This is a genomic window from Mucilaginibacter robiniae, assembly GCF_012849215.1.
Lineage (GTDB): Bacteria > Bacteroidota > Bacteroidia > Sphingobacteriales > Sphingobacteriaceae > Mucilaginibacter > Mucilaginibacter robiniae.
Genome location: NZ_CP051682.1, coordinates 1,095,095 through 1,152,765, shown reverse-complemented (window position 1 = coordinate 1,152,765; position 57,671 = coordinate 1,095,095). Strand labels below are relative to the sequence as shown.

Below are 57,671 nucleotides of genomic sequence, written 5' to 3'. Positions count from 1 at the left end.
TAGATTGCCAGCGGGTAATAATATTAGTTTCGTTACCTACTTTAACCGTACCGGCTATTGCACCAATTTCTTCATCAGTAAAATAGGCCATCAACTGCAATATGGCGTCATTCTTCAATAAGGTATCGGCATCAATACATACCACATAATCATACCGGGCATGGCTAATGCCAAAGTTCAGGGCTGATGCTTTACCGCCATTAGGCTTGGTGAGTACCTGCACGGCAGGGTGGTGACTGTAAGCTAAACTTACCACCTCAAAGGTTTTATCTTTTGAGCCGTCGTCCACAAAAATGATTTCCATTTGCGGATACTCCAGCTTAATTAAGCTTTGGATGGTTTTTACCGCAGTGATTTCTTCATTGTAAGCGGGCACAATAATGCTAACCGGTGGCAGTGTACTCAAATCAATTGGCTCTACTTCTTTCTTCTCAGCAAGATACTGCCGCATAGCCAGAATACCAATTAGTATAATGCGACCTACCGCTAAGAATATAGCCGACAGGAACAAGTAAATCAAAAATAAGTTGCTGTAGAAAAAGCCATTCACGAATAAATCATACAAAGTGCCGGTAACACCGCTATCGGCATCATCATGAATAGGTGGCATTAAATCATCCTTCTTCTTATCAATCAAATCGGCAATAGTGGTGAACTGGTACCCTTGCGATTTGAAATAGTGAATAATGGCAGGTAATGCTTTTACCGTTTCTTCACGGGTGTCACCTCCGGCATCATGCAGCAAAATCATGCTGCCATCCACCCGTTTGGATTCGCGTATGGCACGCGCCACAATACTATCAGCTGTAACGCCCGGCTGCCAGTCCCAAGGGTCTATAGATTCACCAATGTTGATATAATTCTGTTTGCGGCTTTCTGCTACTGGTATCACCTCGGCAACGGTTTGCGGTTCTGCATCGGCATTAAACGGCGGCCTGAACAAAATGGTGCTACGTCCGGTAATAGATTCAATGAGTTTGCGGGTAGCATTCAATTCTAGGTTAACCCGCGGAATGCTGATAGTGGAAATATCTGGGTGGAAAAAGGTATGGTTACCAATTTCATAGCCTTCATCAAACTCACGGCGTAACAATGGAATGTTTTTTTCTACCATTGAACCCACCACGAAAAAGGCAGCCGGTACTTTTTCACGCTTCAAAATATCCAGAATACGTGGGGTGTAGTCCGGGTCAGGACCATCATCAAACGTAAGTACTACCTTTTTGGGCTTGTACCCGTACCGCCTGATTACGTATTTGGTAGGCAGTTTAATATACTGTTGATCGGTAATGGTAAACGTGGACGGATCCATTTTCAACTTAATGGTGCCGGTATCAGGCGTGGTTACTAAATCCAGTACTTCGCCGGTTCCATCATAATCAATATGGTTGTTCAGTCCTACGGTAGTGAGCCGTTTTAGATCTATACCTGTTTTTTTGAGTGAATCAATAGATAAGTTCTTTTGGAAAAATGTCCATAAACGAGGGTCTTCAAAGCCTAGCCGCCATAAAGCTACACCGCCAGTAGCCCAATCATCAGCCATGCGGATCACATTAAAGTTGGTAGCCGCATCCGTAAAGTAAACGCTATGTTGTAAGCTGTCTTTATCGTAATAATGATAGTTCAGGTTAGCCGATTCTGGGTTGTATTTAATCTGACTATGGTTTTCTTTTGCTGTACTAACGGCTTGCTGATACCCCATTGGTTTGCCTACACTGCCTTCGGGCCAATCATAACCACCACCAGCAATAGTCAGGATGATTTTGTTGCTGGGTACCTGGTCACACACACGATCCAGAATTTGTTCTACCCAGTGCTGGTTAGATACATCGCCATCATTACTGTTATCGTTGTGCTGGTCAATGGCCATTACAAACAAGTAATCATTAACATGCTGTAGCTGGTTGATGTTGTACGAATCATCATCAGGCCATACGTTCTGTGTTACTAAAAAGCCTTTGGCGTGCAGGTTGGTATATAACTCCTGCTCAAAAGCAACATAGTTTTTGCTGTTGCGGTTAGTTACATCAAATTCTAAACTAACACCACGTAGTTTGTAACGGGCCAAATTAGCCGCAATGTTGTTAATGAAGTTAGTACGGCTTTGCGGATTACTGATAATGCGTTCTACATCTTTCCGGTCAAAATCGCCGCTTATACTGCTGGTGTTTATGTAATTGGTTAATGAAACTACAATAGGCTTGCGGTAGGTGCGGTTCAAGTTAACTAAACCTGTATCGAGGCGCACTGAAATGGTATCAGCGCCAGCTATTAAGCCAAAGCCTTCAGTTACAATCATGTCTAGCCGAGCCATGTGTTCAACCAACGAGTTATAAGCCTGCGGCTCCCAGGCACGGTAAAAACCTACGTTAATGCGGTCTTTGTTGTTCGGCTGCTTTAACTGGTGTAACCGGCGGTCATGGGCTAGCTTTTGAATCTGGGCTTTTTGCAGTTTAAACTTCTCATAACGAGTTGACTTTTTTAAATTTTCAACCTCAGATTTTGAGAACTTTTGGGGCGCTAAATCCAAATTAGGCAGTGATGGATATTGTTTGGAGGTAACCGTCACCGCAGCAGCTACTACGCCACTAAGCAGCAATATCAACAGAACACGGCTAAGCCATTTAAAGCGATTCCAGCGATTAGGAGTATCGGCCTGGAAAATTTGTTTATGAGCCATTAAAAATATTCAGATATTGAAGGCAAAAGTACTAATTGAGTTGCCAGTGCAGAAGAAGAAGCCAGAACCGGTATGCCGCTGCTTAACGGGCTGTTTGGTCTGGCTCGATATTGGAAAAATCGACACCGCACTTGCAGTTGGTGCCACATCCTTTTTTAGTAACCAAACTTTTGTAAATCATACGGCCTACGTAAAAAACTGCTGCAGCAAAAACGAGTAGAATAATAACCGTTTGAAAGTTCATGATGCAAATTTACGATACTTATTGTAATGGTTTTGTTATAATACGTATATACGGAACAAATCGTATTTGGTTCATTATAAAATACTGCGGATTAGCGTAGTTATGAACTATGTTAGTCGGTATAGTGCTGACACTACGTTGTTAATGCTTACATTATTCATGAACGTTCCCGCCCAAGAAATGAACACTTGCTTGTATTGATAGGTGAGGGAGGGATCGCAACCCCCCATTTTTGTAAAGGCTATAACTTGAAAGTATTATTTAACAAATTTTAACATCTTTAATGAACAATTATCTTTGGCAAAAGAATTATCGGGTGATTAAGTTTGCCTGTTCAAATGAAATCAAATGGAAGAGTTGAAAAGTAATGTACCGGTTTCCTATTCAACCGACATCCGGGCGCTGAATGAAATGATTCAGCGTGAAAGCGAATTTATTGATTTGCTGAAAATAGAGATGGATAAAGTAATTGTAGGCCAAAAAAATATGGTTGACCGCCTGCTGATTGGCTTACTGGCCGATGGGCATATTTTGCTGGAAGGTGTTCCGGGATTGGCCAAAACCTTAGCAATTAATACCCTTTCGAAAGCCATACAAGCCGATTTTAGCCGTATTCAGTTCACCCCCGACTTGCTACCGGCCGATTTGCTGGGCACCATGATTTATAACCAGAAAAAGGAAGAGTTCATTGTGCGCAAGGGTCCACTGTTTGCCAACTTTATTCTGGCCGATGAAATAAACCGTGCCCCGGCTAAAGTGCAAAGCGCCTTGCTGGAAGCTATGCAGGAACGTCAGGTAACTATCAGTGACAATACTTTCCCGTTGCCGCAACCTTTTCTGGTTTTGGCTACTCAAAACCCTATTGAGCAGGAGGGTACCTACCTGTTGCCCGAAGCTCAGGTTGACCGCTTTATGTTGAAGGTAGTAATTGGCTATCCGAACAAGGAAGAAGAAAAGCAAATTATTCGTGCTAATATATCACCGCAAGGTATGCGGAAGCCTAACGCCATCATTCGTCCGGAAGATATTATTCGTGCCCGTAAGGTAGTGCGTGAAGTGTACATGGATGAGAAGATTGAGCAATACATTATTGATATTGTATTTGCTACCCGCTTTCCTGACCAATACAAACTGGCTAAGTACAAAAACCTGATTACCTACGGCGGTTCGCCGCGAGCCAGTATTAATCTGGCTTTGGCGGCTAAAGCTTATGCCTTTATCAAACGCCGAGGCTATGTGATACCGGAAGATGTACGCGCCGTAGCACATGATGTAATGCGCCACCGCATTGGCCTGAGTTACGAAGCCGAAGCCGAAAATATTACCTCCGAAGATATTATTACCGGAATTCTAAACACTATTGACGTTCCGTAAACCGTTAGCATAGCAACACAATGGCGAAAGACACCCAAGCACTGCTGGCCAAGGTAAGAAAGATTGAGATCAAGACGCGCGGCTTGAGCAGCCATCTCTTTTCGGGCGAGTATCATTCGGCTTTTAAGGGGAGAGGTATGGCCTTTAGTGAGGTGCGTGAATACCAGATAGGCGATGAAATTCGGACTATTGACTGGAACGTAACCGCCCGTTTTAACCATCCTTACGTTAAGGTGTTTGATGAAGAACGCGAGCTGACCTTTATGTTGCTGATGGACGTAAGCGGTTCGGAAAAGTTTGGTACGCAGCAACAGCAAAAGCAGGATTTAGCTACCGAGCTTTGCGCAGTACTGGCTTTTTCGGCTATCCAGAATAATGATAAAGTAGGCGTAATCTTTTTCAGTGATAAGATTGAAAAATTTATCCCGCCCAAAAAAGGTCGGAGCCATATCCTGATGATTATTCGTGAACTGATTGATTTTAAGCCCGAAAATAAAGGAACCAATTTAGCTGAGGCTTTGCGTTACTTTACAGGTTCCATCAAAAAGCGCTGTACCGCTTTCGTGATCTCCGATTTCATCAGTCCGGCGTTTGAGGATGAATTAAAAATAGCGAACAAGAAGCACGACATAGTGGCACTCAAGCTTTATGACAAGCATGAGGAAGAGTTCCCAGACCTGGGCCTCATCCCGGTTCAGGATGAGGAAACCGGCGAGTTGCTATGGGTAAATACCAGCGATAAAGAAGTTCGGGCAGCCTTTAGTACTGATGCCAAACGTCGCAATGAGCAACTGGCTGAGGTGTTCAAGCGCACAGGTGTGGACTATGCCAGCATTGGTACGCACGAATCATACGTAAAACCTTTAATGACCTTATTTAAAAAGCGTGAACGCAGGCCCTAATATGAGGAGAACCTTAAAATACCCTTGCTGTTTACTACTATTATTTTTGAGCCTGTGGCAAATGGCTTACGCTCAAACACCGAACGTTACTGCACAACTGGATAGCACAGCTATACCCATAGGGCAGCAAACGATGCTGCGCTTTTTTGTACACGTATCTAAAAAGCAGGTAGTAGGCTTTCCAGTAATTGCCGATAGTGTTGCTCCTAAGTTGCAGGTAGTAGGTATGGTAAAAACCGATACTTTGCCTGATAAAGACCATTCAGGTATGCAAACCATCCGCAGAAATTACCTGATTACTTCGTTTGATGCTGGTACTTACACCGTACCTTCATTTACATTCAAGATAGGTAAGGATAGCGTGAAAACTGAACCGCTTACCTTGCAGGTAACTAGTGTAAAAGTAGATACCACAAAAGGTGTGTTCGACATTAAGCAACCCATTGGCGTATCTTATTCGTTTTGGGATTGGTTGCGCGACCATTGGCTGAGTGTAGTGCTTGTACTGTTAGGTATAGGTATCATAGCCGGTATCATCTGGTACTATAAAAAACGACCTAAACCAGAGGCTATTGTAATTCCTGAAGTAAAGCCGCAGGTACCGGCTCACCTTATCGCCTTGAGCAAACTGGAAGAACTGCGGAATAAAAAATTATGGCAAACCGAGCAGGTAAAGCCTTATTACATTGAACTAACCGACATTATTCGGGAGTATATTGAGTTACGCTACAACGTAAAAACGAACGAAAAAACTACCGACGAGATTTTTGCTGGTTTACGCAACGTGGATATGGAACCCGTTAACCGCAACCGCTTGCAGCAAATACTTACGCTGGCTGATTTGGTAAAGTTTGCCAAAGCCCAGCCGCTACCTACCGAAAATGAGGAAAGCATGGATAATGCTATTGCTTTTGTGCAAAGCACGCAGGCTGTAGCTAACTCCGGCAGGAAAGGAGGTGCTGCTCATGGCATGGTTTAAAGGCGTAGAGTTTGCCCATCCTGGCTTTTTCTGGCTGTTTTTACTGGTGCCATTAATGGCAGGTTGGTATATATGGAAGCAGCAGCAATTGCAGGGTACGCTCAACATGCCCGCGTTGAAAGGCTTTCAGATACCCCGTAACCAACTTATCCCGCGTATGCGGCACTTGGGTATTGTATTGCGTTTACTAAGTGTAATTGCATTGATTGTGGCGCTAGCTCGGCCGCAATCATCATTAAGCTGGCAAAACAGTACTACCGAGGGGATTGATATTGTTATTGCTTCCGATATATCGGGCAGTATGCTGGCCGAAGATTTTAAACCTAACCGCCTGGAGGCTGGCAAGAATATAGCTATTGATTTTATCAAAAATCGTCCTGATGATCGTATCGGACTGGTTATATTTAGTGGTGAAAGCTTTACACAATGCCCGCTTACTATTGATCATGATGTGCTGGTCAATCTTTTTCAGGATGTACATAACGGCATGATTGAGGATGGCACCGCCATTGGTATGGGGTTGGCTACTGCCGTAAACCGCATTAAAGATAGCCAGGCTAAAAGTAAAGTGGTCATTTTATTAACTGATGGTTCCAACAACGCCGGTTCTATACCACCGCTTACTGCTGCCGAAATTGCCAAACAGTTTAACGTGCGGGTGTACACCATTGGTGTAGGTACCAAAGGGTATGCACCCTATCCGGTACAAACATCATTCGGCGTGCAGTACCAAAACATGCCGGTAGATATTGATGAGGGTACGTTGAGTCAAATAGCCCGCACTACAGGCGGTCGCTATTTCAGGGCAACCAACAATAAAGCTTTGGCCGGAATTTACGAGCAGATTGATAGACTGGAAAAGGCTAAAATTGATGTAACCCAGTATCATAAAAAAACAGAGTTGTTTTTGCCTTTCGCCATAATAGCGCTGTTGCTTTTAGTATTTGAATTTTTGTTGAGAAATACCTTGTTGAAAGGAGCTTTAACCTGATGTTACGTTTTGCACATCCTGCTGTTTTGTGGGCATTGGTTTTGATACCCGTACTGGCTCTCCTGTTTTTGATAGTTACCCGCTGGAAGCAAAAGGCCATTGGCCGCTTGGGCAATAAGCCTATAGTCAGGCAAATGATGCCTGAAGTTTCTTTTTCCCGGCCCTGGCTAAAGTTCGGCTTGTTTATAGCGGCTTTAACCTTGCTGATTATAGGTATGGCCGATCCGCAAATGGGATCAAAAACAGAAGAGGTAAAACGCCGTGGCGCCGATTTAATGATCCTGCTGGATGTATCAAACAGTATGCTGGCCGAAGACATGGCACCTAATCGTTTAGAGAATGCCAAACGAGCCATTGCACAGCTTATTGATAATTTGAACGAGAATGATCGTATTGGCCTGATTGTGTTTGCCGGGCAGGCTTATGTACAAATGCCGGTAACTACCGATTACTCGGCAGCCAAGCTTTTTCTAAATACCATCAACACAGGTATCGTGCCGGTGCAGGGTACCGCCATTGGTTCAGCAATAGATTTGGGCATGAAATCGTTTGATTTTAAAGATGGTACCGGCAAAGCCATGATTATTATTACCGATGGTGAAAACCACGAAGATGATGCTGTGGCTGCTGCTAAAGCTGCACACAGCAAAGAGGTTATGGTGAATGTCATCGGCATGGGATCACAGCAGGGAGCACCCATACCGATGTATGATGCCAGGGGACAAAAAGCCGGCTACCATTTAGATAATGATGGTAAAACCGTAATCAGTAAAATGGATGAGAACGCTTGTAAAGAAATAGCCATAGCTGGTGGCGGCGTGTACACCAGAGCTACCAATGCCAACAGTGGTTTGGATATGGTGATGAACCAGGTAGCTAAAGTGCAGCGCAAGCTATACGGCAGCAAGCTATACAAAGATTTTGAAGACCGTTTTCAGTTCTTTTTGGGTATTGCCTTGGTTTTGCTGGCTGCTGAGTTCTTTATCAGTAACCGTAAAAGCAAACGCTTGAGCAGAATAAAATTATTTGAGGTGAAAAACACATGAAGCAGTTAGTTATCAGCTTTATATTCCTGTTATCTAGTTCGCTGCTGTTTGCACAACAGGAAAAAAGCGATATTTATAAGGGCAATAAACTATATGGGCAAAAAAAATATAAAGAAGCCCAAGCCAGCTATCAGCAAGCTTTGCGCAAAAAGCAGCAAAGTGTTGAAGGTAGCTTTAATTTAGGCGATGCCTTGTACAAGCAAAAAGATTTTGAAAAAGCCGGACAGCAGTTCAATCAAATTGCCTCGTCCGCCAATAACAAAAACCTAGCTGCCGGTGCCTGGCATAATTTAGGCAACTCCTTAATGGAGCAGAAAAAATATGAGGAAAGCATTAATGCTTACAAAAAATCGTTGCTGAACAATCCTAATGATGAGCAAACACGCTATAACCTGGCTTATGCGCAGGAAATGTTGAAAAAGCAGCAACAGCAAAATAAGAACAACCAGAACCAGGATAAAGACAATAAAGACCAGAACAAAAAGGATAAAGACAATAAAGACCAGAACAAAAAGGATAAAGACAAGCAGAAGCAAAACCAGAATCAGCAAAATAACAACAACAACCAGGATAAGCAGGATCAGAACAAGAACCAGCCGGATAAGCAAAATCAAGATCAGCAGAAGCAACAGCAACAAAAGCAACAGCTATCTAAAGAAGATGCCGAGCGTATGCTGAACGCGTTGAACAACAATGAAAGGCAAACGCAGGATAAGCTGAAGAACCAAAAGCTGAAAGGCCAAAAAGTACAGATTTCAAAAGATTGGTAGGTATAAATAGAATGATGCGGATCCGCTATTATATAGTGCTATTTTTAGGGTTGCTGAGCCAGGTAGCCTTTTCCCAAAATGTGCGATTTACAGCGTCAGTAAGTAAAACGCAGGTAGGTACCGGCGAGCCTTTTGAAATCACCTTCTCGGTAAATGCCGAAGGTGCCAGCTTTGTGCCGCCACCATTGCGTGGCTTTGAAGTAGTAGCTGGCCCTAATGTATCTACCAGCATGACCTCTATTAATGGTAATTCGAGCACAAGCACTGCTTACAGTTATGATTTGGTGGCCCCTCAAACAGGCGAGTTTGTAATTGAACCCGCCAGTATAGTGGTAGGTGGCAAAAGATACACCACAGCGCCTATTAAAATAAAGGTAGTAAAGGGCGCACCTGTGCAGCAAAATGCTCGTTCGGGCAGTAGCCAAGGGAGTGGTGCTGACGATTTGCAACAGGTAAGTTCGGGTGATATTGGCAAATCTTTATTCATCAAGGCTATTGTGAGCAAGCCATCAGTTTACCAAGGTGAGCAGCTTACGTTAACTTACCGTTTGTACACCCGCTTGGGTATTGAGGCTAATCAGTTGGATAAAATGCCTGACTTTAACGGGTTCTGGAATGAGGATATCAAATCAAAAACGCCTTATGTACAATGGCGCACCGAGGTTTACAAAGGGCAGGCTTACCGCGTAGCTGATATTAAGCAGGTAATTTTATTTCCCGAACACAGCGGCGATATTAGCATTGAGCCAATGGCCATGACTTTTGTAGTACAGCAACCTGTGCCTACCGAAGATTTTATGGAGCAGTTTTTTGGCAACAACGTGCGCGAAGTAAAATATCAGGCTAAAAGTAATAAAGTAACGCTGCATGTAAAACCATTGCCAGAGGTCGGTAAGCCAGCTGATTTTGGCGGAGCAGTGGGGCACTTTACCGTTAATGCCTCCTTAGATAAAAAGGAGCTGAAATCCAGCGAGCAGCTGAACTATAAAGTTACGGTTAGCGGAGCCGGCAACTTAATGCTTATGCAAGCGCCTAATGCCATATTCCCTGCCGATTTTGAAAAGTTTGATCCGAAAGTAACGGATAGCCTGTCTGAAAATGCTAATGGTGTATCCGGGTACCGTACGTATAGCTATTTGCTCATTCCCCGGCATCAAGGTAATCCTACTATTGAGCCTGTCAAGTTTTCTTATTTTAATCCGGAAACCGGCAGGTATCAAACCATTGCTACACCAAGCTTTTCGGTGAAGGTAAACAAAGGACCGACCGAAAATAATGTGACTGCCTATGCCGACGATGAGCAGGATATTACCCGTACCGAAAAAGATATACGTAACATTAAAACTGATGATGTAGATTTAAGTAAAGTGGGGCAGGGCTTTTTCGGTTCAATTTGGTATTACGTGTTGTTGCTATTGGGGCCGTTGCTGTTTGGTGCTGCCTATGCCTACCGAAAATGGTATGAACAATATAATAGTGATATAGTAAAAGTGAAAAGCCGCAAAGCAAGCAGAATAGCAGCTAAGCACCTGGTAAATGCACAAAAACAATTAAATGCAGGCAACTCAAAAGCATTTTATGAAGCAGTTTTCCGTGGGTTATATGGTTATTTAAGCAATAAGCTGAACATCCCGGTAGCTGATTTAAATAGAGAAAATATAGTTGCTGGCTTGCGCGCCCGGCAGGTACAGGAACCACTGATTAATCAGCTGGTGCATACACTTGATTTATGTGAGATGGCGCGTTATGCACCAGTTTCGGGCATAGCAGAAAATGAGGTTTTTAATCAATCTAAAACCATAATTCATGATATTGAAGATAGCTTGTAAAAAACATCGGCTTGTTTGGTGCCTGTTGGGGTTTATGGTTTTGCCCTTACTATCATTAGCTGCTAACCCTGCTACAGAAGCAGCCTTTGCCAAAGGTAATAGCGCTTATGCTAAGAAGCATTATAATGAGGCTATCAGCTTTTATAAACAAATCGTTGATGAAGGATACCAATCAGTAGCCGTTTATTATAATTTGGGTAATGCTTACTACAGAAACGGAGATATAGCTTGGGCTATGCTTTATTATGAAAAAGCGTATAAACTATCGCCCGGTGATGAAGCTATCAAAGTGAACCTGCAATTTGCCCGGCAAAAAACAGCCGATAAGTTAGATCCGGAACCTGAGTTTTTTATTACTCGCTGGTGGCATGCTTTTATTCTCGCTTTCTCATTACATGCTTTAGCAGTATTGAGTATTGTGTATGTGCTGTTGGGCTTTGCCTTGCTGAGCTATTATTTGTTTGCTGGTACGGTGTTGCTTAAAAAAGCATCATTTTACAGCGGCTTGGTTTTAATAGGCTTGGGCTTTATCAGTATTTTTATAGCTAACCGGCAGTTGCACTATTTTAACCATCATCATGAAGCTATAATTTTTGGTGGAGCAGTGGCCGTAAAAAGCACACCTGCTACTGCCGCTAAAAGCTTGTTAGTATTGCATGATGGTACCAAAGTAGGGGTGCTGAACAACCAGAACGGCTGGATGAAAATAAAGCTGCCTAATGGTAACGAAGGCTGGGTAGCCTACAACAATGTTAAGCAGATATAGTAAAGCTATACTGTAAACAGTGTATTATAACCTACTTGAGATGTGTTAGATTGCTGATATTACCGGATAACGGCAGACTCACGGTAATGGCCTGAAAAGCAGTTTTCTACTTCCTGCACTAAATCATCAATATCAAAAGGCTTGCGTATGTAGCCTTCTGCTTTGCATTTTACGGCAATGTCTTCAATATTGAGTGCGGTGGAAAGAATAATTACAGGAATGTGCTGGGTTTCGTGCATATCCTTTAATTCGGTGCACAATAAATGTCCTTCACGTTCATTAATCCATTCATCCAGTAAAATTAAATCGGCAGAATAATGATGTAGCTGATCGGCAGGCCAGGGAGCAGCTGCTATAACATCATACCCTTCTTCCGTTAAGATAAAGGTGACAATATCCAGAATGCTGGAATCATCCTCAATAATTAAGATTCTCTTTTTCACGCCATCAATACAGTTTAAATTAATCAGGGAAATGCGGTGGCAAATATAAATAATTACTAAATAAATGTTATTAGAAGTTAATTAGAGCTTATCAGCATATGTTGATATAGAAGCGCTGCAGTTTTAAAACGTATTGCAGCGCTTGTAAGAAGCATTAGAAATGAAACTTTGGCTTTTTTATAAAGGTAAGGTAAACCAAAAAGTACTGCCTTTGCTCACCTGGCTTTCTATCCCAATTTCACCATGGTGGTGCTGAATAATTTCGGCACATAAATATAAGCCAATACCAAAGCCTGAAATGTGTTGAGCATGCTTGCTTTCTACCCGGTAATAGCGCTAAAAAAGCTTATCTAAATCTTGTGAGTAAAACCCCCATACCTTCATCATTTACGCTAATTTTTACCATGCTACCGTCTTGCTGGCAACTTACCGCCACATTTTTTACTTTGGGTGAATATTTTACTGCGTTGCTGAGCAAGTTGGTAATTACCGGTCCAATTTTATCTACATCAGCCCTATACTGACAGCATAAGTGAGGCTATCGGGCTAGGTATCAGGATTACCTAGCGTGGTAGACGACCAATTGGTGTTGCGGATCAGTTCACCCATCTGTCCGCCTCCTTCAAGAAACTTATAAACGGTAGACACTATTTAACTAGCTATGATATCGGAATGCGCATAAATACATTAATCAGGGATTGCAAAAAAAACGATTTTATCTAATAATGTTTTACAGCAATTAGCCTTTATATTAACAGTTTAGCAGTTAATACAAGAAAAAAGGGAGGCCTGCTAGCAGGACCTCCCTTTTTGTTATCATCAGTAAAATAAAATGAATTATTTCCAGCCGCCGCCTAAAGCACGGTACAGGTTTACAACCGCCTGAAGCTGTTGCAAACGGTCGTTTATGCTGCTTAATTGAGCCGAAAGTAAACTTTGTTCTGAGGTTAATACATCGGTATAGTTGGTTGCTGAGCTGTAACGCAACAACTCTTTGGTAAAATCAACCGATTTTTCAAGCGCCTTTAATTGGTTTGATCTTGACGTTTGCTTTTCTACCGCAGTTTGGTAAGCATATAAAGCGTTTGATACTTCTTGCCCTGCAGTGAGTAAAGATTGCTGGAAGCTGTAGTAAGCTTCCTGTTGCTGAGCCTGCGCTACACGTAAACGGGCCTTGTTGATGCCACGGTTAAATATAGGCTGAGTTAGTCCGCCTACTACGTTGTAAAATAAAGAGTGTTCAAAAAGATCCTTAATCTTTAAAGCAGATACACCACCCTGACCGCTGATAGTTAACGAAGGGTAGAAGTAGGTACGAGCCAAATTGGTGTTTTCAAATGCACTTCTGAAAGCATATTCTGACTCCTGTACATCCGGACGGTTTCTTAACAGCTGAGAAGGAACGCCAATCAAAAGGTTCTCGTAAGGTTTTTGGTCAGCTAAAGATGCGCGATTGATTCTGCCCGGCGCTCTTGCCAATAAAATAGACAAGGCGTTTTCGGTTTCGCGAATACTTCTTTTCAAATCTGGTATAGTAACCTCTGCAGCATAACGGTTGGCTTCGCTTTGTACCACAGCTGCACCGTTAACCACTGCGCTTTCTTTTAGCGCTTTCATGGTTTCTACCTCACTGATACGATTTTTAAGCGTTTCTTCGGTAATAGCAAGTTGCTTATCTAAGGCAAGCAGGTTATAATAATTGTTGGCAATGTCTGCAATCAATTGGGTTTGTACTGCTCTTTTAGCGGCGTCATTTTGCAGGAACGTAGCCAGCGCTGCACGTTTGGTACTGCTGAACTTACCCCAAATGTCTGCTTCCCAACTTGCACTTAACCCTAATTGGTAGGTAGTAGTGGTTAGGTTGAAAGAACTGGCAAATTCAGGTGGAAAGTTTAAACCGGCTGCCGATTGTTTTGCCCGGGTAGCCTGGGCAAAGCCAGATACACTTGGAAGATAAGCCGCTCTGGCCTGTATTAAGTTAGCTTCAGCCTCGTTAATGCGTTGTATGGCCGTTTTTAGGTTGAGGTTTTCTCTGATGCCTTCTGCAATCAGGTTTTGTAATACCGTATCGGTAAACAGTTGATTGACCGGTAGGTCAGCTATGCTTGTGCTATCAGTAATTGTTGTGTCCCGAAACACATTAACCGTTTTAAGTGCAGGTTGTTGGTATTTCTTGGTGACGCAGGAAGCAAATACCATCGCTACGGATAGCGCTGTAAATATTTGCTTTTTATAGGAATGAATCATTTCTTGTGTTCTTATCAAATGGTTGAAATCCTGTTATCTTATTATAATGCTTCGGCATGTTCATGAGCAACTACAGCTTCAGGTTTTCTACCTATACGCTCTTGTAGGGTCTGGAAGATGATGAACAGCGCCGGAATTACAAATACACCGAATATGGTACCGATAAGCATACCGCCTACCGCACCGGTACCAATAGAACGGTTACCTTCTGCACCCGCACCTGATGCCAGCATCAGCGGAACAAGGCCGAAGATGAAAGCGAAAGAGGTCATCAGGATAGGGCGTAAACGAGCTACCGCACCATCAATGGCGGCCTGCGTTATGCTTAAACCATTTTTGCGGCGCATTACAGCAAACTCTACAATCAGGATGGCATTTTTGGCAAGCAAGCCGATCAGCATGATGAGTGTAATTTGCAAATAGATGTTGTTTTCAACACCAAATATTTTTGCAAACAGGAACGCTCCGGCCAAACCAATTGGGAGTGATAACAATACGGCAAACGGCAGAATGTAGCTTTCGTACTGTGCACTAAGCAGGAAGTATACGAATACCAAGCACAGCATAAAGATGAAGATAGTTTGACTGCCGCCTGATATTTCTTCCCGAGTCAGGCCCGAGAACTCGTAACCATAACCTGCAGGCAAGGTTTGCGCGGCAACTTCCTGTATTGCCTTAATAGCATCACCCGAGCTGTAGCCCGGTTTAGGCGCACCAGTAATAGAGATGGAAGTGTAAAGGTTAAAGCGTTTTATAGATTCCGGACCGTAAACTCTTTTCAAGGTTACAAACTCTGATATCGGAGCCATCACACCATTATTAGTGCGAACATATATGTTGTTCAAGCTTTCGGGAGTACCACGATAAGCAGCATCAGCCTGAATCATTACACGGTACTGCTTACCAAACTCGTTAAAGTTTGAAGCATATAAACCACCGTAATATCCTTGCAGGGTACTTAGTACCGAACTTACCGGGATATTGGCATCTTTACATTTTGGCACATTAACATCAACCTGGTACTGCGGGAAGTTAGTATTGAAGAAGGTAGTAGCATATTGTATTTCCGGGCGTTTGTTTAACGCAGCCAGGAACTTGCCGTTTACTTCCACAAAGTGAGAGATATCGCCGCCGGTTTTATCCTGCAACTGGAACTCAAAACCACTGCTGTTACCAAAACCTTGCAATGATGGTGGCACCAGGAACAAAATACGAGCCGCTTTAATGCTTGCGGTCATGCCGAATAGTTTGCCCGTTACGGCATTCACATCGTGTTCTTTACCTTTACGCTGATCCCACGGTTTAAGCTTGATGAAGATTACGCCGTAAGAACCACCCGCGCCACTTAAGATGCCCTGACCAGCAATACGTGTAGCCGATTCAACCTCAGGCAAGCTGCTTGCAATGTTGGCTACTTGGTTAGCTACCTCAGTGGTGCGCTCTAAAGAAGAGGATGGTGGTAAAGAGATATCACCGATAATAAAGCCTTGATCTTCGTTAGGCACGAATGCGCTTGGTGTAATTTTTAACAAGAACCAGAACAACACGCCAAATACGGCAATAGCACCTACAGCAATCCATTTTTTAGCAGACAGGAATTTAACTGAACGTCTGTATTTTTCAGTCATGGCATCGAAGCCGGTGTTGAAAGCAGTATAAAAACGGTGTAAAAAGCTGGTGTTATGATGCTCGCCTTCGGCATGTGGCTTTAATAACAATGCGCAAAGTGCCGGACTTAAGGTTAGCGCGTTAACTGCCGAAATCAAGATTGATATGGCCAGCGTTAAACCAAACTGTTTATAAAACACACCGCTAGAACCGGTAATAAAAGAAACCGGAATAAACACGGATGCCATAACCAGCGTAATGGAAATAATAGCGCCGCTAATCTCGCTCATGGCTTCTGTAGTTGCCGCTCTGGCTGATTGTGCGCCATGGTCAAGTTTGGCGTGTACCGCTTCCACAACCACAATAGCATCATCCACTACGATACCAATAGCCAGTACCAAGGCGAACAAGGTTAATAAGTTGATGGTAAAGCCGAATAGTTGCAGGAAGAAGAAGGTACCCACAATAGCTACCGGTACTGCAATAGCCGGAATTAAAGTAGAACGGAAATCTTGCAGGAAAACGAATACTACAATAAATACCAATACGAAAGCTTCAATCAGTGTATGAATTACCTTTTCGATAGATACGTCCAGGAATTCGTTTGCACTAAAAATTGGAATAGCTTTAACACCAGCCGGGAAGCTTTTTGAAGCATTGGCAATAGTTTCTTCGCACTGCTTAATCATCTCGTGCGCGTTGGAACCTGCAGTTTGGTAAACGGCAACGGCAATAGAAGGATTACCATTAGTTTGAGAGTTGCTCGCATAACTTAAAGAACCAAGTTCAACACGTGCCACGTCTTTTAAGCGTAACAATTGCCCGTTAGTGCCTGATCGGATTACAATGTTGGAAAACTCCGCAGGTGTTTTTAAACGGCCCTTGTATTTTAATACATACTGGAATGATTGATTGCTGTTTTCACCAATTTTACCTGGAGCAGCCTCAATATTTTGTTCAGCTAAGGCGGCATTAACATCATCAGGTACCAAACCATAAGTGGCCATGACATCAGGCTTCAGCCAAATACGCATCGAGTAATCCTGCTGGCCAAATACGCTGGCATCACCTACACCATTAATACGTTTTAATTGCGGAAGCAAGTTGATGTTGGCATAATTCTGTAAGAAAGTCTGGTCGTAAGATTTATTTGAACTGGAAATGGCAAACACCATCACCATACTGCTTTGTTGTTTAGCAGTAGTCACACCCGCTTTGGTTACCTCGGCAGGCAGCAAAGGCGTAGCTTTTGATACCCGGTTTTGTACGTTAACCGCCGCCAAATCGGGGTTGGTACCCAGTTTAAAGTAAACGGTAATGTTGGCTGTACCATCATTACTGGCGGTCGAGGTCATGTAGGTCATGTTCTCCACACCATTTATCTGTTCCTCCAACGGAACAATAACGCTGTTCATTACTACATCGGCGTTGGCACCAGTGTATGATGCAGAAACCTGCACCGTTGGCGGTGCAATTTCGGGGTATTCAGATATGGGAAGCGAGGTAAGCCCCAATATACCCAGTATAACGATAATGACCGATATAACGGTAGATAATACCGGCCTTTCAATAAATTTGCGTAACATACGAGTTGTTTAAGCTGAATAGTTTAAAGCGGATGCTTATAGCAATAACCGCTGGTAATTAGGTATCGGTTATTGATTTAGGTTTTGATAAACCTGGCTGTCCTGCATCGGTTCAGGTTTTATTTTAACCGCATCTTGTAACGAGCTGGTGCCATCATACACCACGCGGTCGCCATTTTTTAAGCCGCTGGTTACCACATAGTATTGGCCGGCTGCTAAATCCATAATCTCGATTTCTACACTTTTTACGGCGTTGCTCTGGTCAACTACATATACAAAGTGTTTACCCTGTAACTCGTAAGTTGATTTTTGAGGAACCAGAATGCCTTGTTTAACTTGTTGCGGAATGCGTACCGAAGCACTGCTACCACTGCGCAGCAAACCAACCGGGTTAGGGAAGGTAGCCCGAAAGCTTGCCGAACCAGTTTCGGTGCTAATTAAGCCACCAATAGTTTCAACGCGGCCTTTGTCTGGGTAAGTACTGCCGTCGGCCAAAATCAGGGTTACTGGTGGTGTATTGGCTAGTTTTTCGTTGAGAGAACGACCTTTCACCGTTCTTGAAAAATCAAGTAGTTGCTTTTCGTTCAATGAAAAGTAAGCATATACTTTACCGATGTTTGATATAGTAGTAAGCGGCTGTGCGTTGGTACTGCTTACCAAACTTCCGGTTTTATAAGGCAAGGTACCAACCACACCATTAACCGGGCTGGTAATAGTAGTATAACCCTGGTTAGTGCGGGCATTAGATAAAGCTGCTCTGGCTTGCGTTAAGGCTGCCTTACGTGCCTGTAAGGTGTATTGAGCCGATTCCAGTTCATAATGGCTGATGATATCTTTTTCAACCAGTGGTTTGGCTTTGTTGACCTGTAACTGGGCTGCACTTACATCGGCCTGCGCGCTGCTGATGGCTGCTGCGGCAGTGTTAACTTCCTGCGTGTACTGTGGTGCATTAATTCTGAAAAGTAATTGTCCTTTCTTAACCACCGAACCTTCGTCGATGTAAATTTTATCCACAAAGCCATCCACTTTAGGGCGTATCTCAATGTTTTGCTCACCTTGTAAGGTGGCTGGATAATCGGAGTTCAAAGTGGCCGACTGGTTAGACACGGTAAATACCTGGTAGCTCTGCGGCGCCTGCGGACCGCCCATAGGACCCGCACCGCCTGCTTGGTCTTGCTTACCGCCGCACGATGAAAATAGGAGAGTAGCTATAACTGTTACTGAAGTTAAAAGGTTGCTCTTTTGCATTTTTATTAAGGGGGAGTTCATGAATATGTATGTTGATAATTTAAGTTGCTGAGTAAGGGTTATTTTTTAGTAAAGCCGTTTAGTTAATAAATAGAATATCAATAATCATTTTTTTACGTTCGTTAAGCAGCTTTTCATACTGCTGGGCGCTTAACTCAAAAAGCCATTGAAACAGGGTGCGGGTAAGCAGTGGGTAAGCCATCAACGAAAACAGGTTTACCATGAAATTAACAGGCTTCATTTTCTTTACGGTGCCTTTATCCATCTCCATTTGTATTTCTTTCAGAAACCCCGCTAGTACCGGCGAACGCTCTTTTTCGGGTGTTACATAACCGTGTGCGTTAATTTCACTAATCATAAATGCTTCTTTATAGGGGTAAGCCACTAATTCGGCATAAAACAGCTCAATGAACTTTTCAATCTTTTTTTTGAACTGCAGCGTAGAGGCTAAAACCTCGTCCATGCGCTGGCAAGTTTCGCCTATAGCTTCCTGGAATACCTTTTCAAACAGCACATCTTTCGAGCGGAAATAATAATTAACCAATGTTCTTGTTACTCCTGCTGCATCCGCAATGTCTTGCGTGGTGGCGTTTAATTTGCCTTCGGAAAAAAATATGCGTTTGGCAGTATCTTTAATTAATTGTTCGGCGCCGGTATCTCTTACGCCCATAGTTTTACTTTCTTGTTTGACATTTTCGTCAGGCAAAAGACGGTAAATGTTGAAATTCAAATGTCAGACAATCTTCATCTTTATGTATTATTCTATTTGCTGAATAGTTGCTTTATGCTGTTTATAAATTGCGCTATTTGTTGGCATAGTGTATTGTGTTTAAGGGTGTGTTGGTAAATTTGTTCTAATTAATCAACTTATATAATTATATAATTAACTCATTATTAAATATTTCTAATGATAGAAATTAGTGGTATTGTTTGAATTTGTTTCCATAAGAAAGAGGTGCTTGTATAATCTGTGTGTCATTAATTAGTTGCAAATGTAAACTAAGTTGACCAATATAGTCAACTTAGTTTACATTTGTTGCGTTAATTTGATTTTTATGAATGCACTCAACCTAAATTATATTTTTCTAATTGTTTCTAAGGCCGCCTCTAGTTCATCACTTACAGGTTTGTTTAAAGGTGCAGCTAATGAAGTAGTAAAACAAAGCTTTCCTGGCGCTGAAAACATCAGTGCTGATTTTATTTTACTACTAATTCGAAATTACTTTTTTGCTATCACCAGCTTTTTCATTTCCCTGGTTGTAGTATTGCAGTTTTGGAGCAACAGCAAACTGGTAGCAATGCGCCATAGCCTTTCTCATCTGTTTCACAAATCAGTATCTACTAAGTTTCATGATGCTTCGGGCTTGCTGAAAGGTTGTACTATGCTGTTGGTGCTGCTGGGTTTTAGCTTGGCAGCTACTGCACAAAACACCGTAGTAAAAGGTACCATTACGGATGCTAAAACACACGAGCCTTTAGGCTATGTAACGGTTGCATTTGCCGGCAGTACGCGCGCTGCTAGTACTAACGACCAAGGTAAATTCACCCTAACTGCTACTGATAGCCACTATACGCAATTGAAAGTATCGTTTGTAGGTTATAAAACGGTATTGAAAACTATTGAGGCAGGCAAAGAACAAATGGTGAACATTGCCTTGTGGGAAGATAAGCAAGTACTGAACGAGGTAGTGGTAAAAGCCGGCAAGAAATCCAAATACCATAATAAAGGTAACCCCGCGGTGGAGTTAATTCGAAAAGTAATTGCACATAAAAACCAGAACCGACTGGAAAACTATAATTATGCCGAATACCGCCAGTACGAGCGCATGAACTTTTACCTGAGCAACCTATCAGAAAAGTTCAAGAACAAGCGCTTATTTAAAAATTATCAGTTCATGTTTCAGGAGCAGGATTCAACCGCTATAGGGGGTAAAAACCTGCTGCCTATTTATATGGAAGAAAAATTATCGCAAAATTATTACCGCAAGGCGCCTTATGCCAAAAAGCAAATTATTGAAGGCACCAAGCAGGTAAAGTACGATGAAAAGTTTATTGATAACCAGGGTTTATCGGCTTATTTCAACCGTTTGTACCAGGATATTAATATTTACGATAACAACGTTTCATTGGTTACCAATCAACTGTTAAGTCCTATCGCCGATCATTCGCCGGATTTTTATAAGTTTTTTATCACCGATACCCTGAAAGATCAGTCGCCGCAGTTGATTGAGCTAAGCTTTACACCACGCAACACCAACGATTTGCTGTTTGAAGGTAAGCTGTACGTAACTATGGATGGCAACTATGCGGTAGAGCGCGCTTTGCTTACGGTAAACAAAAACATCAACCTAAACTTTGTGCGCCAGATGCAAACCACCCTGGCTTTTGAAAAAAACGCCGACGGCAAGTACCACTTGAGCCAAAGTGATTTGAAAATGGAGTTTGGTATCAATAAAAACAAAGGCGGCGGTATTTACGGCGAACGTAAAGTGATTCTGGATAGCTTTATGGTGAATAAAGTGCAAGCTAAGCAAGTGTATGATGGCCCCGCACAAGTATATGCCATGAACTCGGATAGTAAAGATGATAAGTACTGGACCATGAGCCGCCCTGATACCATCCCGCCAGCACAGGCCGGCATCTATAAAAATATTGATAGCCTGCAAACCATCCCGTCCTTCAAACGCACGGCTGATTTGGTAACGCTTTTTGTGGCTGGTTATAAAAATCTGGGGCCGTTTGAAGTAGGACCGGTTAATACTTTTTACAGCTTTAACCCGGTGGAAGGTTTCAGAGGGCGTTTAGGTGGCCGCAGTACGCCAGAGTTCAGCAAGCGGTATTATTTTGAAACTTACGGTGCTTACGGTACCCGCGACCAGCAGTTTAAATATTTTCTAAGTTCTACTTATTCGCTCAACAATAAATCTATTTACGCTTTTCCGCAAAGCTATGTTCGGGCCAGCTATCAGCATGACACTAAAATACCGGGTCAGGAGTTGCAGTTTGTGGAGGAAGATAACTTTTTGCTATCCTTTAAGCGTGGTAATAATGATGTTTGGCTATACAACAATATTTTCAGGTTAGATTATGTGCATGAGTTTGAAAACCATTTTTCATACCATGTAGGCTTCAAAAAATGGGATCAGAGTCCTGCCGGAGCTTTGTACTTTAAAAATTTGGTAGGTGCCCAGCTAAGTAATGTAAATGAAGTGCATACTTCAGAAGTATCGCTGGAGTTACGTTATGCTCCTCACGAAAGGTTTTATCAAGGTAAATTATACCGTACGCCCATCATCGACCGATATCCTATATTTACTTTACGCTATAACCAGGGCATTAACGGCTTATGGGGTGGTAATTATAATTACCAGAATGTTACAGCCAACATCAATAAACGCTTTTACTTATCGCAACTGGGTTATACTGATGTAACTGCCGAGGGTAATTATATATTTGGCAATGGCATACCGTTCCCGCTGTTGGATATTCATCATGCCAACCAAACGTATGCTTTTCAGCTACAATCGTATAACCTCATGAACTTCCTAGAGTTTGTAAGCGATCATTACGCCAGCATCAACATCGACCATAACTTTAACGGGTTTTTCTTTAACAAGGTGCCACTATTCAAAAAGTTAAAATGGCGCGAAATTGTGGATGTTAAAGCTTTATGGGGCGGAGTAAGAAGCCAGAATAATCCGGCTAATAATGCATCATTGCTGCGCTTTCCATTAAATGGTTCAGGTTCGGCAGGTACTTATACACTAAATAATGGCCCTTATGTAGAAGGTAGTGTGGGTGTAGGTAATATCCTCAAACTGTTGCGCGTTGACCTGGTTCACCGCTTTACCTACCTGGATAACCCCGGCGCACCTGCATGGGGCATCAGAACCATGATTAAATTTGATTTTTAATAGTATGTTCGTAAACTTAGCTGGCTTTTATAACGTTTAGCCTAAGTAGGGCAACAAACCCCAAGGAGGGTATCCTCCCAGCAGGAGTACGTATATTATGAAAATCATGCAACCCAAAGATGTGCTTGTTAAACTGGTTTACTTATTAAAGCGCCACACCGAGGAGTGGGCTAATAAGCGATTGTGCTGTGGCGCCCAGTGTTTTAACAATGCACATTTGCCTATGTTTATGAGCATTGGTACAGAAGGTGTATCTAACAACGAATTAGCAGGCAAGCTGAATGTAACCAAACAGGCAGCCAGTAAAATAATGAAAGCACTGGAGGCCGATGGTTTGGTGAGAAGTGAAAAAAGCCCTAACGATGCGCGTAGCGTTATGCTGTACATGACGCCTAATGGGCAAAAATTATATGAATACCTGCATTCGCAGGTATTCGAGTTAGAAGAGCAATATAAAAAGCAGGTAGGTATTAAAAACTATGAAATTGCTGTTGATGTAATGCAGAAACTCATCAAGTTTCATGAACAGCATAATGGCGGTATTGAGAACTACTAAAGTGTTTTAATACAACCCGCAATTATTCGCCACCAGGCGGCGGGCCACCCATGCCTCCTCCAGGCGGCGGACCTCCTGCACCTGGCCCATCACCCGGGCCGGGGCGTTTACCGGCAAACTTTTGCAACCTTAGCGTGAACGATAGCAGATAATATCTGCCCAAGCGGTTAGCTTGTGTTTGGGTAACATAGCTACCGGTTTGGGTGGTAGTAAATCCGGTATTCTGGTTAAACAAATCATAAGCAGATAGCCGTAGGGTACCCACATTTTGTTTCAGAAAACGACGCTCTACATAAGCATTCAGAATGTTGGGGTTGGTAGCACCCTGGTAGCCTTTGTAAATGGTTTTGGTATAGTCATAGCTCAGTACCCAGTTTTTCCAGAAGTAGTTTTTACCACTTACTCCCAGGTTGATAGTTCTGAAGTTGTTGTTGCTGTTATTTTGCGGTAGCGAATTGTTCGTTTTGGTAATGCTGTAACTGGCATTAGCTTCGGCATCAATAATATCAGTTATATCTACCCGGAAGCGTGTGCCTTGTGTAAGGATCAGGTTTTTGGCAATGTTTTTTGCCGTGTTCATCGCATACGTAGCCGAATCTACATTACTAATGTATGAAATGTTATTGTTGTAAGTAACGTTACCATTAACAAATAACGTGTATTTACGTTTTTCCCAAGGCTTGGCATACATGTAAAAACCAGAAGCTGAATAAAAGCCATCAGCATTTAAGTACTGAGTAAGTATAGTTCCGGCCAGTTTGGGGTTAGGTGTGTACACCTGCGGGTAAGTGATACTGTTAGCTACAATCTTATTATCTGTTTTGGTGAATGATAAGTTAGTAAACAACACATTGCCTGATTGGAAATTAAACTGGTTATAGCGAATAGATAAGTTATTATTAAATTCTGGCTTTAAAGAGCTGTTACCCTGCACCGGATAGGAAGCGTTTGAAAAATCGATAACAGGCTGCAATTCATTATAAGTAGGCTGGTTGCTGGCGCCATTGTAGTTTAAGCTGAACGATTGGCTGCGCGATACATTATAAATAAAGCGAGCTGTAGGAGCTATGTTAAAGGTAGTAACGTGCGTATTTGTACTTGTATTTACCGAATGTCCATTAAGTATAGCCGGTTGGGCAGCTATACCTAACGTATAATTATATTTCTTCTCAATAAACCGATAGTTCAAGCCAAAGCGGTTGGTGATAAAGGTATAATTGTAATCGTTGCTCAGCAAATCATAACGGTTACGGGTGTTGGCAGTGGTAAGCGTATCGGTTTCTTTATCTGAAGTAGTATAAGCATAGTGATAGGCATACGTAAGTTCCAGGAATGATCGTTTGCTGAGTGGTTCCAGGTAAGAAAGGTTGGTACTTACACTATCCAGTTTTACATTGGTGCTGATGAGCTGATTGGTAGGTGCATTAGCTGTACCCGTTAAGTAATTGTAAACAGGATTTTGGGTTTGTGTAAGCTTGGTGGAACCCGCACTGGCATTAATGCTGAAATTACGCCCGTGTGAGTTAAAACGATGATTGTATAATACATTACCCCCAAAGTTAGGCGCTGATGAATTTAAGCTGGAAGCCAAAGTGTAATCAGTAATGGTTTGGCTGTTGCGAAGCAATGTACTGCTTTGGGTTAAATCGGTGTTGATACCCGCATAAGTAACGGTTGGCGTTATTTTCAAATAGTTTACCGAATCAATTTTGTATTCTATGTTGAAATTAAAGCGATGGTTAATCTTTTCGTCGGTTTGATTATTACTCTGGTTATTGATAGTAGGCGAGGTAAGCGAATTATTTTTCTGGATACTGGAACTGATAGTATTGGTAGTATTATCTGAAAAACTGTAGCTACCGTAAGTTGTAATTTTTTTACCCCAAGAGTCGCGGTAGTTAAAACCTAATGAGCGTGTAGTGGTAATACCGTTGGTGTTTGAAGTGGAACTTGCACCTGGTGGAGGCCCGCCAGGGCCGCCGCTGCGAGGCCCACCCGAACCAAAGCTAAACAGGTTGGTATTGGTGTTGTTAAAGCTGCCTAATAATGCCAGCTGGCGGTCGCCTTTAAAGCTGAATACGTTGGCTGATGCTACGTAGCGGTTATCTTCATCTTTACCGGCTATAGCTTTCTGGGCATCTGAACCATCGCCCACCGTTGCCTGGCCAAAGTAGCCGTAATTTTTATCTTGTTTAATGGTGATGTTCAATATTTTTTCGGGCTCTCCACTTTTTACGCCGGTTAAGTTAGCCTGGTCGCCGTAATCATCAATCAACTGTATATTTTGTACCACATCGGCCGGTAAGTTTTGGGTGGCAGTTTTTAGGTCGCCGCCAAAAAAATCCTTGCCGTTTACACGAACTTTGGTTACGCTTTTACCCTGTGCCGTTACATTGCCATCTTTATCTACATCAACACCCGGCAGCTTTTTTAACATATCCTGAACAGGTGCACCTTCCCTTACTTTATAAGCATTGGCATTAAAGTCGGTAGTGTCTTCTTTTAACTTTATGGGGTTAACATCGGTAATGGTTACACTTTTAAGCAGGGTAGATTCTGTTTTTAAAATAATGGTGCCTGTATTTACCGATTTGTTATCGGCTGCAAATGAAAACTGCTTTTGGTAAGCAATATAACCGATGGAAGATACCCGGATTATGAATTGATTGTTTTTAACTGTCGGAAAGCTGAAAGCCCCATTGGCATTGGTAACTGTAGTAACACTATCATGGCCGGCAATTAGTTTAACGGTTGATCCTGGCAGGGTAATGCCGGTTGAATCTTTAACTACGCCTGTTACTTCGCGCGTGGTTTGTGCAAAAGAAAGTTTCGTGATAAAAACGAGAGTAATAAATAACAATAGCTGCTTCAAGGCCTGGTAATTAAAATGCTCTTTGCCAGTAACTGCGTACCTTAATTTAGGGAGGTCCCGGTGGCGTAGGTAACAGTTACGGCGCGGAGCTGAGGTGAAAGAATGATACAAGAATAGGTATCAGCATACACCGCTAAAAACAAAATATACCAGCCGGTAAAATGTAGCGACCACTACACTTTTTACCACGACAGCATTTTGCAGGAAAACCAGATGAGGCCAGGTTAGCTGCCTAAGTGAATGGTAAGTTCGGTAGTAAAAGAGTTGTTCTGGCTGGATATGTTCAGGCTGTGCCTGCCGGGGTATAATATAGCTAATCGACGTTGTACATTGCTTAAACCAATGCCCGAGCTTTTATCCTTTGATACATCCAGCGTACTAATGGCATTAACTACCTTAAACTGAAGCGTTCGGTTCTCATCTTCCTGTATGTTTAATGAAATCAGAATTAGTGGTTGCTCAATCATGCCGGTGCCGTGTTTAAAAGCATTTTCCACAAACGGAATCAGCAGCATAGGTTCAATGGTGTATAGGTCGGGGTTGCCTGATACATTAAGGTGTACTTTAACCTCGTTGCCAAAGCGTAGCATTTGCAATTTGATGTAGCTTTTCAAATATTCAATTTCTTTGGTTAGTTGCACCTTGTTATCGTCGCTCTCATAAAGCATGTAGCGCATAAGCTGCGATAGGTTAACAATGGCAGGTTCCAGCTCATCAGATTTTTTGCGGGCAAGCGCCACCAGGTTGTTTAAAATATTAAACATAAAATGCGGACTGATTTGCGACCGCAAAAAGTTTAGCTCGGTTTGCAAATGCACCGTTTCGCGTTCCTGCAACAGTTGGCGCCGTGAGGCATCATCCAGTATTACACGGTAGCAGAAGCTGCATAGTAAAGCAATAAATACCGATAGTATCGGCATGTAGTAGCGCGGTCCGCCTGGAGGAGGGCCAAATTGTTGGTGTGCCATGTGGCTCGAATCGGCTTGGTGCGAAAATTCATAAGCTTGATGCGGTACGGCTACTAGCAATTTCCAATACAATAAGTATAAGGCTACAATAACCAGGTTGGATACAATATACCAGCCTGTGCTTTTGTTACTGAGTAACGGATAAATAAAATAGGTATGAACATAAAATATACACAACAGTAAAAAATTGGAGGTAACTGTAGTAATTAAAAAATGGCGGTGTGCTTCGGCTGGTATGTTGGCTGGCCCTGATAAAAACGGCAGTACCAGCAGCAAAAACCATATCACTACCGGAATCGTGTTGTAAAGCCAAGGTTTACCAATAAGTTTTTTCATACGTTGTACAAATAAAATCAGAATTTATCAGGATGCCACACGAATGAGATAAGCCTGCCGATTGCGACGACGAACCCGGTTGTATGCCTGTTATGGAACTTCACAATCAGTCATTAAAAAGGTGATGTTAATGGCTATAGAGGCTAATTATCTACACAAAACAGGTGTTGGTCTATAAACTCTTGCCGGCTAGTACTAAATGCCGTTATATAGGGTTAAAAGTAAAATCTTTTACTCATGATATCTCCCATTCATAAAGAATATTTTAGGGCAGAGCAAGAGGCAAGTTATGTGTATCTGTACATCAATCAATACCGGGAGCTGTTTACCGGAAAAGCGCAGATTGAATTATGTACAGAAATTAACCCGTGCCGCTGCTGGATCAAACACGATTTACTGCTGCCGCTTGTTGACGATGCATTCAGGTCGGGCATAATCAATGTTCAGGCACCTGCCCTTTGTTTTAATTTGAAATTGACTGAATGCTATTTAACCTTTGGTGTGCAGTACGTTTTTAATCCGGCTATTCATGATGAACGTACTAGGGTAGCCTTCATGAAAACCGAAAATCAATTAAAAGTTCATTATCCTGAGCAATACATTTTGCGCAGAGATTATTATGAAGATACCTACTCCGTAATACTGCAATTACAATTAACATGATGCGTTGCCTGATAATAGATGATGAGCCTTTGGCTTTAGAACTGCTGGAAGATAATATTAGCCAGGTAGCTAACCTGCAACTAACAGGTAGTTGCCGCAATGCCGCACAGGCTATGCAAATTATGCAGCAGCAACCCATTGATTTGATTTTTTGTGATATTCAGATGCCTGGTATTAATGGGTTGCAACTGGTAAAAAGCCTTACCCAAAAGCCGCTGGTTATTTTTGTAACGGCCTATCAGGAGTTTGCGCTGGATGGTTTTGAGTTGGATGTGGTGGACTACTTGTTGAAACCCGTAGCTTTTGAACGTTTTTTAAAAGCTTGTAATAAAGCATCAAACCTGTTCGAGCTAAACAAAAAACAAGCCGATGAGCCTGTGGTAAAAAACCGCAACCACCTTTTTGTGTATGCCGATTACAACCTCATTAAAATCAGCCATGCTGATATTACGCATATTGAAGGGTTGAAAGATTACGTAAAGCTGTATCTCATTAATCAGCCTAAACCTATTCTATCCCGAATGACCATTAAGGCCTTGGAAGAGCAGTTACCTTCCGAACAGTTTTACCGGGTGCATAAATCATACATTGTCAATCTGGAGCATGTGGTATCTATCCGTAAAGGACGAATTAAGATAGGTAATGCTGAAGTGCCATTCAGCGATAACTATAAGGAGGCTATCAGCCGCATGACGGGTAAGCTGCATTAAACTGCGGCACAAGCGGCGGTTTGGTCTACATTATTGTTGGTCTTATCTCATTTATTTCCCATCTCTGACTAGTTAATGCAACTTCGACCTAATCCCTGATGAGTTGATGAAGAAACTTTTCCTTCCACTGCTGTTAATTTTAACTATTTTATCTGTAGCTGCACAAGCGCAGCAGACCAAGCAAATATTGAAAAAAGCGACGGTTGACCATTTTTTTACTGGCCCTTTAGACCAGATGATGGACACCTTGTCGATACAATATCGGATACCCATTGTATTTGAGCGCGACTCGTTGCATCAAATGGATATTGCCGAACACTTTTTTAATGAATCGCTGATGTCGGTATTGAAGCATGTTTGCCGGGCTAATAATTTACAATACTGGATTGAAAATGATGGTACCCTATACATCATGCAACGCCCGGATGATTTGCCCAGGTTAAGAAAAATGTACTCGTTTAGAAAATCGGCATTTAAAATAAAACCAGTTGCCTTACCGGCTCCCAAAGGACCGCCTACTCGCTTTAGCTTTGCCTTAACCGGTAAAGTAACCGACCAGAATACCGGCGAATCATTACCCGGGGCCAGTGTTAAAGTCAGGAACATAGATTTAACTACCCTCACCAATGCTAATGGTAACTTTACCTTACTGAATGTACCGAGCGATACGGTAGCCATTGAAGTATCTTACGTAGGCTATCAGCCTGATGTATTTCGGTTAAGCAGCGATAAACTGGATGGCTCATTGGTGCTGGCTTTGTACCCGACCATGAATGCCCTGAATGAGGTAACCGTAACTGGCAAAAAAGCTGGCGTACTGAATACCGATAGTAAAAAAGTGAGTGTTTTACAGCTTACCCCGGCTGCACTTGATAAACTGCCCAACATTGGCGAACGCGACGTAATGCGGGCTTTTCAGTTGATGCCTGGCGTGAGTGCCACCAACGAGTCTTCATCTGGTGCGTACGTGCGTGGCGGAACACCCGATCAGAACCTGGTACAGTTTGATGGTTTTACGGTGTATCAGGTAGATCACTTGTATGGCTTCTTTAGCGCCTTTAATAGTAATGCTGTTCGGGATTTGGAACTTTATAAAGGTGGTTTTTCCGCTAAATACGGCGGGCGCCTATCCAGCGTTACTGATATTCGTGGTAAGGATGGGAATAAAAATGAAGCCAACATTGGTGGCGATTTAAGTTTGCTTAGTACCAACATTTACGCCGAAACTCCCATAGGGAGCAAATCATCGGTATTGGTAGCTTTTAGGCGATCGTATCAAGGGCCGCTGTACGATAAAATTTTTGGTCAGTTCAATACGTCAACCACTACTAACAATGCTCCGGGTGGCGGTCCCGGTGGACGTGGCGGTTTTGCCAACCTATTTACGCCATCTTCGCATTTTTATGACTTTAACGCCAAATACACTTACGCACCTTCATCAAGAAACACCTTTAGCTGGACGTTTTATAGTGGTTCGGATGATTTAAATAATACGCGTGGTTTAAACTTTCCTAACCGTTCATCAAGCAGTAACAGCATTACGGTGAATGATTATCTGAAATCAGGCAACATTGGTTCAAGTTTAAAATGGTCAACTACTGCCGGGCGTAAGCTGTTTGGTAATACCATACTGAGCTACTCCGGGTTCTGGAGTGATCGTAATCGGGGCATGACTGGCAGCGTTACCGATAGCGGCGTTACAAAATCGATAAATAACAGCATGGTGGAAACCAACCGCTTGCACGATGTAAGCTTGAAATCAGATTGGGAATTGCAAACTGGTTCTAAAGTGAAATTACTGTTTGGTGGTTATGCATCTTACCTGAACATTAAATATTTATACACGCAAAACGATACTTCTAAACTAATTGACCAGCATAATACCGGCGTAATAACCGGCGGTTACGGCGAACTGGAAATAGACCCGAATAGTAAACTCCATTTGCAACCAGGATTGCGCGCCACCTATTATACGCCTACAGGTAAATTTTATCCGGAGCCGCGCTTTTCGGCAACATATGATTTAACCAGTAATTGGAAACTGAAAGCAGCCACCGGCCGCTACTATCAATTTACCAATCGGGTAACACGGGAGGATATTACCGGCGGCGATCGTTATTTCTGGACGCTGGCTAATAACAGTAGCACCCCGGTAGGCTCAGCTAACCATTTTATTGGTGGTTTTAGTTATGAAACAAATAACTGGCTATTTGATGTAGAAGGCTATTACAAAAAGCTGGATGGTTTAACCGAATATTCCATCAGGCAGCAGGGTGGAGGCGGGCCGTTTAGCGCCGGCAGTACGCAAACTATTACTGAAAATTATTACACGGGTTCAGGCTATGCGAAAGGAGTTGAGTTTTTAGTGCAAAAGAAAGTTGGCCTGTACACCGGTTGGATTGGTTATACTTTGGCACAAGCCCGCAATAAGTTTCCGGCCTATCAGGATGGTTATTTTGCCTCACCGCAAGATATCAGGCACGAGTTTAAATCCATCAACATGTACCATTGGCAGCGATGGAGCTTTGCCGCCGTATTTATATTCAGTACCGGGCACCCTTACACGGCACCGCTGGGCAGCTATACCGTTACCAACATTGATGGTAATAAAACCACTTACTTAACCATTAGCGGTAAATATGGTGAACGCCTGCCTGATTACCACCGACTGGATTTATCGGCAACTTACGATTTGCTTAAAATTGATGGTCGCAAGTACGGCAGTATAGGTATATCCCTCTTCAATGTATACAACCACGTGAATACCTGGTACAATGAATATTATATTCAGAATAATCAGGTAATTACCTCAACTATCCGCTATCTGGGTTTTACGCCTAACATTACACTGAGCTTGAAAATAAAATAATGAGTAAATATATACATTTCTTTATTGGGCTGATGGCTTTGGCTGTAATGGCCTCTTGTAAAAAAGAGTCCACTTCAACCGTGGCTAATGAACCCGTTGTGGTTGGTTACTTATTGCCCGGTCAGCCGGTAAGCATTAAAGTTTATCAGCAAAAAGGCCTTACTGATACTGCTACCTTTGGTGCATTAATCAGCGGCTTAAAGCTTACTGTATCTGATGGTAGCAAAACCGTGCAGTTAACCGAGACAGCTACCGGTACTTATACCTACAGTGATCTTTCGTTCCTGGTTGCGGGTAAAACCTATTCGCTACAGTTTGCCTATAACGGAGCTAACGTATCAGCCAGTACACTAATGCCGGCTAAGCCTACGGGTTATAAAGCCAGTCGCACCAGTGCCAATATTCCAACCACGAACAGCGTATCATACAACAGTGATATAGCTGTAACATACACCTGGAACAACCCCGACTCGCTGTACCACGTGCTAGTTTTCAAAAACGATGATCCCAGTCCTTACAATATCAATTTGCGCGCTAACGATTTGGTGAATTTTACTTTGAATGCTGAACGAAATGCCTCTTTTAATCTTTATTACCGAACGTTGAACTATATTGGAACCTACCGGGTAATACTGTATAGCGTAAATAAAGAATACATTAATGCACTAAGCAGTAACGCCAATAGTTCATCGCAAAGCTTAACTAACCCGCCAACCAACATTACCAATGGCTTCGGTATTTTTACGGCCATGCAGTCTGATACGGTTGCGCTTACACTAACGCAATATTAAAAAAGGCAGGGTAACAACCTTGCCTTTTTTAATATCGGGCCTTATAGCTTATGTATCATTTTCATACAAGCTGCTGGTCAATCTTGCAATTTTGTATCTTGCCCGCATCAACCCACATAAGTTCATGAAGGTTAAATCACTACTTTTATTTTTGTTTTTGGGTGCAGAATTGGGTAATGCGTATGCCCAGCACCGTGAGCGCCAAACCCATACCAACGATACTATAACTTCTAATTATCAGCCTCAAGAGCTGTTTTCGCCTTTGTTTTATCAGGAAAAAGGCAACGAGTTTCATTCAGCCAACGGTAACCCCGGGCCTAAGTACTGGCAAAACCGGGCCGACTATGTGCTGAAAGCTGCTATTGATACTGTGAGCAAAACGTTAACCGCTACCGAAAATATTACTTATACCAACAACAGCCCTGATGCTTTAGGTTATCTATGGTTGCATCTCGACCAGAACACGTATAAAAAAGATGCCCGTTCTAACTTTTACACAGGCACGGCAGCCACGCAACACACTACCGGCTACCAGTTAGAAGAGGTGCAACTTATACAAAACGGCAAAACTTATAAAGCCGATTACATAGTTACCGATACCCGCATGCAAATACGCCTGCCACAAGCGGTAAGTGCCGGTGGTGGTAAAATTAGTATTGCCATTAAGTACCATTACACTATACCAGGCACCTTTGGTAACCGTACCGATTATTCGTACACCAAAAATGGGGCGATATACGAAATAGCCCAATGGTTTCCGCGCATGTGCGTGTATGATGACACTCATGGCTGGGATACCTTGCCGTTTTTAGGTAGTGGTGAGTTTTACCTGGAGTACGGTGATATGGATTATTCGGTGACCCTGCCGGCTAACATGATTGTAGCTGGCAGCGGCGAGTTGGTAAACCCCACTGAAGTACTATCGCCTCAGCAAATCAGTCGCCTGAATGCAGCGCGTAATAGTGATAAAACCATCATGATTCGTACACTGGCCGAAGTAAAAGAAGCCGTTGCGCATCCGCAGAAGAAAGGTAACCTGACTTGGCATTTTAAAATGTTGAATACGCGCGATGTGGCATTTGGTGCTTCCAAAGCTTACATCTGGGATGCTGCCCGCATTAATTTGCCTGGTGGCAAAAAAGCTTTGTCCATGTCGGTTTACCCGGAAGAAAGTGCCGGTAATGACGCTTGGGGCCGTTCAACCGAATATTTGAAAGGTGCTGTAGAACATTTTTCTGAAAAATGGTTTGTGTACCCTTATCCGGTAGCCATTAACGAGGCCGGTACTGCAGGTGGTATGGAATACCCCGGTATTTTGTTTGATGGTATAGGCGATAAGGGTAAAGATTTGTTTTCGGTTACTGCGCATGAGATTGGGCACAACTGGTTCCCGATGATTGTAGGTTCTGATGAACGCCGCTTTGCTTTTATGGATGAAGGCTTTAATACCTTTGTGGATATTTATGCCAACGATGTTTTCAACAAAGGCGAATATGCCCCTAAGCGCGATGGCGAATACGCTCCCAACGGTGGCAACCCGGCCGATGAAATTATCCCAACGATTACCGATCCTAATGCACCCATCATCATGACAGCAGCTGATGCCGTGAGTGAGCGTTACCGGCACCCGATTGAATATTACAAAGCCGCGTTCGGTATGGTGTTGTTGCGCGAGCAGATATTGGGTAAAGATCGTTTTGATTATGCGTTCCGCAACTACATTCATCAATGGGCTTACAAGCATCCGCAACCTGAAGATTTTTTCAGAAGTATGGAAAGCGGTGGGGGCGAAGACCTTTCCTGGTTTTGGAAGAGCTGGTTTTACAACAACTGGAAGCTGGATATGGCTATAGTTGATGCCCACTGTGTAAACAACGATCTGAAAGAAGGCTTAGCCGTTACCATAGCTAATAAAGAGCGTATGGCTATGCCGTTTACCGTAGCCGTAACTTTAAAAGATGGAACGCAGCAGCGTATGCAGTTTCCGGTTGAAACATGGATACAAAATAAAGTAGTTACCTTTACTATACCCGTAACTCAAGAAGTGAAAACCGTGCAATTAGACCCAGATGCTGCTTTGCCAGATGTTAACCGGGCTAATAATAGTTTTATGCTGAAGTAAGAGGTGGATATTGGGGGTTTTCAATCTATATAGTTTTAAAAAGAGTATTGTATAGAATAGTTATACCTTATATTTGATATATAACCGATTAAAATAAAGCTCTCAAGTCACAGATATAGTTGTTAAAACTTTTGTACAATCTTTATGAACTCGTTGAAATGTTGTTTATTATGGGTAGGCTTATTCATTACGGTAAGCGCATCGGCACAGAGTAAGTATCCCGGTTATGTAATGTTGCCAGCTCCTGATAGCTTAGTCAAAACAGTTGGATCCAAAGTAAATGTATTTGGAATGGTGTTTAATGGAAATCATCTTCCACAACAGAAAAAAACTTTTTTGTATATCGGCGCAGAATTTCCTAATCATGGGTTAACCGTTGTAATTAAAGACAAAGACAGGGGCAAGTTCAAACAACCCCTTGAAACTTATTATTATGAAAAGTTAGTTACAATTTCTGGTATTATTGAATCTAAACAGGGAAAGCTTCAAATACAAGTGAAAGATACTTCGCAAATATCAGTGGTCATCCCCACAAGGGTTAATTACTAGTAGCAAATTAATTATACTATAATTCTATGTTACGAAATTTTGTTATAGCAGCAGCTTGTATGACAGGCCTATCATGCACAGCTCAAACCGTTAAACTGGATTATTACTTTAATCATGAAACCCGCAAGGTAGCCAATAGTCAGCCGGAACGCTTTCATTATTTGTGGACAGAAACTGATGAGCCTGGTTATTCTAAATGGGGCAACTGGTTTAAGCAGCAAGGGTTCAGCCTGGATACTTTGGGTACAGCGCCTACGGCTGCCAACCTGAAAGGCGCTGCTGTATATATTGTTGTTGACCCTGATAGCAAAAAAGAAAGTGCAGCGCCTAATTACATTCAGCAAAAAGATGTAACTGTTATTGCGGGTTGGGTTAAACAAGGTGGCGTGCTGGTGATGCTGGCTAATGATAGTGCCAATGTTGAACTGCCGCATTTTAATCTGCTGGCAGGTGCCTTCGGCATGCACTTTAACAATGATTTGCAGAATCACTTTATTGATGATGCACACTTTGAAGATGGTGCAATCTACATCACCAACAACCCGGTTTTTCCAAATACCAAAAAGGTGTTTATGAAAGATGTATGTTCCATTAGTACAACAGGCTCTGCCAAGGCACTGCTGAAAAACAAAAAAGGATTTACAGTTATTGCAGCTGCTAAATATGGCAAAGGTACTGCCGTAACCATAGCCGACCCCTGGTTGTACAACGAGTATGTAAATGGCCGTTTACCCATCGGGTTTGAAAACGACAAAGCCGCTCAGGATTTTATCAGTTGGCTGAAAAAGCAAATCTCCGTACAACGCTAAGTTGTTTAAAGATAATATAGATTAACAACTGAATTTTAGCAGTAGTTAGTTGCCGTTATAGCTAAGCATTGCTGCTGCCGATGAAAAACTGATTAATATCACTTTTTCGTCTGATTGACCTCATGTATGGCCCATGCCAACTCCCGTAATTTTGTTATTATAAATTACGACGAGGATGAAAGCGGTAGCTTATAGTGTTAAACCTTTTGAAAAGGAATTTCTGGCCAAAGCCAACCAGAAAAAGCATGATATTACACTTATATCAAACCCATTAAGTTTTGAAACTGCCGCTTATGCAGAGGGGAAAGATGCAGTAATTGTATTTACTAACGATGATGTTTCGGCGCCGGTAGTGAACCGCTTGGCTAACTTAGGGGTTAAATACATTGTAACCCGCTCAACCGGTACCGATCATATTGACAGAGAGTGTGCGGGTACGCATGGTATAAAACTGGCTAATGTACCTTCTTACTCACCGCAAGCCATTGCCGAGCATACCGCAGCTTTAGCCTTGGCTTTGAACCGCCGCTTGGTCAAAGCCGATGAGCATAGCCACCATTTTGATTTCAGAAATGATATGCTGATGGGCTTCAACTTTTACCAAAAAACAGTTGGGCTGATTGGTATAGGGCATATTGGGCAGGCTGTAGCCAATATTTTTAATGGTTTTGGCTGCAAAGTAATTGCCCATGATGTGGCTTTCCCATCGTCAGCACAAAATATTGAGCAGGTAAGTCTGGATACTTTACTGGCACAGTCTGATATTATATCATTGCATGTTCCCTTAACCCTTGATACTCGTTACATTATCAATAAAGACACCCTGGCGCAAATGAAGAACTGCGTTATGCTGCTGAATACTTCGCGCGGTGCATTGATAAACACGGCAGATGTGCTGGAAGCTTTAGATAGCGGCAAAGTAGGTTATTTAGGTATTGATGTGTACGAGCATGAAAAAGGCTTGTTTTTTGAAGACCACGAGCATGATACCCGTAAAGACCCCTTGTTAACTGATCTGTTATCCCGTAGTAACGTAATGGTAACTCCGCATCAGGCTTACTTAACCCGTGAGGCCATGCAAGAAATTGCCAACCAAACCATTCGCAACCTGGATCAATGGCAGCAAAGTAAATGTGTGGGTAAAGCCTGCGTTTGTGCCAAAAACTGCCGTGCTGTTACACCCATTGAAATACCTGCAGCAGTAACCGCAACTGTAAAAATCTAACATTCTTAAGCCATGTATCATCAGTTATCTCAAAAATACAACGTGGCTGCGCCGCGTTACACCAGTTATCCTACCGTGCCTTACTGGGATAATGATTTGTTTTCTGCCAATACTTGGGAAGCATCTGTAAAAAAATCTTTTCAGCAGGCTAACCAGCAAGATGGTATTAGTTTGTATGTGCATTTGCCTTACTGCGAAAGCTTGTGTACTTATTGCGGCTGCAATACCCGCATCACTAAAAACCACGGGGTTGAGCTACCGTATATTAATACCGTTTTGCAAGAATGGCGCATGTACCGCAATATTGTGCAGGCTAAACCCGTAATACGCGAAATACACTTAGGAGGGGGCACACCAACCTTTTTCAATGCCGAAAATCTGGAATATCTGATTAAAGGTTTGCTGTCAAATTGTGAGGTGCACCCGGAAGCTGAGTTTAGCTTTGAAGCACATCCGCAAAATACTACTGAAGAACATTTACAAACTTTATATAACCTAGGCTTTCGTCGTTTAAGTTTGGGCATACAAGATTTTAATCCAAAAGTTCAGCAAATCATCAACCGCATACAAAGTGTTGAGCAGGTACAAACAGTTACTGAAGCTGCACGCCGTATAGGTTATACATCTATCAATTATGATTTGATTTACGGTTTGCCGCTGCAAACTTTAGCTGGCTTAACCGATACTATTGATAAAGTAGCCGAACTAAAACCCGACCGTATTGCCTTTTACAGCTATGCGCATGTGCCTTGGATAAAGCCCAGCCAGCGTATGTTTACCGAACTGGATTTACCCGATGCCAACTTAAAGCAGTTGTTGTATGAAAGCGGCCGCAGCCTGTTAAAAGCAGCCGGCTACTATGAAGTTGGTATGGACCACTTTGCTTTGCATACCGATAGCCTTTTCCGGGCCGAAATGGAGGGCTCGTTGCACCGTAATTTTATGGGCTATACCAACCAATATACCCAGTTAATGATTGGCTTGGGCGTTTCATCTATCAGCGATTCTTGGTATGGCTTTGCACAAAATGTAAAAAAGGTGGAAGAGTACCAGCAAATGGTAGCAAACGGACAGTTGCCGGTAGTGAAAGGACACGACTTAACCGACGATGATTTGATAATACGCCGGCATATTCTGAATATTATGTGTAAAGGTAAAACCACATGGAACCTGCACACTGAAACTTGCGAAGCCTTAGTAGAATGCCTGGAGCGCCTGCAGCCTCTGGTTGATGATGGCCTGATTGAGCTAAGCTCATGGGAGTTAAAGGTTACTGCTTTAGGTCGCCGGTTTTTACGTAATATATGTATGGCTTTCGATGCACGCTTATGGGCCAATAAGCCTTCTTCTCAGCTATTTAGTATGGCTGGATAAAATACTACTCTACAGTTGCCTGAAAAACAAGTAGTTTTGTTAATCCCGCTAAGCCGATGTGTTTAGCGGGATTTTTTTGTGCTCAGCTATTTATAGGACAGGCTATTTGAAAATGCCTCCAATAAGGCTTGTGATTTCAAGTATCAGCGTAGCAAATCTTTTTTGTTTGATTAAAGTATGTAACTGGGGTGCTTGGCTATTAGCATGCCTTGTAAGAACATAATTTATGTTTTAGATAGGGTTTTGTATAACAGCACAAAAGCGTGTAAGTATGTAGGCAAAACCTAATGTTATTTATTTAAAGCACTGACAGAACAGTGCCACCACTGCCAATGGTTTGTCAGTGTTACAGAGTGTTACACACTGAAACATGTAACACCTGTAACAGCTGTTAATGGGTTATGTAATGTATTTTAAACTTGATGGTTTTGAAACTTCAAATGCTTAGCTCAGGCTACGCAAAAAAATAGCCTGTATTACTACAGGCTATTTTCAAACTAAAATTTAGAAGGGGTATTTATTATATGGATTTTACAGAACGAAGGCTAATACCATGCCTACGTGAATCAGTACTGTTAAAACAAAAGTAATTAAGGTAGTACGTATACCAGCGCCGCCCATGTTCATGATTAAGTTGGTGAAGAACAAGGTCATGGTTACTGCCAGTACAATAATAGGTGCATCAAAATAATACATTAACGCTGCTGGAATAGGCAGGAAAAATACACCTTGTACCATTAATGAAATCATGAACCACATGGTGTGTTTTTGTTTTTGACTATCAGCATAGCTTAAGCATCTGTTCCACAAAGTAATATCATTATTAGTGATAGTGCTTTCTGCTTGAGTGAATAAAGGAGCGTCGGTAGTTATTTTTAAAGTTGCCATGATGTTTAATGTTTTTTGTTTTGTTGATACAAAGATGCCGCTTTATGGCCCCCACAGCCATGACGGTAGTCAGGGTATAAAATGATGGTAATCACATTCTGAATAATACCTCGCTAAGCGTATAATTTTCATAAAAAGTATTTGGTGCTACATGGTTTTTTGATGAAAACCAGACGTTTCCAGTTAATAGAACCGGTTTTTAATAACTTATTATAGGTGTATGTTGAAAAGGTGATTTCTATCACTTTTGAAACTGATGTCTGTCAGCATTCGGCCGATACAGGCAGGTAACTTTGGCATTTAGTCAGCAGCATGCTGGCGTTAGTATTGATTAAGTTTTTACACATACATCATGAGCCATAGTTTTCATATTCCGGTATTAGGGTTGGGGTACTCCGTTGATACGCCACTTAAAGTTGCCCGTTACGGCATCTCATCTGTTGTTTCTATAGTTGATGACGAGCTGACCGAACGTATGCGGCAGCATCATGCGCAAAAAAGCGGAGAAGAGTATTACGCTATACCCAAAGCTGAACCGGATAGCCGGGCTAAGCGTATTACCGCTTATTTGAACCTGCTGGATAAATTAGTAAACCAGCAGTTTGATGAGCTGAAAAGCCAGCCTTTTGAAACGGGTACAGACTTGACCCGCTATTTCGAATTACTGCCCGAAACATCAGCCTTAAAACAAGGATATGAACTTATGATGGAGTACCCTGATGTTGAGCGTAAGCAAATTTTTCAAAACATACTGCGTACAAAACTTGCTAAGGGAGCTGTTGATGTAAACATCATGTCGAAAGTAGACAAGATGAACTTTAATGCCGATGGTACTTACGCAGGTGATGAGAATACCGATGCACTTTCGGCACTGCGGGGTTTTGCCAACAGTACGCTGCAATCGTCCATTATCCTATCGGCCGGTATGAACCCACGTTTGTACAGCTATCTGGAACAATTCGCCGACTTTTTCCCCGATCAGAATGGCCATTTGCGTAAAAAAATCATATTAAAAGTAAGTGATTACCGCTCGGCTCTGATACAAGCTAAATTCTTGGCCAAAAAAGGTTTGTGGGTTTCTGAGTTCAGGGTAGAATCAGGCTTAAACTGTGGCGGCCATGCTTTTGCTACTGATGGTTACCTGCTAGGCCCCATACTGGAAGATTTTAAACTGAAAAGATTGGATATGCTGCATGAACTTGCCGGTATGTACCAGGCGGCATTAACAGCCAAAGGCTTTCCTGTTGTTGCTACACCCGAACAGCGTGTTAGTGCACAAGGCGGCATTGGAACCTCGCAGGAAAATAGCTTTTTACTCGACCGTTATGATTTGGATGCCACAGGCTGGGGAAGCCCGTTTTTACTGGTGCCCGAAGCAACCAATGTGGACGATGAAACTTTACAACAATTAACGGTAGCTACGCAGGATGATTATTTTGTAAGCAACTCATCACCATTGGGTGTACTATTTAACAACTTCAAACGAAGCACAGCCGAAAAGCAACGACTTTTACGGATTGAAAAAGGCCGGCCGGGTAGCCCTTGTACTAAAAAGTACTTATGTACCAACACCGAATTTACCGAACTGCCTATTTGTACCGCTTCCCGTGAATACCAGAACTTGAAAATTAAACAGTTAAGCAGCCAGAACCTACCCGAAGCAGACTACCAGCAACAGGTAGATACCTTAACAGAAAAAGTTTGCTTGTGTGAAGGGCTTTGCACCTCAGCATATATTAAAAATGACGTATTAAAACCACGGGAAAGTGCCGCTGTCAGCATTTGCCCCGGACCTAACCTAGCTTATTTTTATCAAACGTATTCGTTGGATGAAATGATTAAGCATATTTACGGTGGCCTGAATTTACTGGAAGGCGTAACACGTCCGCATGTGTTTATCAATGAACTGAACCTGTACATTGATTACCTACAAAAAAGCATGACCACACAGGTAAAAGACTGGAGCGATAAGAAGCAGAAATATTTTAGCAACTTTAAAAAGCAACTGCAAACCGGCATTCAGTATTATCGGCAGCTGATACCGGAACTGATGGATCAAACCGTTGACTTTATAGGTTCTTTCAACGATGACTTATCTCAATCTGAAACCCGGTTGAACCAGATTGTACTGGATTAACAGCTATGGATATAGAGTTTAGGGAACCCTATCACTCGCTTATTTTATTAGCTGATAGTTAGTTAAATTTGTTCAAATTGCCTAGGGCTCATGTGGAAAGTAGAAGATTAAAGGAGATGGTGGTCTTATACACTCTTGGGGCTTTTAGGCAAATTTGAACAGTGATAAAGCAGGTAGCTAACTTATGTTTAGCCTCGTTGGGAAACCGTAATAAGATGGAATCAAAAAAGCATGTGCTCCTGAGCTAATCACGGAGCACATGCTTTTTTATAAAGAAGCCCGTAATCTTAAATAAAACGGAATTTCAATATGGCTGCAATGATGGTTTAAAATGAGTTGTGCGGTAACTTCGCCCATTTTCTGAAAATCGGTAGAAATGGTAGTTAAGCCATTCAAGATGATCTTCTTCAATGGTGTTTCGTTGTAAGAAATTACGCCTACGTCTTTACCCACTTGCAAATCAGTTTGCAAAATACGCTCTACCAAGGTTACTACATCATGTTCCATTAAGGTAATAAATGCTTCGCCAGCATCAATAGGTTCGGTTTCTACCTGGTGCGCTACTTTGTAATGAAAACCGTATTGGGTACAAAAGTTACTACATCCCTGTAATATCTCATTAGGGAAGTAGGTGCTTTCTGGAAAAGTAATTTTTATAGTATGGTACTTACGCAATTGCGGTAGCGCCTGCTCCAGTGCACTGAAAATATCTTTTTCGAAGTTTTCATATACGGCAGCGCAGTCGCCATCTACTCCCTTAATCAGTTTATCCAGTAAAATCAGTTTGTCTTTAGGTATTCTGTTAATTAGCTCGTGCGCATTTTCACCACCTTCCAAAAAATGACTTACTATTACGTAATGAGTATAATCATCACCTGCATTTTCCAGAAACTTTTTGAACAGAGCGTAGTCGTTGTTGTAAATATATAAATCAATAGCGGCCTGGTTGTCTAAACCGGCAACCAGCGCATCATAAATAATTTTTTTGTGGGTACTTAGTTTATTGAACAATAAAAAAACTTTAAACTGCTGTATGGCCTCCGTACTCTTGATATAATAGCCCTTACCCGGAACTGAACCCAATATGCCAATAGATTTCAGATGTTTATAGGCCTTTTCGGCAGTATCTCGTGAAATTTCAAAGTTGTAGTTCAGCTCGTTAATAGAAGGCAGAATATCGTTTTTGTACAATTTATTATCACGTACAGCTTTAGCAATGGAGTTAGCCAGCTGTAAATATTTAGGTGTCGACGAATAGTAGTCAATCTCGATATACTCTAAAAAAGAAGCAGGTTTCATTGGTTAGGGGCATTTGCCTTAGCGTTTGTTAGTACAAACATACTAATATATGATTCATAACCACAGGTTGTGTTTTTTAATGTGATATATGCTATTTGACTTACCTGTTTACAGGTTATTGCCACTATTGTGATAAAACGTTTAATCAGTACTAAACTTAACCATGACAGTGCATGATAGCTGTCTAAACAAGCTTTTCTATTTTAGCCGGCACCAATTGTTAAATCCTCTATTTGATGCAAGCTATATTTGGCGTAATATTTCATTTTATCGGTGGTTTTGCCTCAGGCAGCTTTTACATTCCCTACAAAAAAGTAAAAGGTTGGGCTTGGGAAAGCTTCTGGATTGTAGGCGGGCTGTTCTCCTGGCTTATTGTTCCGCCGCTGGCAGCATGGCTAACTATTCCTGGTTTTACCGAAATCATTAAACATACCAACGGGCACATATTGATGCTTACCTACATGTTTGGCTTGTTGTGGGGTATAGGCGGACTTACCTATGGTTTGGGTGTACGTTACTTGGGTGTGGCACTAGGCAGTTCGGTAATATTGGGTTTATGCTCCATTTTCGGATCGCTCATTCCATCAATTTATTATGATTTTTACCCGAAAGAAGGAAAAGATACGTTAAGTATATTGTTGCATAACCATTGGGGCCAAATGGTGTTGCTGGGCATTTTGGTTTGTGTGCTGGGCATTGTTATTTGCGGCCGTGCTGGGGTAATGAAAGAACGCGAACTAAGCGTTGACCGGGAAGTGGCTGTTAACAATACTGAATACAATTTCAGCCTGGGGTTGATTGTGGCTATTATTTCGGGTGTACTAAGTGCCTGCTTTGCTTTTGGTATTGATGCCGGTAAAGATATGGCTAATGAAGCGAATAATATATGGAAAGCTACGCACCCGGGACAGGGCGAGTTTCTGTTTCAGAATAACGTAACCTATGTAGTGATATTATGGGGTGGCCTTACTACCAATTTTATATGGTGTATGTTCCTGAACGCTCGCAACCGCACCTTTGGCGACTATTTAAATAAGAAAACCCCGTTAACAGCTAACTACCTGTTTTCGGCTTTGGCAGGTACCACCTGGTTTTTGCAGTTTTTCTTTTATGGTATGGGCGAAAGCCGGTTAGGTAACGGGCCAAGTTCTTGGATTTTGCATATGGCTTTTATCATATTAATTGCCAATATATGGGGCTTGGTGCTGAAAGAATGGAAGGGTGTAAGCCGTAAAGCATTAGCTACGGTAGTTGCCGGTATATTAACAATCATTTTATCTGTGTTGATTGTAGGATACGGTAACTCTATTAAACCTTAAATATTGATTATAGAAAATAATGGATAAGAATATGTCTGTGAATACAACTGAATTTAAACATGTAAGCTACCTGTGGGATGATGCCAAGGCGGCAGAATTAGCTGGCGACGAAGTAGCCCTGCTAATTTATCGTTCAAACCTGCTGGGAGCAGATTTGCGTTTAACCAATTACGGTGGCGGCAACACTTCCTGCAAAGTAATGGATAAGGATCCTTTAACCGGTCAGCAGGTAGAAGTTATGTGGATTAAAGGTTCGGGTGGTGATATAGGTACTTTAAAAAAGAGTGGCTTAGCAGCTTTGTATGTTGACCGCTTGCGTAGCCTGAAAAATGTTTACCGCGGCATTGAGCATGAGGATGAAATGGTGGAGCTATTTAACCACAGCATATTCGACCTGAACTCTAAGGCGCCTTCTATTGATACGCCTTTGCATGGCTTTTTGCCTTTCAAACATATTGACCACTTGCACCCTGATGCAGCCATTGCTATTGCCGCTGCTAAAGATGGTAAGCAAATTACCGAAGAGCTTTTTGGCGGTACTATTGGCTGGGTAGAATGGCAACGCCCTGGTTTCGATTTAGGTTTGCAGCTGAAAGAATGCTTAGATAGCAGTCCGAACATTCGTGGCATTATGCTGGGTTCGCACGGTTTATTTACCTGGGGCGATACCGCTTATGAAAGTTATATCAATACGCTGGAAGTCATTGAAAAATGCGCCGAGTACCTGGAACAAAACTATGGTAAAAAAGGCCCCGTATTTGGCGGTCAGAAAATACAAAGCCTGGATGAAGCCGGTCGTAAAAAACAGGCTGCTGCACTGGCGCCAGTATTACGTGGTTTCTGCTCTAGCAACACCAAAATGATTGGTCATTTTACCGATGATGCCCGTGTGCTGGAGTTTACCAATTCAAACGATCTGGATCGTTTAGCACCAATGGGAACCAGTTGTCCCGATCACTTTTTGCGCACCAAAATTAGTCCGCTGGTGCTGGATTTAACTCCAGATGCTGATTTGAGCGATGTGGCTGCCTTAAAAGAAAAGCTGACGCCAGCTTTTGAGGCTTACCGCCAAATGTACACCGACTATTACAACACCTGCAAACACGATAATAGCCCCGGTGTTCGTGATACCAATCCGGTAGTAATATTATATCCGGGTGTAGGTATGTTTACCTTCTCGAAAGATAAGCAAACTGCCCGTGTAGCTGCCGAATTTTATATCAACGCTATTAATGTAATGAAAGGTGCTGAGGCTATTTCTGAATATACCTCATTGCCCCGGCAAGAAGCTTTTGATATAGAATACTGGTTACTGGAAGAAGCTAAATTGCAACGTATGCCTAAGCCTAAAGCCTTATCGGGCCGTATTGCTTTAATTACGGGCAGTGCAGGTGGTATTGGTAAAGCTATTGCTAAAAAGCTGGTGCAGGAAGGCGCTGTAGTTATTCTGAATGATATGAACGCTGAGCGCTTGGCTGGTGCCGGCGAAGAGTTTAAAGGCTTGTTCGGTAAAGATTCATACACCACTGCGGTGTTAGATGTAACCAATGCTGCACAGATACAGGAAGCTATGGACATTGCTGCTTTAGCTTTCGGTGGTGTAGATTTAATTGTGAACAATGCTGGCCTTTCTATCTCTAAAAGTATTGCCGACCATACCGAAAAAGATTGGGACTTGTTGTATGATGTATTGGTGAAAGGCCAGTTCCTGGTTACACAAGCTTCAGTAGCGGTAATGAAAAAACAAGGCACTGGTGGCGATATTATCAATATCGTGAGCAAGAATGCTTTGGTAAGCGGTCCGAACAATGCAGGTTATGGCAGTGCTAAAGCAGCACAGCTACACCTAAGCCGCTTAAATGCGGCCGAATTGGGCCCTGATAAAATTCGTGTGAATGTAGTAAATCCTGATGCTGTAATCAGTGATAGTAATATATGGGCTGGCGGCTGGGCCGAAGGTCGTGCCAAAGCTTACGGTATTACCGTTGAAGAGTTACCGGCTTACTATGCTAAACGTACACTGTTAAACGAAATTATTTTACCTGATGACATTGCTAATGCTTGCTTTGCCCTTACCGGCGGCCTGCTGAACAAATCAACTGGTAACGTAATTAACGTGGATGGTGGTGTAGCTGCCGGATTTGTTCGTTAATTTTAGTGGTTTATTAATGGCTGGGCCTTTTAGGCCCGGCTGTTAGTAGTTTATACTAACCAGTTAAAAATTTGAAAAATGAGATTAGAGAAGTATCAGATTGCGGAAAGCAATGAGCAACTGCGTGCCAAGCATCAGCGCCAGTTTGAATATATAGCGGCTGATGTAAAAAACCTGGATGATGTGATGCAAAAGCTTATGGCTTTTAATATAGCCATACCCAGCTGGGCATTAGGTACGGGTGGTACCCGTTTTGGCCGTTTTTCAGGAGGTGGAGAGCCTCGTAGCCTGGAAGAAAAAATTGAAGATGTAGGCTTAATTCATGCGCTGAATAAATCAAGCAATTCAATATCATTGCATATTCCGTGGGATATTCCTGAAAACGCTGCATCTATCAAAGCGCTGGCTGCCCAGCATGAATTACGTTTTGATGCCGTAAACTCTAATACTTTTCAGGATCAGAAAGATCAGCAACTGAGCTATAAATTTGGATCGCTGCACCACGGAGATAAAGGCGTACGCAGACATGCGGTTGAGCATAACATTGAAGTGATTAAATATGGCGTTGAACTAGGTTCTAACGCGTTATCTGTATGGTTGGCCGATGGCTCTAGTTTTCCGGGGCAGTTAAACTTCCGTAACGCTTTTCAAAATACCTTGGAAAGCTTACAAGAAATTTATGATGCCTTGCCTGACAACTGGAAAGTGTGGATAGAGTATAAACCTTACGAGCCTTACTTCTATTCAACTACAATTGGCGACTGGGGACAGTCATTGTTACTGGCTAACAAACTGGGTGCTAAAGCATCAACCCTGGTTGATTTGGGTCACCATTTACCGAATACCAATATTGAACAGATTGTATCATTGTTGCTGATGGAGGGCAAACTAGCAGGTTTCCACTTCAATGATTCTAAATACGGCGATGATGATTTAACCGTAGGCAGCATTAATCCTTACCAGCTATTCTTGATTTTCAACGAGCTGGTGGAAGGTATGGATGCCCGCGGCATGACCCACGCTACTGATATTGGCTGGATGATTGATGCTTCGCACAACCTGAAAGATCCGATTGAAGATTTACTGCAATCGGTAGAAGCGATAAAGATGGCTTATGCTCAGGCTTTACTGGTAGATAAAGAAGCACTGGTAGCAGCGCAGCAAAGTAATGACGTAACCAAAGCGCAGGAAATATTACAGCATGCTTACCGCACGGATGTGCGTCCGTTGGTAGCCGAAGCACGTTTACGTGCAGGTGGCGCTTTACAACCTTTGGAAGTTTACCGGCAGTTTGAGGTGCGTAAAAGCCTGATTGGTGAAAGAGGTGAGAAAACAGTAGCTACCGGATTATAAACATCATGCCCATACCTGTAATAGCTGTATTTGATGTAGGCAAAACCAACAAAAAATTGTTTCTGCTGGATGAAGACTACAATATTGTTTTTGAAAAATCGGCCAGGTTTATTGAAACGGTAGATGAGGATGGTGATGTTTGCGAAAACCTGGAAACCTTGCGTTCATCCGTTCATGATTCTTTACATGAAATTTATCGGATGCCGCAATTTGATATTCGCGCCATCAATTTTTCATCATACGGCGCCAGTTTAGTATATGTGAATGAAGAAGGGGAGCCGCTGGCTCCCCTATACAATTACCTGAAAGCGTATCCGCAACAGGTTAAAAAACAGTTTTATGATACTTACGGCGCTCCTGAACAAATTGCTGCCGAAACCGCATCACCTGTACTGGATAGCCTGAACTCAGGTATGCAACTGTATCGCATTAAGTACCAAAAAACTGATTTGTTCAGCCAGGTAAAATATGCCTTGCATTTACCGCAGTATTTAAGCTCGCTGGTATCAGGTCAGGCTTATTCAGATATTACCAGCATTGGCTGTCATACCCAGTTGTGGGATTTTGTACAGAACGATTACCATAGCTGGGTAAAGGAAGAACACCTGCGTAAAAAGCTGGCGCCCATATTTCCATCCAACCAGGCTTTAGCCATGATATTGAATGGAAAGAATTGCGCGGTAGGCATTGGCCTGCATGATAGCTCAGCAGCGCTTATTCCATATCTGATTAGCTTTGCTGAACCTTTTATCCTGCTTTCTACCGGTACCTGGTGTATAAGTTTAAATCCGTTTAACCAGCAGCCACTTACGGCCGAAGAGTTAAGCAGCGATTGTTTATCATACATGCAATACCAAGGCAAGCCGGTAAAAGCATCACGGGTGTTTTCCGGTAACGAGCATGAGCAGCAGGTGAAGCGTATATCGGCTTGGTTCGGTCAAAGCCCCGCACATTATCGTACCATGCCTTACCAGGCTGAAGTAATAGCTGCGCTGAAAGAAAAATATGCACCAGCTACAACAGGTACCGATAGTACGGGCTTAATTACTTCTGGCTTTGCAGCCAGAGATTTGGCTGGTTTTGCCAATGATGTGGAAGCTTATCACCAATTGATACTTGATTTGGTTGACCTGCAATATAGCTCTACCCAATTGGTGCTTAAAGGTACTCAAGTAAAAGATATTTATGTAGATGGCGGCTTTGGTAAAAACGAGATTTTTATGAATCTGCTGGCACAAAAATTTCCGGATATACAAGTGTGGGCAGCTTCCGTAGCGCAGGCCACAGCAGTAGGTACGGCGCTGGCTATTCATAAATCATGGAATTATAAAGACCTGCCGAATAATTTAATACAGTTAAAGCGTTATAAAGCTTTAACACACCCGGTAAATATATGAAAGTAGGCTTGTTTATACCTTGTTATGTTGACCAGTTTTACCCCGGCGCAGCTATTGCTACTTTGCAATTGTTGGAAAAGTTGGGGGTAGATGTGGTTTACCCGGCTAATCAAACCTGCTGCGGCCAGCCTATGGCCAATTCAGGTTTTGAGCATTTGACCGGTGGTTGTAATGAATTGTTTATTAAAAATTTTTCTGATTTCGATTATATCGTAGCCCCATCAGGTAGTTGTGTTTTGCACGTACGTGAACACTTATACGATAATAAGCAGCCTGAAAAAGCTCAGGAAACCGCACACAAAGTTTGGGAGTTAACTTCATTCTTAACCGATGTTTTGAAGGTAGAAAGCCTGCCTTCAAAGTTTCCACACCGGGTAGGTATGCACCAAAGCTGCCACGGTCAGCGTGGTTTGCACTTGAGTTCGATGACCGAGCTGGTAGCACCGGACTTTTCTAAACCTGGCAGCTTGCTGAAGATGGTAGAAGGCATTGATTTAATTGAACTGGACCGTAAAGATGAATGCTGCGGTTTTGGCGGTACCTTCTGCGTAACCGAAGAAGCCGTATCGGCCAAAATGGGTAAAGATCGAGTAGCTGATCATTTACACCACGATGCCGAATACATTACCGGTGTGGATATGTCATGCCTGATGCATATGGAAGGCATATTGCGCCGCCAGGGCAGCAAAGTGAAAGTTATTCATATTGCTGAGATATTGAATAGCGAATTATAAAAGGTTAACAACGGGTAGTTCATGAATGCTGGTTCGTGCTTTATGAAACATAATACTCCTGGTTAACCCTATGGTAAACGTTACCATAAAATAATGAACTATGAACCATTAACCATAAACTAATGGAACAAGCAACAAAAGATCACGCCGAATTAGCAGAGATATTTAACCGCGACGAAGAGAGGGTAGACTGGCATGATGAAACCTTATGGTGGATACGCCAGAAGCGTGATAAGATTACGCATCAGCTGCCTGAATGGGAAAGCTTGCGCGATATGGCATCGCAAATTAAGTTCAATGTTTTATCAAACTTAAGTACCTACCTGCAACAGTTTGAAAAACAGGCGCTCGCTCATGGTATTCAAGTACATTGGGCTGCCGATGCAAAAGAACATAATGAGATTGTACATCGCATCCTGACCGAGAATCAGGTAAAGCAAATGGTGAAAAGTAAATCCATGCTTACCGAAGAATGCCACCTGAACGAGTATTTAGCTACGCATGGCATCGAAGTAATTGATTCGGATTTGGGCGAGCGTATTGTACAATTAGCCGGCGAACCGCCCAGCCATATTGTATTGCCTTGCATTCATAAGAAGAAGGAAGAGATAGGCGACTTGTTCCACATGTATTTGGGGACGCCTTCCAACATGGCTGACCCACAGTTTCTGACTGAAACGGCACGTGGCAGCTTGCGCGAAACTTTCCTGACCCGCAAAGTAGCCCTAACTGGCGTAAACTTTGCCATAGCCGAAACCGGTGAGTTTGTAGTTTGCACTAACGAAGGTAATGCCGACATGGGCGCACACCTGGCCGATGTGCATATTGCCAGCATGGGTATCGAAAAGCTGCTGCCTGAGCGTAAGCACTTAAGTGTGTTTTTGCGCTTGTTAACCCGCAGTGCTACCGGCCAGCCTATTACTACGTACAGCAGCCATTTTAGCAAGCCACGCCCTGGGCAAACTATGCATTTGGTACTGGTAGATAATGGTCGCAGTGTGCAGTTAGGCCGTAAAGATTTTCGCAATTCACTGAAGTGTATCCGGTGTGGGGCGTGTATGAATACCTGTCCGGTTTACCGTCGTAGTGGTGGGCACAGTTACCATACAGCTGTGGCAGGACCAATCGGGTCAATACTGGCTCCAAATTTGGATATGAAAAAGTATGCCGATTTGCCTTTTGCTTCTACGCTTTGTGGTTCGTGCTCCAACGTATGCCCGGTTAAAATTGACATTCACGATCAGCTTTATAAATGGCGGCAGGTACTCATGAAAGAAGGTTATGGTCCGGCAGGCAAAAAGTTGGCTATGCAGGCTATGGCTTTCACTTTATCATCGCCCACGCTATATCATGGTGCTGGCAAAATGGGCCGCTTAACTTTAAAGTACATGCCGTTTGCCGTAAATAATAAATTGAACCCTTGGTACAAACAGCGTGACATGCCGGAACCGCCTAAGCAATCGTTCGGAGAATGGTATGCTGAGAACCGGAAGAAGAAATAAAACAGAATTTACAGGATTAATGGAGAAGATAGATGGGTATTTAATAATCTATCTTATAATCCATCACTCATTCACCTATGAGCAGCAGAGATAAAATATTAGCCGCAGTAGCCGCTAACCAGCCAGAGTTGATGCCTTTGCCGGATATCAACTTTTTCAAAGGCGACACAGAGCAGGTGGCTGAAAAATACATAACCGTTTTGACCGCTATAGGCGGGCAGGCACATCGGGTAAATAGCTGGGATGAAATCAAAACCCTTATTCAAACCGGGTATGATGCCAGCCAAAAGCGTATCATCAGTTTGGTGCCTGAGTTGCAGGAGGTAGCCAGCCATGCTTATGAAATTAATCCGGCTGCACACCATTTGGCCGATGTGGAGTTGGCGGTTATACAAGCACATTTTGCAGTAGCCGAAAATGGTGCCGTATGGGTAACTGAAGATTTAATGGGCCATCGCGGATTGCCGTTTATCTGTCAGCATCTGGCTGCTGTAATCAATATTAACAACATTGTACCTACTATGCACGAGGCTTATGCTCGAATAGCAGATGGCCAGTATGGGTTCGGTACTTTCATTGCCGGTCCGTCTAAAACGGCTGATATTGAGCAATCATTGGTATTGGGGGCGCACGGTCCGCGTAGTATGACGGTATTCTTGTTAAATGCATAACTAAAAAGAGCAGCTTGTTAAAACAAGCTGCTCTTTTCTACTTTATCAAATGCTTTTTGTTTTTTCCTGAAGCCAGGTTTTTTCTTCGGTAGTTAAATACAGACTAATCTTTTCAAATACCGTTTGATGGTATTGGTTCAACCACTCTATATGGCGGTTTTCCAGCAGCTCTTTTTTAACAATGCGAGTATCAATAAAGGCCAGCGTTAAAGTTTCAAAAGCATAAAAATCATTAAACTCATTGATGCTGTCTTTGATGGTAAGCACTAGGTTTTCAATACGTACACCATGCTTGCCAGGACGGTAAACGCCGGGGTCAATCGAAGTAATCATACCGGGTTCCAGATCAATAGCTGTGTTGGTTGGATTAAGTACCTGTGGGCCCTCGTGTACATTCAGGTAAAAACCAATACCATGCCCGGTGCCGTGGCCGTAATTGATGGCGTGATCCCATAAAGGTTTACGGCAAATCGCATCAATCTGGTAACCGCGGGTACCTTTCGGGTACTTGGTAGCCGAGCCTTCAATCATGGCTTTAAGCACCAGCGTATAATCTGTTTTTTCTTCTTCAGTAGAGTTGTCCAAAGGTAGTACACGGGTAATATCGGTAGTGCCATAAAAGTACTGACCGCCCGAATCTACCAGGAAAAGTCCTTCTGGTAAAATCTCGCTATCGCTTTCGGGCGTAGCCGAATAATGCGGCAAAGCGCCATGCGCTTTATAACCGGCAATGGTGTTAAAGCTGGCACCCGCAAAGCTTTCCTGCTCAGCCCTAAAAGCTAGTAGTTGTGCCGCTGCTGATAGTTCGGTGATTCTAACCTTACCTAAGTTTTCTTCCATCCACTTGAAAAACCGGGTTATGGCTACACCATCTTTAACCATAGTTGCCCGCATGTTTTCTACTTCAATTGCGTTTTTTACAGCTTTCAAATGAGTGGTTGGATTGATATCCTGCACTACTTTAATTGAAGTAGGTAACAGTTTATACAAACCATAACAGTTACGTTTAGGATCAATAAAGATGGTGCTATTGCCTGGTATTTCTTGCAATGCATTTGCTACAGCATCGTAGGGTTGAACTTCAACACCTTGTTGCTGTAGCTGCTGCACGTAATCAGGCGTAAGTTTATCGGGATTAATGAACAAGATAGCCGTATCAGATCCTACTACAGCAAAACTCAACACTACAGGATTATAGCTTACATCCTTACCTCGAATGTTAAACAACCAAGCCATATCATCTAATGACGATATAAGCGTATAATCAGCTTTGTACGCTTTCAGGGCCTTGCGCAAAGCATCTAGTTTGCTGCTGGTGGCTTGGCCTGTATATTGTTCATCAATTAAAAACGCTGGAGTAGGGGGGCAAAGCTGGTCGGTCTGCCCATACAGCATCCAGAAAATCATAACTCTGTAAGCTAATGTTTTTATCGGCTAGTTCTTTGCTGAGGAATTCGCCTAACAGTACCGATAACAGCTTGTCGTCACAAGCTACTACAGCGTTTGTATCTAATGTATCATACAACCATTGTATGTATTCGGGCGCATGCTGAACTTTCAATTTTACCAGTTCATATCCTGTATCATTTAACTGTTCGTTAGCTTGTACAAAGTACCGGAAATCGGTCCACAAGCCGGCAAAATCAGCCGTAATTACAATGGTACCGGCCGAACCTGTAAAACCACAGGCAAAATGCAGACATTTATAACGATCGGGCACATACTCACTCATGTGCGGATCGGCAGACGGAATAATATAAGCAGCTATGCCATGCGCCTGCATTTGCTGGCGTATGGCAGTTAATTTTTCTTGATAAGTCATGTCAGATTTATTCAAATAAAACAATGATGCAAAAGTATATTTATCAAGCTAATTGCAGTTAGTAGATAAGGGTTAAATACCAACAGTCAAGATAAAAAATTGAAGTTATGAAAGGGACTCAATCTACCTGTTTGCTGCATGCCGAATACTTGGTTAAAGCGCTCCATACCATGAAATAATAAGTGTTTAAACAGGTACGGCTGCTGTACTATAAATGTTACAAACAGTTGCTATACTAAAATCGCAAAATACTATCTAATAGCTTTTTTTAATTAAGTACCTGTTTGTCAATGTTTTGTGGTTTTTGTTTAAGATGGTATTCTGTCATGTACATCCTTTATTGTAACGTTTTTACCAGAAAATGTGCTAATTATGATGTTTGAAATTACCTAAAAACCGGTAGTTTCCTCATCTATTGTGCATCTGTTTTAGGGTCAGGATAGTGCATGACAGTTAATTATATCATTGCATCTACCTTTAAAACTATATCAGAGAGTATACTCCTTTTTACTCCTGATAAAACCAATTATTAGTAACCTTTATGAAAAAATTTTACTTAGTCTTAATGGGCAAGAACTGCCTTGTTGTACCCCGTATTATATGTTTTAATTCTACGCTTTTTGTGCCCTGTAGTGTGCTGATGTAATCGCACGCAACTGCAAGATCAAACCCGTATTGGCTTAAAAATATAATATTTTCTTATGAATAAATTTTTGACAAATTTATTCATCGTGTGTTCTATTGCCCTAACTTTTTCAAGTTGCCGCAAAAAAGCTTACGATGATTTTTATGGTCGTCCTGAAAATTTAGCGCCTCCTATTTATCAGGTTTTACAATCAAAAGGAAACTTTAGTAACCTTTTGGCTTGTATTGATAAATCGGGTTACAAAGCTACCCTGAACGCAGCCGGCTACTGGACGTTCTTCGCGCCCAATGATGAGGCCTTTAAAAAGTATTTTACCGAAAATAATACTTCTATTGACCGTATGGATTCGGTTACCGCACGTAAAATTGTGACCTACTGTTTGGTTTACAATTCGTTTAAAACCGATCACATTGCCGACTATCAGGCCAATACCGGCTGGGTAATTAACAATGCCTTTAAACGCCGTACGGCTTATTATGATGGGGTATATCAGGATGCGGCAAACGGGCAGCAAATGAGTATTATTTCTTCCAACAGAAACCCTTATTTAACAGGAAATACAGCCAATGTAAGTTACATTTTTGGTGATAATAACAATAAGTATATCCCATACTTTTTCGATTCTTATATAACTACCAAAGGTCTTTCGGCGGCAGATTATAATTATTTTTTCCCGAATGCCACTTACTCCGGCTTCAATGTAGTAGATGCCAGTGTAGTAAACAAAGACATCACTGCCGAAAACGGGACTATTCATGAAATAAACCGGGTGGTTTTACCACTACCTAGCCTGGAACAGTATCTGGCATCCAACCCGCAATACAGCGCATTTAAAAAATTGTACGATCAGTTCATGATTACGTACCAGGCCAATGCCGATGCTACGCACCGCAATACGGTTTTGACAGGTTCGGGAGCTACGGTGTATGTAAAGCAGTATTCAAATTTACTGGGCTTTTCGCCAAACAATGAAAATTTCCTAAAGGTGATGGATAACGATGGTCAGTCGGACGGATATTCTTTGTTTGTGCCTAGCAACGATGTTTTTAACAAGTACCTGAATGATGTAATTCTGGAAAACTACAAAACGGTTGATAAGCTTCCTACCCAAATTATAGCCGATTTACTGAATGCACACATGTGGCAAACTACTGTATGGCCCAGTAAATTCAGCACTACTAACAACATTCAGGGTGAGCCTGCCCGTTTCAGTGCAACCGGTAATGTGGTTGATAAAAAGTTTTGCAGCAATGGTGTATTTTATGGAACCAATATTGTACAGCAGGCTAATGTATTCAGCAGCGTGTACGGTAAGGCTTACCTAGATCCGAACTATTCATTAATGACCCGTGCGCTCGATTTAAACCTGCGCTATACCGTAAGCAGCCCTAACCTGAAATTTACGGTTTTCATGATGCCTGATGCTGTACTACGCAGTTTGGGATATGATTATAGTACGGCTAACAGCGCGTTTACTTATACCTCCAACGGAGTTACTACAGTAGGTAACACCGCACGCGATCAGCTTTTAAGAATTTTAAACCTGCATATTGTACTTACCCCTAGCGGTGAATTGAATGATTTGTCGGGCTCGGGCATTGCTGAAACTTATGGTGGCGAGTACATCAGATGGAAAGGTAACACAGTTTATGCCGGCGGCAATGTGGAAAATAACCAGGTGATTGGTGTAACTGGCTCAAAAACGGCTAATAATGGTAAGGTATATTACCTGAATAATAATGTACTTCAATACCCGGTAAATACAGTAGCTTCTCAAATCCAGAAGAACGCGGCCAAATCATCCGACCCGTACTATGATTTTTATCAATACCTGATTAACTCAACTGTTTACAGCGCCACCACTGGCGAAATTACAGCCATACAGCCGGGCGTGTTTTACACCATATTTATTCCTACCCACCAGGCTATTCTGGATGCGGTGAAAAACGGCTGGCTGCCAGGTACGGTATCGGGTTCAATAGTAACACCTAATTACAATCCATCATCTTCAACTGATAAAGACATGGTATCCAGGTTTATCCTGTTTCATATTCTGGATGGTAATACCGTAGCACCTGATGGCAAGAAAAATGGTCAGTTTGCCACATTGCTGAAAAACTCGGTAGGAGATAAGGTAAACCTGGTAATTGCCAGTCAGCTCAACAGCATGCAGATAGGGGATAATAAAGGTCGGACTGCTAATCTGGTACCAGCCAACAGCAACTATTTAGCTACCCGAACACTGCTGCACCAAATTGATACCTATTTACAATACGCCTACTAAACCTTTGAGCTGATTATATGAAACAAATTTTTACCACTTTATTGTGTTTGTTTTTATTTCTTCAACTATTTCAGCCTGCACCTGTGTATGCACAAGCCCCCGATAAAATTTTGATAAAAGGGCGGGTGATTGACCAGAAAGATAAGCAACCCGTTATAGGCGCAACGGTAGTAGAACAGGATAATGATAAACGTACCGTTGCAGGTGCTGCTACAGATATTAACGGAAACTTTGCCATTAAAGTATCCAGTACTACGCATAAGTTATCTTTCTCGTTTATTGGCTACAATACTAAGGTTCTGGATATAGGCGAACGCCGGATATTCAACGTGAACCTGGAATCAAGTTCCAGAACACTGACCGAAGTAAATATAAGCGGCGGCCGCAGGGTAAATAATGGTACTGGCCTGAACGTTGACGAACGTAACCGTACTACAGCTTCTGTAACCGTGAGCGGGAAAGACGTTGAAGAACTACAGGCCACTACTATTGACCAGGCTATACAAGGGCGTATGCCGGGTGTGGATATCGTAGCCAACTCCGGCGATCCGGGTGCGGGTATGTCTATCCGCATACGCGGTACATCAACCATTAATGGTAATACTAACCCCTTAATTGTGGTAGATGGCATTCCGTTCGAAACCACCATTCCGAGCGATTTCAACTTTGCTACGGCTGATGATACTCAATATGCCAACCTGCTCAGTATTGCACCTTCAGACATTCGGGACATTACCGTATTGAAAGATGCAGCCGCAACTGCTGTTTGGGGCTCAAGAGCTGCTAACGGAGTATTGGTAATCAACACCAAAAGAGGAGTACAGGGGCCGCCAACCATCACTTATACCTTTAAAGGCTCTATTTCTAAATTGCCCAGCGCACTACCTATGCTCAGCGGCGATCAATACTCTACACTTATTCCGCAGGAGGTAATGAATGTGACCGGTGCGCCTTTAAATACCTTTACCGTTAAAGAGTTTGAGTATGATCCGCAGG

The 57,671-nt window shown here is 42.4% G+C and carries 43 protein-coding genes and 1 pseudogene (2 of these 44 running past the window's edge); 29 read left to right on the top strand and 15 right to left on the bottom strand.

All coding sequences use genetic code 11. The features are described from left to right. On the bottom strand, nt 1-2,680 hold the 5' portion of the coding sequence (locus HH214_RS05050) for a glycosyltransferase (protein WP_169606300.1). Its footprint begins 689 nt before the window's first position; 2,680 of the gene's 3,369 nt are visible here — the first part of the coding sequence; the start codon lies at nt 2,678-2,680; the stop codon falls past the left edge of the window. A gap of 82 nt (nt 2,681-2,762) precedes the next feature. Then, a complete protein-coding gene (locus HH214_RS05045) occupies nt 2,763-2,924 on the bottom strand; it encodes a FeoB-associated Cys-rich membrane protein (RefSeq protein ID WP_169606299.1) in 162 nt (53 codons plus the stop codon). A 348-nt stretch (nt 2,925-3,272) separates the two neighbouring features. Between HH214_RS05045 and HH214_RS05040 the strand changes: the two genes are divergently transcribed. From HH214_RS05040 to HH214_RS05005, 8 genes are all read left to right on the top strand, one after another. After that, the gene (locus HH214_RS05040; RefSeq protein ID WP_169606298.1) at nt 3,273-4,298 is read left to right on the top strand and encodes an AAA family ATPase; all 1,026 of its coding nucleotides are present in this window, start codon (nt 3,273-3,275) and stop codon (nt 4,296-4,298) included. A gap of 20 nt (nt 4,299-4,318) precedes the next feature. Beyond that, nucleotides 4,319-5,200: a DUF58 domain-containing protein gene (locus tag HH214_RS05035; protein WP_169606297.1), complete on the top strand. Its 882-nt coding sequence runs from the start codon at nt 4,319-4,321 to the stop codon at nt 5,198-5,200. 61 nt (nt 5,201-5,261) lie between these two features. Beyond that, on the top strand, nt 5,262-6,179 hold the full coding sequence (locus HH214_RS05030) for a BatD family protein (protein WP_211166312.1): 918 nt from the start codon (nt 5,262-5,264) through the stop codon (nt 6,177-6,179). Further along, nucleotides 6,166-7,170 carry a vWA domain-containing protein gene (locus HH214_RS05025; RefSeq protein WP_169606295.1) on the top strand — a complete coding sequence of 335 codons (1,005 nt, stop codon included), beginning with the start codon at nt 6,166-6,168 and terminating at the stop codon, nt 7,168-7,170. The genes HH214_RS05030 and HH214_RS05025 overlap by 14 nt, the downstream gene beginning before the upstream one ends. After that, on the top strand, nt 7,170-8,216 hold the full coding sequence (locus tag HH214_RS05020; RefSeq protein ID WP_169606294.1) for a vWA domain-containing protein: 1,047 nt from the start codon (nt 7,170-7,172) through the stop codon (nt 8,214-8,216). The genes HH214_RS05025 and HH214_RS05020 overlap by 1 nt, the downstream gene beginning before the upstream one ends. Continuing rightward, the gene (locus tag HH214_RS05015; protein WP_169606293.1) at nt 8,213-8,986 is read left to right on the top strand and encodes a tetratricopeptide repeat protein; all 774 of its coding nucleotides are present in this window, start codon (nt 8,213-8,215) and stop codon (nt 8,984-8,986) included. Before HH214_RS05020 ends, HH214_RS05015 begins: the two co-directional genes overlap by 4 nt. 11 nt (nt 8,987-8,997) lie before the next feature. Continuing rightward, nucleotides 8,998-10,815: a BatD family protein gene (locus HH214_RS05010; protein ID WP_248282210.1), complete on the top strand. Its 1,818-nt coding sequence runs from the start codon at nt 8,998-9,000 to the stop codon at nt 10,813-10,815. Next, the gene (locus HH214_RS05005) at nt 10,793-11,581 is read left to right on the top strand and encodes a tetratricopeptide repeat protein (RefSeq protein WP_248282209.1); all 789 of its coding nucleotides are present in this window, start codon (nt 10,793-10,795) and stop codon (nt 11,579-11,581) included. Before HH214_RS05010 ends, HH214_RS05005 begins: the two co-directional genes overlap by 23 nt. 59 nt (nt 11,582-11,640) lie before the next feature. Here the strand turns inward: HH214_RS05005 and HH214_RS05000 are convergent, their stop codons facing one another. From HH214_RS05000 to HH214_RS04975, 7 genes and pseudogenes are all read right to left on the bottom strand, one after another. Next, nucleotides 11,641-12,024: a response regulator gene (locus HH214_RS05000; protein ID WP_169606292.1), complete on the bottom strand. Its 384-nt coding sequence runs from the start codon at nt 12,022-12,024 to the stop codon at nt 11,641-11,643. Nucleotides 12,025-12,201: 177 nt separating this feature from the next. Continuing rightward, nucleotides 12,202-12,345, bottom strand: a pseudogene (locus HH214_RS22305) (ATP-binding protein); the annotation flags it as partial. A 25-nt stretch (nt 12,346-12,370) separates the two neighbouring features. Next, entirely contained in the window at nt 12,371-12,523 is a 153-nt protein-coding gene (locus HH214_RS22300; protein ID WP_390622381.1) for an ATP-binding protein, read from the bottom strand. 338 nt (nt 12,524-12,861) lie between these two features. After that, nucleotides 12,862-14,271 (bottom strand): efflux transporter outer membrane subunit, encoded by a 1,410-nt coding sequence (locus HH214_RS04990; protein ID WP_169606291.1) that lies wholly within the window; start codon nt 14,269-14,271, stop codon nt 12,862-12,864. Between the two features lie 41 nt (nt 14,272-14,312). Continuing rightward, nucleotides 14,313-17,465: an efflux RND transporter permease subunit gene (locus tag HH214_RS04985; protein ID WP_169606290.1), complete on the bottom strand. Its 3,153-nt coding sequence runs from the start codon at nt 17,463-17,465 to the stop codon at nt 14,313-14,315. Between the two features lie 69 nt (nt 17,466-17,534). Continuing rightward, complete coding sequence (locus HH214_RS04980; RefSeq protein WP_211166311.1) at nt 17,535-18,734, bottom strand: efflux RND transporter periplasmic adaptor subunit; 1,200 nt, start codon at nt 18,732-18,734, stop codon at nt 17,535-17,537. Between the two features lie 58 nt (nt 18,735-18,792). Continuing rightward, a complete protein-coding gene (locus tag HH214_RS04975) occupies nt 18,793-19,383 on the bottom strand; it encodes a TetR/AcrR family transcriptional regulator (RefSeq protein WP_169606289.1) in 591 nt (196 codons plus the stop codon). Nucleotides 19,384-20,095: 712 nt separating this feature from the next. On the opposite strand from HH214_RS04975, the gene HH214_RS04970 reads away from it, so the two are divergent. Next, the gene (locus tag HH214_RS04970; RefSeq protein ID WP_449288824.1) at nt 20,096-22,627 is read left to right on the top strand and encodes a DUF5686 family protein; all 2,532 of its coding nucleotides are present in this window, start codon (nt 20,096-20,098) and stop codon (nt 22,625-22,627) included. Nucleotides 22,628-22,724: 97 nt separating this feature from the next. Further along, on the top strand, nt 22,725-23,183 hold the full coding sequence (locus HH214_RS04965) for a MarR family winged helix-turn-helix transcriptional regulator (protein ID WP_169606288.1): 459 nt from the start codon (nt 22,725-22,727) through the stop codon (nt 23,181-23,183). Between the two features lie 22 nt (nt 23,184-23,205). On the opposite strand, the gene HH214_RS04960 is transcribed toward HH214_RS04965, so the two are convergent. Together HH214_RS04960 and HH214_RS04955 are read right to left on the bottom strand one after the other, a co-directional pair. Next, nucleotides 23,206-26,055: an outer membrane beta-barrel protein gene (locus HH214_RS04960; RefSeq protein ID WP_169606287.1), complete on the bottom strand. Its 2,850-nt coding sequence runs from the start codon at nt 26,053-26,055 to the stop codon at nt 23,206-23,208. A gap of 224 nt (nt 26,056-26,279) precedes the next feature. Continuing rightward, the gene (locus HH214_RS04955; protein WP_169606286.1) at nt 26,280-27,359 is read right to left on the bottom strand and encodes a sensor histidine kinase; all 1,080 of its coding nucleotides are present in this window, start codon (nt 27,357-27,359) and stop codon (nt 26,280-26,282) included. A gap of 237 nt (nt 27,360-27,596) precedes the next feature. Here HH214_RS04955 and HH214_RS04950 point away from each other — a divergent pair, with 237 nt between their 5' ends. From HH214_RS04950 to hemN, 9 genes are all read left to right on the top strand, one after another. Further along, a complete protein-coding gene (locus HH214_RS04950; RefSeq protein WP_169606285.1) occupies nt 27,597-28,022 on the top strand; it encodes a hypothetical protein in 426 nt (141 codons plus the stop codon). Then, complete coding sequence (locus HH214_RS04945) at nt 28,019-28,732, top strand: LytR/AlgR family response regulator transcription factor (protein WP_248282207.1); 714 nt, start codon at nt 28,019-28,021, stop codon at nt 28,730-28,732. Before HH214_RS04950 ends, HH214_RS04945 begins: the two co-directional genes overlap by 4 nt. A gap of 106 nt (nt 28,733-28,838) precedes the next feature. Further along, nucleotides 28,839-31,601, top strand: a complete 2,763-nt coding sequence (locus tag HH214_RS04940) for a TonB-dependent receptor domain-containing protein (RefSeq protein WP_169606284.1) — start codon at nt 28,839-28,841, stop codon at nt 31,599-31,601. Beyond that, nucleotides 31,601-32,392: a DUF4249 family protein gene (locus HH214_RS04935; protein WP_169606283.1), complete on the top strand. Its 792-nt coding sequence runs from the start codon at nt 31,601-31,603 to the stop codon at nt 32,390-32,392. Before HH214_RS04940 ends, HH214_RS04935 begins: the two co-directional genes overlap by 1 nt. Nucleotides 32,393-32,516: 124 nt before the next feature. Continuing rightward, nucleotides 32,517-34,514, top strand: a complete 1,998-nt coding sequence (locus HH214_RS04930) for a M1 family metallopeptidase (protein WP_169606282.1) — start codon at nt 32,517-32,519, stop codon at nt 34,512-34,514. A gap of 144 nt (nt 34,515-34,658) precedes the next feature. Beyond that, entirely contained in the window at nt 34,659-35,063 is a 405-nt protein-coding gene (locus HH214_RS04925) for a hypothetical protein (RefSeq protein ID WP_169606281.1), read from the top strand. 59 nt (nt 35,064-35,122) lie between these two features. Beyond that, complete coding sequence (locus HH214_RS04920; RefSeq protein WP_169606280.1) at nt 35,123-35,872, top strand: hypothetical protein; 750 nt, start codon at nt 35,123-35,125, stop codon at nt 35,870-35,872. 175 nt (nt 35,873-36,047) lie between these two features. After that, nucleotides 36,048-37,097 (top strand): 2-hydroxyacid dehydrogenase, encoded by a 1,050-nt coding sequence (locus HH214_RS04915; RefSeq protein ID WP_169606279.1) that lies wholly within the window; start codon nt 36,048-36,050, stop codon nt 37,095-37,097. A gap of 12 nt (nt 37,098-37,109) precedes the next feature. Continuing rightward, the gene (gene hemN / locus HH214_RS04910; protein ID WP_169606278.1) at nt 37,110-38,471 is read left to right on the top strand and encodes an oxygen-independent coproporphyrinogen III oxidase; all 1,362 of its coding nucleotides are present in this window, start codon (nt 37,110-37,112) and stop codon (nt 38,469-38,471) included. Between the two features lie 531 nt (nt 38,472-39,002). Here the strand turns inward: hemN and HH214_RS04905 are convergent. Then, on the bottom strand, nt 39,003-39,359 hold the full coding sequence (locus HH214_RS04905) for a hypothetical protein (protein WP_169606277.1): 357 nt from the start codon (nt 39,357-39,359) through the stop codon (nt 39,003-39,005). Between the two features lie 352 nt (nt 39,360-39,711). On the opposite strand from HH214_RS04905, the gene HH214_RS04900 reads away from it, so the two are divergent. After that, nucleotides 39,712-41,496: a hypothetical protein gene (locus HH214_RS04900; protein ID WP_169606276.1), complete on the top strand. Its 1,785-nt coding sequence runs from the start codon at nt 39,712-39,714 to the stop codon at nt 41,494-41,496. Nucleotides 41,497-41,763: 267 nt separating this feature from the next. On the opposite strand, the gene HH214_RS04895 is transcribed toward HH214_RS04900, so the two are convergent. After that, nucleotides 41,764-42,795, bottom strand: a complete 1,032-nt coding sequence (locus HH214_RS04895) for a GntR family transcriptional regulator (RefSeq protein WP_169606275.1) — start codon at nt 42,793-42,795, stop codon at nt 41,764-41,766. Between the two features lie 236 nt (nt 42,796-43,031). On the opposite strand from HH214_RS04895, the gene rhaT reads away from it, so the two are divergent. From rhaT to HH214_RS04860, 7 genes are all read left to right on the top strand, one after another. Next, nucleotides 43,032-44,114, top strand: coding sequence for an L-rhamnose/proton symporter RhaT (rhaT, locus tag HH214_RS04890; RefSeq protein WP_169606274.1), 1,083 nt, complete (start codon nt 43,032-43,034; stop codon nt 44,112-44,114). Nucleotides 44,115-44,145: 31 nt separating this feature from the next. Next, nucleotides 44,146-46,266 (top strand): bifunctional aldolase/short-chain dehydrogenase, encoded by a 2,121-nt coding sequence (locus HH214_RS04885; RefSeq protein ID WP_169606273.1) that lies wholly within the window; start codon nt 44,146-44,148, stop codon nt 46,264-46,266. Between the two features lie 78 nt (nt 46,267-46,344). Then, entirely contained in the window at nt 46,345-47,619 is a 1,275-nt protein-coding gene (locus HH214_RS04880; protein WP_169606272.1) for a TIM barrel protein, read from the top strand. A 5-nt stretch (nt 47,620-47,624) separates the two neighbouring features. After that, entirely contained in the window at nt 47,625-49,016 is a 1,392-nt protein-coding gene (locus HH214_RS04875; protein ID WP_211166310.1) for an FGGY-family carbohydrate kinase, read from the top strand. Then, nucleotides 49,013-49,750, top strand: a complete 738-nt coding sequence (locus tag HH214_RS04870; RefSeq protein ID WP_169606271.1) for a (Fe-S)-binding protein — start codon at nt 49,013-49,015, stop codon at nt 49,748-49,750. The genes HH214_RS04875 and HH214_RS04870 overlap by 4 nt, the downstream gene beginning before the upstream one ends. Before the next feature lie 122 nt (nt 49,751-49,872). Beyond that, nucleotides 49,873-51,252: a lactate utilization protein B gene (locus HH214_RS04865; RefSeq protein WP_169606270.1), complete on the top strand. Its 1,380-nt coding sequence runs from the start codon at nt 49,873-49,875 to the stop codon at nt 51,250-51,252. Nucleotides 51,253-51,329: 77 nt separating this feature from the next. After that, entirely contained in the window at nt 51,330-51,923 is a 594-nt protein-coding gene (locus HH214_RS04860; protein ID WP_169606269.1) for a LutC/YkgG family protein, read from the top strand. A 45-nt stretch (nt 51,924-51,968) separates the two neighbouring features. On the opposite strand, the gene HH214_RS04855 is transcribed toward HH214_RS04860, so the two are convergent. Both HH214_RS04855 and HH214_RS22035 read right to left on the bottom strand, forming a co-directional pair. Continuing rightward, nucleotides 51,969-53,330, bottom strand: a complete 1,362-nt coding sequence (locus HH214_RS04855) for an aminopeptidase family protein P (protein WP_248282206.1) — start codon at nt 53,328-53,330, stop codon at nt 51,969-51,971. Further along, nucleotides 53,263-53,745 (bottom strand): aminopeptidase P family N-terminal domain-containing protein, encoded by a 483-nt coding sequence (locus HH214_RS22035; protein ID WP_248282205.1) that lies wholly within the window; start codon nt 53,743-53,745, stop codon nt 53,263-53,265. The genes HH214_RS04855 and HH214_RS22035 overlap by 68 nt, the downstream gene beginning before the upstream one ends. Before the next feature lie 701 nt (nt 53,746-54,446). Between HH214_RS22035 and HH214_RS04850 the strand changes: the two genes are divergently transcribed. Together HH214_RS04850 and HH214_RS04845 are read left to right on the top strand one after the other, a co-directional pair. Next, nucleotides 54,447-56,675, top strand: a complete 2,229-nt coding sequence (locus HH214_RS04850; protein ID WP_169606268.1) for a fasciclin domain-containing protein — start codon at nt 54,447-54,449, stop codon at nt 56,673-56,675. A 17-nt stretch (nt 56,676-56,692) separates the two neighbouring features. Beyond that, nucleotides 56,693-57,671: the beginning of a SusC/RagA family TonB-linked outer membrane protein gene (locus HH214_RS04845; RefSeq protein WP_169606267.1), read on the top strand. Its footprint extends 2,324 nt past the window's final position; 979 of the gene's 3,303 nt are visible here — the first part of the coding sequence; it begins with the start codon at nt 56,693-56,695; its stop codon lies beyond the right edge, outside the window.

Bases quoted from the DNA above. Each gene is read 5' to 3' on its own strand.
- HH214_RS04855 (WP_248282206.1), bottom strand. From the start codon at position 53,330: ATGATTTTCTGGATGCTGTATGGGCAGACCGACCAGCTTTGCCCCCCT.
- HH214_RS05010 (WP_248282210.1), top strand. From the start codon at position 8,998: ATGATGCGGATCCGCTATTATATAGTGCTATTTTTAGGGTTGCTGAGC.
- HH214_RS05040 (WP_169606298.1), top strand. From the start codon at position 3,273: ATGGAAGAGTTGAAAAGTAATGTACCGGTTTCCTATTCAACCGACATC.
- HH214_RS04880 (WP_169606272.1), top strand. From the start codon at position 46,345: ATGAGATTAGAGAAGTATCAGATTGCGGAAAGCAATGAGCAACTGCGT.
- HH214_RS05035 (WP_169606297.1), top strand. From the start codon at position 4,319: ATGGCGAAAGACACCCAAGCACTGCTGGCCAAGGTAAGAAAGATTGAG.
- HH214_RS05020 (WP_169606294.1), top strand. From the start codon at position 7,170: ATGTTACGTTTTGCACATCCTGCTGTTTTGTGGGCATTGGTTTTGATA.
- HH214_RS04945 (WP_248282207.1), top strand. From the start codon at position 28,019: ATGATGCGTTGCCTGATAATAGATGATGAGCCTTTGGCTTTAGAACTG.
- HH214_RS04865 (WP_169606270.1), top strand. From the start codon at position 49,873: ATGGAACAAGCAACAAAAGATCACGCCGAATTAGCAGAGATATTTAAC.
- HH214_RS04935 (WP_169606283.1), top strand. From the start codon at position 31,601: ATGAGTAAATATATACATTTCTTTATTGGGCTGATGGCTTTGGCTGTA.
- HH214_RS04870 (WP_169606271.1), top strand. From the start codon at position 49,013: ATGAAAGTAGGCTTGTTTATACCTTGTTATGTTGACCAGTTTTACCCC.
- HH214_RS04915 (WP_169606279.1), top strand. From the start codon at position 36,048: ATGAAAGCGGTAGCTTATAGTGTTAAACCTTTTGAAAAGGAATTTCTG.
- HH214_RS04955 (WP_169606286.1), bottom strand. From the start codon at position 27,359: ATGAAAAAACTTATTGGTAAACCTTGGCTTTACAACACGATTCCGGTA.
- HH214_RS04895 (WP_169606275.1), bottom strand. From the start codon at position 42,795: ATGAAACCTGCTTCTTTTTTAGAGTATATCGAGATTGACTACTATTCG.
- HH214_RS04875 (WP_211166310.1), top strand. From the start codon at position 47,625: ATGCCCATACCTGTAATAGCTGTATTTGATGTAGGCAAAACCAACAAA.
- HH214_RS04985 (WP_169606290.1), bottom strand. From the start codon at position 17,465: ATGTTACGCAAATTTATTGAAAGGCCGGTATTATCTACCGTTATATCG.
- HH214_RS05005 (WP_248282209.1), top strand. From the start codon at position 10,793: ATGATATTGAAGATAGCTTGTAAAAAACATCGGCTTGTTTGGTGCCTG.
- HH214_RS05015 (WP_169606293.1), top strand. From the start codon at position 8,213: ATGAAGCAGTTAGTTATCAGCTTTATATTCCTGTTATCTAGTTCGCTG.
- HH214_RS04905 (WP_169606277.1), bottom strand. From the start codon at position 39,359: ATGGCAACTTTAAAAATAACTACCGACGCTCCTTTATTCACTCAAGCA.
- HH214_RS04950 (WP_169606285.1), top strand. From the start codon at position 27,597: ATGATATCTCCCATTCATAAAGAATATTTTAGGGCAGAGCAAGAGGCA.
- HH214_RS05025 (WP_169606295.1), top strand. From the start codon at position 6,166: ATGGCATGGTTTAAAGGCGTAGAGTTTGCCCATCCTGGCTTTTTCTGG.
- rhaT (WP_169606274.1), top strand. From the start codon at position 43,032: ATGCAAGCTATATTTGGCGTAATATTTCATTTTATCGGTGGTTTTGCC.
- HH214_RS05045 (WP_169606299.1), bottom strand. From the start codon at position 2,924: ATGAACTTTCAAACGGTTATTATTCTACTCGTTTTTGCTGCAGCAGTT.
- HH214_RS04860 (WP_169606269.1), top strand. From the start codon at position 51,330: ATGAGCAGCAGAGATAAAATATTAGCCGCAGTAGCCGCTAACCAGCCA.
- HH214_RS04980 (WP_211166311.1), bottom strand. From the start codon at position 18,734: ATGAACTCCCCCTTAATAAAAATGCAAAAGAGCAACCTTTTAACTTCA.
- HH214_RS04975 (WP_169606289.1), bottom strand. From the start codon at position 19,383: ATGGGCGTAAGAGATACCGGCGCCGAACAATTAATTAAAGATACTGCC.
- hemN (WP_169606278.1), top strand. From the start codon at position 37,110: ATGTATCATCAGTTATCTCAAAAATACAACGTGGCTGCGCCGCGTTAC.
- HH214_RS04990 (WP_169606291.1), bottom strand. From the start codon at position 14,271: ATGATTCATTCCTATAAAAAGCAAATATTTACAGCGCTATCCGTAGCG.
- HH214_RS04970 (WP_449288824.1), top strand. From the start codon at position 20,096: ATGCTGTTGGTGCTGCTGGGTTTTAGCTTGGCAGCTACTGCACAAAAC.
- HH214_RS04885 (WP_169606273.1), top strand. From the start codon at position 44,146: ATGTCTGTGAATACAACTGAATTTAAACATGTAAGCTACCTGTGGGAT.
- HH214_RS04925 (WP_169606281.1), top strand. From the start codon at position 34,659: ATGAACTCGTTGAAATGTTGTTTATTATGGGTAGGCTTATTCATTACG.
- HH214_RS04920 (WP_169606280.1), top strand. From the start codon at position 35,123: ATGACAGGCCTATCATGCACAGCTCAAACCGTTAAACTGGATTATTAC.
- HH214_RS04850 (WP_169606268.1), top strand. From the start codon at position 54,447: ATGAATAAATTTTTGACAAATTTATTCATCGTGTGTTCTATTGCCCTA.
- HH214_RS04930 (WP_169606282.1), top strand. From the start codon at position 32,517: ATGAAGGTTAAATCACTACTTTTATTTTTGTTTTTGGGTGCAGAATTG.
- HH214_RS04900 (WP_169606276.1), top strand. From the start codon at position 39,712: ATGAGCCATAGTTTTCATATTCCGGTATTAGGGTTGGGGTACTCCGTT.
- HH214_RS05030 (WP_211166312.1), top strand. From the start codon at position 5,262: ATGGCTTACGCTCAAACACCGAACGTTACTGCACAACTGGATAGCACA.
- HH214_RS04940 (WP_169606284.1), top strand. From the start codon at position 28,839: ATGAAGAAACTTTTCCTTCCACTGCTGTTAATTTTAACTATTTTATCT.
- HH214_RS04965 (WP_169606288.1), top strand. From the start codon at position 22,725: ATGAAAATCATGCAACCCAAAGATGTGCTTGTTAAACTGGTTTACTTA.
- HH214_RS22035 (WP_248282205.1), bottom strand. From the start codon at position 53,745: ATGACTTATCAAGAAAAATTAACTGCCATACGCCAGCAAATGCAGGCG.